The organism is Arthrobacter sp. 3Tela_A (genome assembly GCF_049311025.1).
Taxonomy (GTDB): domain Bacteria; phylum Actinomycetota; class Actinomycetes; order Actinomycetales; family Micrococcaceae; genus Arthrobacter_B.
Map to the genome: position 1 here is coordinate 1 of NZ_JAXIOM010000012.1, position 57,671 is coordinate 57,671.

Consider the following 57,671-nt stretch of genomic DNA (forward strand, 5'->3'; position numbering starts at 1 on the left):
CGCTCCGGGAGATCAGTCTCCCGGAGCGGGACCTGCTGCGTCAGGACCCGGGTACCGAAGACGGCGGGCGCGCCTGGGCCTGCCCTGCCCGCGGGGCGGGGAAGAACGACGCCGGAATGAACTTGGCGCGCAGCCGGACGGGTGCAGCCGCAGAGGCACGCAGCGCACTGCGCAGGACGTCCACGTCCTGCCAGTCTGCCCGGGACCTGCCGGTACGCGGCCCGGAGGCGGGATTCGCGTACGCCTCCGCCTCATAGGCTGTGCGCAGCCGTGCCAGCGCGTTGGCGGCGTGCTGCGGCAGCTCCGCCTGCACGGCCAGGCGGTCAGCATAGGAGCGCGGGCTGTCCGCAGTCCGTGCCCGGTAGCCAAAGTCCTGTGCCAGGTCCGTCGCCTCGGCCCAGGCCGGAGCGGCGCTGCCGGTCTCGGCGTGCTCCTGCCGGCGCACGCCGCTCCGCCGCCGGCGCAGCGCCCACGGCGTCAGCACAGCGGCGGCGGCCACCAGAAGGCCGATGCCGACGCCGGCCCACGGTGCTCCGGCGGTTTCCTCCGGGGCCAGGGGCTGGCTCTCCGCCTCGGCTTCGGACTCAGTGGTGGGAAGCGCCGGCGGCACCGGATTCTGCAGTTCGCGCGGATCGGCGTCGGCCTGTGCTGCGGAGGCGGCGTTCTGCTGCCGTTCCACGGAGTAGGCGGGTACGACGCCGCGGGAAGGCGTGGGCTCGAAGCGCACCCAGCCCGCCCCTTCGAAGTAGAGCTCAGGCCAGGCGTGCGCGTCCCGGGCGTCCACCGCGTATTCATCCAGTTCCGTGCCGTCCGGCCCCGGAATGGTGGTGCCGGTTGCCCGCCCCGGCGCATAGCCCAGTCCCATGCGGCTGGGGATTCCCACCTCACGGGCCATTACGGCCATCGCGGAGGCAAAATGAATGCAGTACCCCGAGCGCTGTTCCAGGAAGCGGGCCAGTACGTCTATGCCGTTGCCGTCATAACCGCCTTCCACCGGCGCCTCGAGAGAATAGTCGAAATCCGGACCGCGCAGGTAGGACTGCAGCGCCAGTGCCTGGGCATACGGTCCCCGGGCATCTGCCACGGCTTCCCTGGCAGTGTCACGGATGATCTGGGGGAGGTTCCCGGGCAGGTCCGTGAACATGGGATCCACGGCGTCTGCGGGAGCCGGAGGGATGCCGGAGAGGGCTTCACCGGTAATGATGGGAGCTTCGCTGACCACCTCGTAGCCGGAACGCGGTTCTGAGCTGCCGGTGCCGGACAGGATGGTCATGGTGGCCGGATCCCAGGTCCAGGAACCCTCAAGACCGGATACGGCAGACGGCGCGTAGGGTGCCAGCAGCCACGGGCTGGCGTAGCTGGGCGAGCCGATCACGGTCCGAACCGTGTCCGTGGGGATTCCCGGATCCGGGGCGGGGGCCGCTGCCATCTCCTCAACCCCGGACTGGCGGTCGTTCTCCCGGGTGTCCGGCGCCCAGCGGGTTCCGGAGAAATCCTCCAGGGTCGTCGAGCGAAGATACAGCGGCCGGGTCGAATCCGTTGCATAGGTGATCCGTCCGGTTGCCGTGGGCTGGCGCAGGTCGTTCCCCAGGGTCACCACCGGGTTCAGGCCGGTGGTGCCGGTCAGGAAATTGAACCTGGCGCCCTGGGGGAAGGCCCCGGCGTTGAACCCGGGAATCGCGAGGGAAACCAGCAGCGCCGCCACCAGCGCGCCCGCACCGATCCCGGCAGCACCCGCGGCCTGGGGGCCCGAGGGCCGGGAAGCCGGCGCCCCCGCGCCCTGGACTGCACGGTCCCTGCGCTCCTGCCACGTTCCCGCCGCCAGGATGAGCAGGTACCCGGCAGCGGCGGCGGCGAACCCGGCAACTCCCACACTCTGCGGCTTGATGATGGCCGGCACCAGCAGCACTGTGAACAAGCCAAACCCGCTCGCGGCAGGCATCCGCAGGGTGACAGCCAGGGTGTCCACCAGGACGGTGACGAGGCCTACGGCCAGGCAGGCGACGAACACTACGCCTGCGTCCGGGATCACGGGGATGACCTGGGTGATGACCGTGGTCTGGGCCCCGGCCAGCAGCGTCCCGGCGCGTTCCAGTGTGGCGGCAGTGGGGAAGATGCCCAGGAACGCAGCATCAGCGGAAAACATGAGGGTCAGGACCAGGACCAGGGCAGCCATCCCCGCAACCGGCACCAGCGCCGTCGGGAACCGGAACCAGCGTGCCAGCGCCGTTCCGGCAACTACGGCGGCTACGGCCATGCCCAGCGGCCACAGCCAGGCAGAACCCTCCAGGACGCCGTGCACGCTCAGGCAACACAGCAGAACTGCTATGGCGGTTACCGCGCCGCCGGCCCACTGGGCGTTCCCGGTGTGACGTGTCCTCGGTGCGGAGGGCCCGGTCCGCGTCGGCCCCGGCGGGGCGAGCGTAGCCGTCATGGCCGGTGCCCCGGCTGCGAGAGGACCGCGGCGTGCGCGGCGGCACCGGACCAGGCAGCGGCGACTGACTGGGCAGGATCCAGGGCGAGGGCCGTCCAGCCGGCGGAGCGCAGCAGCGCCAGCTGGGCTTCTGCTGCCGCCGGACGCTCGGTGACCAGCAGGGCCACCGCAGTCGGCGCGGTGTCAGCCGCAGGGGCCAGCCGGCGGGCATCCTCATTGCTCAGGGCGCCGGTGATGACCACGAGCGGGCCGCGGTGCCGGCCATCCAGCAGTGCTTCGAGCAGGGCATCACCGAAGGGTCCGCGGTCCGCCGGAGCCGCTCCGGGGCCCCGGTCGGGAAACTGGTGGGCGCCCTCGGGCGGGGATGTTCTGCCCGGGCGCCGGGAACCCGGCCGGAGCGTGACGGCTGCGGCCGTGGACGCAGCAGCAGCCTGTTCCAGTCCGAGGGCTGCCAGGCCCTCACCCAGATCGCCCACGGCCGCGGCGCCGCTGAAGACCTCTGCGTCGGGAACAGCTGCCGACGGTGAGCGCTGCAGCCCCGGGCGGGCCAGCGCATCCAGGATCCGCACCGCGAAGCCGCGTTCCAGCAGGTCAGCCCCCACTGACATTACGGCGGAGACGGCCCATTCGAAGGTCTCGGAACTGGGCGGAGCTGCGTCGTCGGCGGTGTCGGCCCAGAACGGGGAGAGGAATCCCTGGTCGTAACTGGACTCACGCTGGTCCAGGACCAGCGTGGCGCGCGGAGTCGCCACTGTTTCCTCCTGCCGCACCATCAGTTCGCCGTGCCGCGCCGTGGCGGACCAGTGGACCCGGCGCATCGGATCCCCGGGCCGGTATTCCCGGGTGGTCACATCGTCCTGGCTGGGTACGCCCTGGACCCGGGTAGCGACCGAGCCGTCGCTGCCGCGCAGGCCGTCCAGGACCACGGCGGGCAGTTCCGCCGGGACGGGTTTCACAATCAGTTCATCGGGGGACCCGATGGTGTGCTGCGCCACCGCAAGGCCAAACGGGTCCAGGAAGCCGGCACTGACCGGTCCAATGCGGTAGAGGCCGCGGCGGGTGGACCGCAGGCGGTACTCGTAGCGGCTGGCCGAACTGCGGTCGGTCCGGGCTGCCGGGAAACGGAACTCCGGGCTGGCACCGAAACGGCCCGGCAGCTCCTCCCTCATGCGGGCGGTGCCGCCAAAGGGCTTCACCGGGCGGACCGCCAGGGAAATGCTCACCGGCGTTCCGGACTCCGCCGTGGCAGGCGCGAAGGTGCGCTCAACCTGGAACTGCGGCTTCAGCAGCCGCAGCGCCAGGGCGGCAGCCAGCGGCAGCAGGATCAGGAACACCCCAAGCAGCAAAAGGTCACGCCGCCCCAGGATCTGGGCACCCAGCAGGGCAGCAACCCCGGTGCCTGCCAGACCCCAGCCGCGGCCGGTGAGCACGCTCGGCAGCTGATGTGCGGGCTTACTCATCGGCTACGGCCGGACCATTCCGGGACGGGCTCCCGGCGGACGCGGAACGGGAACCTTGGACAGGATCGCGTCCAGCAGCGAGGCCGGGGTGTCGCCGGCGCTGAGCGCCTTGCGCTCCAGGATCAGCCGGTGGGGCAGCACCGACCCGGCCAGCCGGGCGACGTCGTCGGGCAGGACAAAGTCCCGGCCTTCCAGCGCGGCACGGGCCTTGGAAGCGCGGAGCAGCTGCAGCAGGGCGCGCGGGCTGGCGCCGAGGCGGATGAACGGGTGCTCCCGGGTAGCGGCTCCAATGGCCACCGTGTACTCCTTGACCGCAGCGGAAACGTAGACATCCCGCACGCGGGCGGTCATCGCAGCGATGTCCCGTACCGAAACCACCGGAACAATTGAGTCCAGGGGAGAGACGGACTGGTGGGTTTCCAGCATCTCGATCTCCGAGGCGGTGTCCGGGTAGCCCAGGGAGATGCGGGCCATAAACCGGTCCCGCTGTGCTTCGGGAAGGGCGTAGGTGCCTTCCATCTCCAGGGGGTTCTGGGTGGCCACCACCATAAAGGGTTCGGCCAGCCGGTAGGTGCCGCCGTCGACCGTGACCTGGCGCTCCTCCATGCACTCCAGCAGGGCGGACTGCGTTTTGGCCGAGGCGCGGTTGATCTCATCGCCGATCACGATGTTGGCGAAGACTGGACCCTGCCGGAATTCGAAGCGGTGGGCATCCTGGTTGTAGATCGACACGCCTGTGACATCCGAGGGGAGCAGATCCGGGGTGAACTGGATTCGGGTCACCGAGCAGTCAACGGCCCGGGCCAGGGTCTTGGCGAGCATGGTCTTGCCGACGCCGGGCACGTCCTCCAGCAGCACATGGCCTTCCGCCAGCAGCACCGTCAGCACCAGCCGGGCGGCTTCATCCTTGCCGTCGATGACGGTGTTGATGGCGTCCAGGATGCGGGTGCTGGCCGCCAGGAAGGAATCGGCCTCATCTGCCGCCCTGCCGGCGAACGGCGCACCGGATCCCGGTGCATCGAATCCGGCGGTGGCAGCGGATGTGTTGCGAGCGTCCATGGATACCTTCCAAGCCTCTGCGCAGTCACCCGGAGAAAGCACAGCTCCGGCTGGCGGTTGAGTGCCCCTTCAGCTGCCCGCCCGGCACGGCAGGGCCCGGGGCCCGGCGCAGCGGTTCCCGGCAGCCGCCGGGGCACATAGTACGTACAGGGTACAAGCTCACTTAGGCTTAAAGACATGACTATCGACGGCGCTTACGTTCCGGGTGAAATACCGCAGACCTACCTCGCCCGGAGCCACAGCCAGCGGGAAGAGGGCCGGAGCCCGGAAAAGGCCTTCGCCCCGGCACCGGATCCGCTGCCCGCACCTGTGATGGACAACCACACCCACCTCGATTTCGGAGTACCCGGTGCCCGCAGCGCCTCCGCAGCGCTCGACGCCGCCGCTGCCGCCGGGGTGCAGGGCGCCGTCCAGGTGGGAACCGACCTGGAGTCCTCCCGGGAAGCCGTCCGGCTGGCAGAGGAAGAGCCGCGGCTGCTGGCCGCCGTCGCCATCCATCCCAACGATGCCCCCGAACTGGCCGCCGCCGGAACCCTGGAGGACGCGCTGGAAGAAATCGAGGCGCTCGCCGCCCGCCCGCGGGTGCGGGCTGTGGGGGAGACCGGACTGGATTATTACCGGACGGGCCCGGACGGGGTGGATGCACAGCAGTACTCCTTCCGCCGGCACATCGGCATTGCCCGCCGCGCCGGCATAGCAGTGCAGATCCATGACCGTGACGCGCACGATGACGTGGTCCGGATCCTGAAGGAGGAGCAGCTGCCGCCGGCCGTGGTGTTCCACTGCTTCTCCGGCGACGCTGAACTGGCCCGGATCTGCAATGAGCACGGGTGGTACATGTCCTTCGCCGGCACCGTGACTTTCCGCAACGCCCAGGGGATCCGGGACGCCCTCTCGATAGCGGATCCGTCACTGGTGCTGGTGGAAACCGACGCTCCGTTCCTGACCCCGCACCCTTACCGCGGACGGAACAACGCCAGCTACATGATCCCCTACACGGTGCGGGCCATGGCCGAAATCCGCGGCACGGACCTGGCGGATCTGTGCACCTCGATTGCCGCGAACACCACTGCCGTGTACGGGTCCTGGGACTAGGTGTCAATACCCATTGGCCGAAACCGCAGTTTGCCCGATGGTCACGGTTCGGTTACGGTAGGGACCTATTAGCCGGGGTCGGGGAAGGCTTCCGGACTGATAACTACCGCCTTAGCGAACCATGCCCTGCCCCCGGCAGTCTGGATTACCACGACGGCGATGGTCCCTGCCTGCACGCGCCGGCACTCCGTGAGACCCGGAGCCCTGCCCGGCGTGTGCCCAGTCCCCGTGCCCGGAAGCTCGAAAAGTTTGGAATTCCGTGGCAACTGCAATCGTGAGGCGCGGGCTGAAGCTCGGCGGCCAGGCCGCTGTGATGGTGGCACTCATCCTGGGGCTCGTGGCCTTCGTCGGCACCAACAAGTCCGTCGTCCTCAGCGTGGACGGGGAAACCAGCGACATCATGACCTTCGGCGGCACCGTTGAGGATGTCCTGGAAAAAGCCGACATCCAGCTTGCAGCAGCAGACCGTGTGGTTCCCGCTCCGGCTACCGAAGTGCAGGACGGCACCACCATCGAAGTGACCACGGCGAAGACCGTGAACGTAAACGTGGACGGCACCGGCCACACCGTCCAGACCACCGGCTCCACGGTGGCCGACCTGATCTCCGAACTGCGGGTTTCCGCCAAGTCTTCCGTGTCCGCGTCGCTGGACACCTCCCTGCGTTCCCTGCAGGGACTCTCGATCTCCACTCCCAAGACCGTCACGCTGCTTGCGGACGGCAAGACCAGCGAACTCCAGACCACCGCGGCAACCGTGGGAGAGCTGCTGGAGGAAGCCGGCGTTACGGTCGGTGCCTCTGACCGGCTCTCCGTACCCGCCCGTGCAGGCGTTGCAGACGGCATGACGCTGAAGGTCACCCGCGTGGTCTCCGGAACACAGGACACCGTCACCGAGCCGGTTCCGTTTGAAACCCGCACCGTGGAGGACGCCGAGCTCTTCGAAGGCGAGAAGAAGGTAACCGAACCCGGTACCGCCGGTGAGCGCACGCTCGTCTTTGACACCGTGGTTGTGGACGGGCGTGAAGTCAGCCGTGTCCTGGCCCGCGAAGACGTCACCCGTGCTCCGGTAACCGAGACGGTCGCCGTCGGGACCAAGAAGCGTCCCGCCGCTCCCGCTCCCGCAGCTCCCGCAGCCGCGGGAGGCACTGCCCCTGCCGGCGGCGCCTGGGCAGCCCTGGCCCAGTGTGAATCCGGCGGAAACTGGCACATCAATACCGGCAACGGCTACTACGGCGGGCTGCAGTTCAGCACGCAGAGCTGGCTCGGTGCAGGCGGCGGCGCCTATGCGCCGGTAGCCAGCGAAGCCACCCCCGAACAGCAGATCGCAGTGGCTGAGAACCTGCGTGCCAACGGCGGCTGGGGCCACTGGCCCTCCTGCGCCAGCAAGCTCGGGCTGCTCTAGCACCAGTATCCACAGCAGAAAAAGCCGGCCCCCGTGGCCGGCTTTTTCGCTTTCACCAATCAGTTCCCCGGCCCAGGTGGGCGGACAGCGTCCGGACATGACCGGACCTGTCTGCCGCCCCGGCCCGGCGGAACAGCGACTCACTTTCCCGAAGCCGGTCAGCAGCGGCCCCGGTCCGGCCCAGCGAGGCCAGACTCAGCCCCAGCAGCAGCGCCACCTCCGCCGCCGTCTGCGGGGAAAGGTAACTGCGCCCGTCCCAGGCTTCGGAGAGCAGGTCTACGGCTTCTGCGTGGTTCCCGCTCAGGTGCTGCCAGCGGCCGCGGGCATGCAGCAGGTCCAGGGCATCGCTGGGGGAAGCGCCCACGACGGCGAGCGCCGCCTCTGCCTGCCGGATACAGGCCAGCGTCTGCTCATCGTGCAGGCCGGAGGCCAGGCGCATGCTCGCCGATGCCTTGTTGAACGAGGCCCAAAGCCCTACATCCAGCCGGGGACTGAGCAGTTCCGCGGCGCGCTGGTGCAGACGTACCCCGGACCCGGCGTCGCCGCGCCTGAACGCGACGTTCCCGGCAGTCCAGAATCCCTTGCCTGCCAGCCGGGTATCCGGCACGGACTCCGCCAGCGGCAGGAGGAACACCTGGCAGTACTCCCACGCCTCGGAGAGCCCGCCGCTCTCCGTCAAGGCGGCCGCCAGGCACAGATAGGCCGCCAGGCTCACCTCGGGACCAGCCGCACCCTCCTGCGCTGATGCCACAGCTTCCCGGCCGTGGCGGACGGCGTCGGGCAGCCTGCCGGCTCCCTGACAGGCCCGGGCGAGCAGTTCCTGGGCACGCGAACGCAACTCCGGCCGGCTTTGTGCCAGCGGGTGCCGGGCCAGCGCGGAAGCCTGCCGGATGCAGAATGGGTAGTGGCCCAGCCGCAGCCGTGCGCTGCCGGCCAGCAGGGAGAGCTCCCACCATCCCCGGGCGTCGTTTTCGGCGCGTGCTGCCGCAGCGGCTGCCACGGCGGTTTCAAGGCAGGCAAAGTAGTTCCTTTCATCCCAGGCCTGGGCCGCAGCCAGGCTGAGGAAAACAGCGCCGTCTTCACCGTCCGCCCGGGGCGGGCCGCCGGGCGCCGCTGCCAGCCGCGCGGCCAGGTATCCGATCACATCGCGTCCGGGTTCCCGCCGTCCGGTTTCCAGCAGGGAAATCTCCCGTTCACGCAGCGCAGGGTGCCCCAGGTCCCTGCGGCTAAGGAAGCTCTCCTGCCGGGCTGTTCGGAGTTTTTTCCCAAAGGTTTCACCCATCACCGTTACCGCCGTTCTTCCGGTGCCCCAGACTTGGATCTGCCGCGGTGAAGGACGCTACAGTCCGGGCCGCGGCAGCGGCAGAGCAAGAGCTAAAGCGCGGAGGGAATCCCATGAGTCTTTTCCAGCCATCGTTTCCGCCGGTATCCGCGTGCCCGGTGGGGGACTGGCCTGACTAGCACCTTTGCACCCGGACTCAGGAACAGGGCGGCCCGGGCGCTAGTATGAGGCAGTGACTGAATCTGTTTCCGCGCCCGTTCCGCGGCCCAAACCCCTGCTTGGCGCCTCCGATATCCGGGCGCTCGCGGAGGAACTGGGCGTGCGTCCCACCAAGACCCTCGGCCAGAACTTCGTCATTGACGGAAACACGATCCGGCGGATCGTCGCGGCCGCCTCCGTAGACCCCGAGGAGACCGTCCTGGAGGTGGGCCCCGGACTCGGCTCCCTGACCCTCGGCCTGCTGGACGCTGCCCGCGAAGTGGTGGCGGTGGAGATCGATCCGGTGCTGGCCGCACGCCTGCCGCAGACTGTGCAGACCTGGCGCCCGGAACAGGCGGAGAACCTGCACGTAGTCCTGGCCGACGCCATGCGCGTCACCGAGCTGCCGGCGGAACCCACCGCGCTGGTGGCGAACCTGCCCTACAACGTTGCGGTGCCAGTGGTCCTGCACCTGCTGGAGACCTTCCCCAGCCTTCGCCACGGCCTGGTCATGGTCCAGGACGAGGTGGCGGACCGGCTGGCCGCCCGGCCCGGGTCCAAGACCTACGGCGTCCCCTCCGTGAAGGCAGCCTGGTACGGCACCATGCGCAAGGCAGGCGTGATTGGCATGAACGTCTTCTGGCCGGCGCCCAAGATTGCCTCCGGCCTGGTTGGCTTCGAACGGCACGAGCCGCCCGCCACCACTGCCACCCGTGAGGAAGTCTTCGCCGTCATCGATGCTGCCTTCGCGCAGCGCCGCAAGACCCTGCGCGCAGCCCTCGCCGGCTGGGCGGGCAGCCCCGCCGCAGCCGAAACTGCCCTCCGCGCCGCCGGAGTGGACCCCAGTGCCCGCGGTGAGGTGCTGGACATTGACGCCTACACCCGGATCGCAGAGGCGAAAGCCGCATCGTGAACACCTCCGGAACCCGCCCGGCTTCCGTAACCGTCAGCGCGCCGGGGAAGATCAACGTCTCCCTCCAGGTGGGTCCGCTGCGGCCCGACGGCTACCACGCCGTGGCCAGTGTCTACCTGGCCCTGGACCTGCGCGAAGACGTGACGGCCGCGGCTGCCCCGCGCCCCGGCATCACCGTGTGCGTTGAAGGCGGCGGTCCGCTGCAGATTCCGGTGGACGGCATCCCCCTGGGCCCGGACAACCTGGTGGCCCGCGCCGCGGCGGCCCTGGCCGCGCACGCCGGCATTGCCGACCCGGCCGTGGAACTGACCATCACCAAGCGCGTCCCCGTAGCCGGAGGGATGGGCGGCGGATCCGCTGACGCCGCAGCCGCACTGCTGGCCTGCAACCTGCTGTGGGGAACCGGGCTGGACGCAGCCGAACTCCGGGCACTGGCTGCCGGCCTCGGCGCGGACGTGCCGTTCGCCCTGGCAGGCGGCGCCGCCGTCGGGCTTGGCGTGGGTGACCTGCTCACCGAAGTTCCCGCGGAGACTCCGCTGCACTGGGTCCTGGTGGCCTCCTCCGGTTCCGGCCTGTCCACCCCCGCTGTCTACGGCCGCCTGGATGCCCTGCGGGCCGAAGCGGAGGCCGTCGGTGCTGCGGCGGCGCCTGAACCAGACGCCGCCGACCCGCGCGTCCTCGAGGCACTGCGCACCGGGAACGCCGCCGCGCTGGCCGGCGTTATCACTAACGACCTGCAGCCCGCAGCCCTGTCCCTGGCACCGGAACTGGAGCAGGTCCTGCAGCGCGGACGCGCCCTGGGCGCCCTGGCCGGGATCGTGTCCGGCTCCGGACCCACCCTGGCCTTCCTTGCCGCCGACGCCGGCTCCGCAGCACGGCTCGAAGCGGCGCTGCGGTCAGAGGGACACAACGCACTGGCCGTCCACGGCCCCGTCGCCGGGGCGCAGCCCACGGCCAGCAAAACCTGAACAACCGACGAAAGTAGTTCCGATTGGCACACCTGCTTGGCGCTGAGAACCTCAGCATCGCCTTTGGCACCCGCACCATCCTCGACGCCGTCTCCCTTGGGCTGGACGAGGGGGACCGGATCGGCATGGTGGGCCGCAACGGCGACGGCAAGTCCACGCTGATGCGGCTGCTCGCTGAACGGCAGAGCGCGGACAGCGGCCGGGTCACCCGCCGCCGCGACGTCACGGTGGGATACCTGGACCAGTCGGACGTGCTCGACGGCGACCTCACCGTGGGCCAGGCAATCGTTGGTGACGCCGCGGACTACGAGTGGGCCTCGGACCCGAAGATCCGCGACGTGATGAGCGGCCTGGTGCAGGAAGTCGACTGGAACGCCCAGGTCTCCTCCCTCTCCGGCGGCCAGCGCCGCCGCGTGGCCCTCGCGAAGCTGCTGATGGGCGACGACGACGTCATTATGCTCGACGAGCCCACCAACCACCTAGACGTCGAAGGTGTGGCCTGGCTGGCCCGGCACCTGAAGCAGCGCTGGCGGGCCACCGACGGCGCCCTCCTGGTGGTCACCCACGACCGCTGGTTCCTGGACGAAGTCTGCACCCGGACCTGGGAAGTGCACGACGCCGTCGTCGAGCCCTTTGACGGCGGGTACGCCGCCTACGTGCTGGCCCGCGCCGAACGCGACCGGATGGCCGCAGTCGTTGAGGGCAAGCGCCAGCAGCTGATCAAGAAGGAACTGGCCTGGCTGCGCCGCGGCGCCCCCGCACGTACCTCCAAGCCGAAGTTCCGCATCGAGGCCGCCAATACCCTGATCGCCGACGTGCCCGAGCCCCGGGACACGCTGTCCCTGAATAAGATGGCGACGGCGCGGCTGGGCAAGGACGTGCTGGACCTGGAGAACGTGTCCCTGGAACTGGGGGACACCCAGCTCTTCCGGAACATCACGCTGCGGCTGGCTCCCGGGCAGCGGCTGGGCATCGTGGGCGTGAACGGCGCCGGCAAGACCACCCTGCTGCGCCTGCTCAACGGCACCGTTGAACCGACGTCGGGCCGGCTGAAGCGCGGCAAGACCGTGCAGACCGCCGTGCTGACCCAGGAGGTCCGCGAACTGGACGAGGTTGCCGACCTGCGGGTCATCGAGGTGATTGAGAAGGAAAAGCGCGTCTTCAACGTAGGCGGACGCGAACTGTCCGCCGGGCAGCTGGTAGAGCAGCTGGGCTTCAGCTCCCAGCGGCAGTGGACACCGGTCCGTGAACTCTCCGGCGGCGAGCGGCGGCGGCTGCAGCTGCTGCGCCTGCTGGTGGGCGAACCCAACGTACTGATGCTCGACGAACCGACCAACGACCTGGATACCGACACTCTGGCCGCGGTGGAAGACGTGCTGGACGGCTGGCCCGGAACCCTGGTGGTCGTCTCGCACGACCGGTACCTGCTGGAACGGGTCACCGACACCCAGATGGCGCTGCTCGGCGACGGCAAGCTGCGGGACCTGCCCGGCGGCGTCGACCAGTATCTTGAACTGCGCGAAGCCGCACTGGCCTCCGGCGCCGGCGGCGGAAGTTCCTCCCAGGCCAGCCGGGCCGCGCAGGCCGGTGCCTCCCGGCCCGATGCCGCAGGCGCGGGCGCCGTGGCCACCGCTGTGGCGGGCTCCGCGCACTCGGAAGCGGACAAGCGCAGCGCCCGCAAGGACCTCACCCGGATTGAGCGGCAGCTGACCAAACTTGCCGGCCAGTCCGAGAAGATCCACGAGCAGATGAATAAGGAAACAGCCGGCGGCAGCCCGGACTTCGAGGTGCTCGCCGACCTGAACGCGAAGCTGCAGGCTGTAGCCGCCGAGCAGGAGGAGCTGGAGATGCAGTGGCTCGAGGCCTCGGAGATCCTCGAGTAGCCCCATCGAGATGACAGAAACTGCCCGTATCAGCGCTGAAACGGGCAGTTTCTGCTATCTCGATGGAGGGGCAGGGTCAGCCGGAGACGCTGAGGTCAGTGCCTTCCTGGGCCAGCAGCTCCGGCAGCACATGGTCACGCAGCAGCGGTGAAATGTCGCTGCGCGCGAACGCTTCCGCAGGAGTCAGCCAGAGAGTTTCTTCGATCTCGGCGGCGGCTTCCGGTGCCGGTGTGCTCCCGGTGCCGCAGGGGCCCGGAAGGCTGAGTGCGAACAGGCCGGCATCGATGTACGTATTGGCCTCGTTGGCCGCGGGACCGTACCAGCGGCCTATGTCCGCCAGGTCGCCGGCGGTGACTGCCAGGCCCAGTTCCTCATTCACTTCACGGGCAGCCGCGGTGCGGAAATCCTCGCCCGGCTCCAGCTTCCCGCCGGGCTGCATGAACTTCCTGGTCCCGCGCTTGCGGACCAGCAGGATGCGCCCGTCGGAATCGCGCACCAGGACGGCGGAGAGGGTGAGCACCAGCGGGATTCCGCCGCCGGCAATGTGGCCCAGCGCCGGTTCCTTCTGCAGGCCGGTCAGGCCGTTCCAGGACAGGTTCACCAGGTGCGCTGCCACCGTGGCCTTGTCCGGGGTGCGGGCATCGAGCCACCACTGGCCGGTCATGGCCACCATGCCCACCAGCATCTGCGCGTACATTCCGCCCACTTCGGCGCTCAGGCCGCGGCTGCCGAATTCCTTGGACAGGATGTGCTCCACGTCCGCGGCAATGCGGGAAAGCAGGGTGGAGAAGGTTCCCTCAGGCTGTGACGGGGGAGCATCTCGGACCAGGATCCGGAATCCGTCGGTGTGGTTCTCAATGTAGTCAAGCAGCGAGTAGGCCGCGCGCTCCAGCAGCACCCGGGGGCCGGCGTCGGCTCCGAGGGCTTCCGTGATGGCGGTGAGCAGCCGGTCGAACTCGGTGTCCACCACCTCGGTGTACAGCGCTTCCTTGGAACCGAAATGTTCGTAGACCACCGGCTTGGAGACCCCGGCACCGGCGGCAATGTCCTCGATGGTCGCGCCTTCGAGCCCGCGGAGGGCGAAAAGCGAACGGGCGACGCCGATCAGCTGGGCCCGCCGCTGGACTCCTGTCATACGCGGCCGTGACCGCGCAGTTGTTATTCTCGCCACTGTCCCAGTCTACGCATTGGCGCTAAGCGTCCCGCGGGGCGCGGGTGTCCCAAGTCGCGGAGCAGGGTTCGGACGTGGCAAACTGGACTCTTGTGTGCGGCATCAGCCACACATTTTCCGCCCTGGTGTAACGGCAGCACCCCGGCCTTTGGAGCCGTGGAGTATAGGTTCGAATCCTATGGGCGGAACGCTGGGATGCAGCCGCGCGGTGCGGAGGGGACTGCCCCGGCCCCGAAGCCGGACAACGTGTAGGAGCGCCTTTTCGTGAGCATGCAGGATACGCAGGGTACCGGACCGAACGAAGGGGCAGCACCCGCTGCGGTCATAGTCCTTGCGGCCGGCGCAGGCACCCGGATGAAGTCCCGGACCCCCAAGATCCTCCACCCGGTGGGCGGCATCTCGATGGTGGGCCACGCCCTGAACGCGGCGCAGGCACTGCATCCGCGCACCCTCGCCGTCGTCGTGCGCCACGAGCGGGACCAGGTCGCCTCCCACATCGCATCCCTGATGCCCGGCGCCATGATTGTTGACCAGGACGAAGTTCCCGGCACCGGCCGCGCCGTCCAGGCCGCCGTGGAAGCCATCGACGCACTTACCCCGCTGGAAGGCACCGTTGTGGTGACCTACGGCGACGTGCCGCTGCTGGATGCGGCCACCCTGCGTGAACTGGTGGCAGTGCACAACGTGGACTCCAACGCCGTCACCGTCCTCACCGCCCGCGTCGCCGACCCCACCGGCTACGGCCGGGTGCTGCGCGCCGAAGACGGAACGGTCACCGGAATCGTGGAGCAGAAGGACGCCACGGCCGAACAGCTGGCCGTGAACGAAATCAACTCCGGCATCTACGCCTTCGACGCCGCTGTGCTGCGTTCGGCCCTGGCCTCGGTCAGCACCGACAACGCCCAGGGCGAGATGTACCTGACCGATGTCCTGGCCATCGCCCGGGCAGCCGGCGGGCGGGTCGCCGCCGTGGAAACCACCGACCAGTGGCAGGTCGAAGGCGCCAATGACCGGGTGCAGCTCGCAGCCCTGAACGCCGAGCACAACCGCCGCAACCTGGAACGCTGGATGCGTGCCGGCGTCACCGTCGTGGACCCGGCCACCACCTGGATCGATTCCACCGTCACCCTGGACGAAGACGTCACCATCCTGCCCGGCACCCAGCTGCACGGCACCACCACGGTGGCGCGCGACGCCGTCGTCGGCCCGGATACCACCCTCACCAACGTGGTCATCGGCGAAGGCGCGAAGGTGATCCGCACCCACGGATCCGACGCCCTGATCGGCGCCGGTGCCGACGTCGGACCCTTTGCCTACCTCCGCCCGGGAACGCAGCTGGGAGAGCACGGCAAGATCGGCACGTTCGTTGAAACCAAGAACGCGCAGATCGGCACCGGCTCCAAGGTTCCGCACCTTTCCTATGTGGGGGACGCCACCATCGGGGAGCACTCGAACATTGGTGCAGCCTCCGTCTTCGTCAACTACGACGGCGAAAAGAAGCACCACACAACGGTCGGATCGCACGTGCGGATGGGCAGCGACAACATGTATGTGGCGCCCGTCACCGTGGGGGACGGGGCGTACAGTGGAGCTGGAACGGTGATCCGCAAGGACGTTCCGGCGGGCTCGCTGGCCATCAACGTGGCACCGCAGCGCAACCTCGAGAACTGGGTGGCAACCAACCGCCCGGGATCCGCAGCAGCGCAGGCCGCCGAGCGCGCCCAGACACAGACTTCCCTCTCCGGTACTGATAACCCCACGCGAGAAAGCGAACAGTCATGAGCAGCGTAATCACCGCACAAGGTGAAAAAAGGCTTGTCCTAGCCACAGGACGGGCGCATCCGGAGCTGGCGGAGGAGATAGCCAAGTGCCTGGACACCGACCTGCTGCCGCTCGCTGCCTACGACTTCGCCAACGGCGAGATCTACGTCCGCCCCGGTGAAAGTGTCCGCGGCAAGGACGCCTTCGTCATCCAGGCGCACCCGGCTCCGCTGAACAACTGGCTGATGGAACAGCTGATCATGATCGACGCGCTCAAGCGTGCCTCGGCCCAGCGCATCACCGTGGTCTCCCCGTTCTACCCGTACGCCCGCCAGGACAAGAAGGGCCGCGGCCGCGAGCCCATCTCCGCCCGCCTCGTGGCAGACCTGTACAAGACTGCCGGCGCTGACCGCATCATGAGCGTCGACCTGCACACCTCCCAGATCCAGGGCTTCTTCGACGGCCCCGTGGACCACCTGATGGCCATCCCGCTGCTGGCTGACTACATCCGCACCCGCGTGGACGTCTCCAACGTCACCGTCGTTTCCCCGGACACCGGCCGCGTGCGCGTGGCCGAGCAGTGGGCCGAGCGCCTGGGCGGCGCCCCGCTGGCGTTCGTGCACAAGAGCCGCGACCTCACGGTCCCCAACCAGGCTGTTTCCAAGCAGGTTGTTGGCCAGATTGAAGGCCGCACCTGCGTGCTGATCGACGACATGATCGACACCGGCGGAACGATCGCCGGCGCCGTGCGCGTGCTGAAGGAAGCCGGCGCCAAGGACGTCATCATCGCCGCCACCCACGCCGTGTTCTCCGATCCCGCTGCACGCACCCTGGCTGAGTCCGGTGCCCGCGAAGTGGTGGTCACCAACACCCTGCCGATCCCGGTCAACAAGCGCTTCGAGCAGCTCACCGTGCTCTCGATCGCCCCGCTCATCGCCCGTGCCATCCGCGAGGTCTTCGAAGACGGCTCCGTGACGAGCCTGTTCGACGGCAAGGCCTAGCCCTTCCGGAGTCCTTTTCATCGAGAGGCCAGTCACGGCCGGTTTGAACGCTCAAACCAGCCGTGACTGGCCTCTCGGTGTTGGGGAGGCGGCTTCGGCGGGCCAGGCGCCGGGGGAGCGGGGCAGAGGCGGACAGTGCGACGGCGGCAAGCTGGTAACATTGACTCCGATGCCTAGGCGAGGGAGGCCCCGGAAAAACCCGGAGGCACTCCGTTATCGACGGTGGCTGGCAACTTCTCAACTGCACGCGTTCAACCTGAACGCAGATGATGCAGCTGGTTCGTTCCGATACCGGCGCCGAATAGGCAACTGAAATCCCGGAAGAACCACAACAGGAGTTAGCAATGTCTGAGCAGAAGCTCGCAGCCACCACCCGCACCGACTTCGGCAAGGGTGCAGCCCGCAAGGCCCGCGTCGCCGGCATGATCCCCGCAGTCATCTACGGGCACGGCGCCGATGTTATGCACATCCTGCTGCCCGCCAAGGCAACCACGCTGGCCGTCCGCACCCCGAACGCCCTGCTGGACATCGACGTTGACGGCGAAGCACACCTGGCCCTGGCCAAGGACATCCAGCGCGACCCGATCAAGCAGATCATCGAGCACATCGACCTCCTGACCGTCCGCAAGGGCGAAAAGGTTGAGGTTGAGGTCATCGTCCACGTCGAGGGCGAACTTGCTCCGGGCTCCAGCGTCTTCAACCAGGAAGCCAACACCGTTCTGGTTGCCGCTGACGCCACCAACCTCCCCGAGACCATCACGGTCAGCATCGAAGGCCGCACGGCCGGCGAGCACATCTACGCCAAGGACCTGGAACTGCCGGCCGGCGTCGAGCTGCTGCTCGATCCCGAGACCATGGTCATCAACATCTCCGAGTCCGCTGTCCAGGATCTGGGCGCCGGCGCAGGCGAAGAAGAAGCAGCCGCACCGGCAGCTTCCGAAGAGGCGTAGTCCTTTTTGACCAGTAACACCTGGCTTGTAGCCGGGCTCGGGAACCCCGGGCCCGGCTACAGCCGTAACCGGCACAATGTTGGCCAGATGGTCCTGGACGAACTGGCCTCCCGCATGGGTGGCAGGTTCAAGTCGCACAAGTCCCGCGCGCAGGTCCTGGAAGGCCGGATCGGCATTGGCGGACCGCGTGTGGTCCTGGCCAAGCCGCTCACCTACATGAACCTCTCCGGCGGACCGGTCTCGGCGCTGGCCCGCTTCTACGGGATTGACCCGGAGAACATCGTGGCGGTGCATGACGAGATCGACATTCCGTTCAACTCTGTCAAGCTCAAGCTCGGCGGAGGCGAAGGCGGGCACAACGGTCTGCGGGACATCAGCAAGGCCCTGGGCACCAAGGACTACCTGCGGGTGCGGGTAGGCGTGGGCCGCCCGCCCGGCCGGATGGACACCGCGGACTGGGTCCTGAAGGACTTTGGCACCACCGAGTCAAAGGACCTGCCGTTCCTGGTTTCCGACGGCGCGGACGCCGTGGAGCTGCTGCTTTCCGACGGTCTGCTCGCCGCGCAGCAGAAGTTCCACAGCGGGGCCTAGGGACACCCGCCCCGGCTGCTGCGGACGAGTAGCCCGGCGTCGATATTCAGGTATATAACCCGTGCCCATGCCCTGCCGCAGGGGCATTGTTTGGTCCATGGCGCGGGCCTACACTGGCGGTAGCCTTCGGGCTCCTGAAGCGGGGCCGGCGTCGGGAGGCCTCCGAGACTGGGCCACCCCCATCTCGGCGCCGGTCCCTTATCAAAAACTCCCCGCCAACACCCCTCCCGCATCTCTAGTGCGGCACCGTCCCCCTGCTTTCCGCACTTTTCCTGCGCACACGCAGCATGCCCGGAATAAATGTGCGCCGGCACCAGCTCCATGCCTTCCTATGAGCGCCAATGAGGCGTACTCTTGCGCAGTGGAACGGGCGGCCGCTGTATTGCACAGCGGCCCCGTTCTGGCTCGAAGACGTGCATACGGGGGGAATGGAATATGGGAGGGCCTGCTTCGCGCAGTTCCGGCCGGCGGTATCCGCAGGCGGCTGGCACGGCATGACGCTGCCCAGGCCGTTCACTAAACTTGTTGGCCGCGAGAGCCTCCTGAGCCGTCTGGGATCCGCGTTGGAAGAGGGCCGGGGTGCACTGATCGTCGGGGCTCCGGGCATAGGCAAAACCGCCTTGGCGGCAGCCGTGGCGGACCGTGTCCCCAACTTCCGGGTCGAGGCCCTGTACGGCACCGAAGTGTCCCGCCGCAGTCCGTACGGTGCCCTCGCGCCGCTGCTCAGCGAGCTTCCTCCCACGGGCGAATTGAGTCTGGTGCGCGTACTGCAGGAGGTCCGTCGGCTCCTGCGCTCCAAATCAGCAGCCGCTCCGGTGCTGCTGGTGGTGGACGACGCCGATCAGCTTGATGAGCTCTCCGTCCAGGTCATCTCGCAATTGGTCCGCGCCCGGGACGCCGTCGTTGTGGCAACAGCCACCGACGTGCTGCGGGCAGACCCTGAGGTCCTCTCGCTCTGGGCTGACGGGCATCTGGAGCGGATCGACGTCGAGGCGCTGCTGCCCGAGGAAACCCGGACGCTGATGGAACGGCTGCTGGGCGGGCGGGTCTCCGAGCCGGCGGCACGGGAGATGTGGAAGGAAACCCACGGAAACCCGCACTTCACCATCCTTATGACGGAGGAGCAGGTCCAGCAGCGCAGGCTCGTGCGGTCAGACGCGACCTGGGTGCGGGCCCGGTCCTATGTACACACCGGAGCCGTTGCGGAAGTCATCTCCACCCGGCTTTCCCGCCTGCCGGAAGACCAGCGCAAAGTCGTTGAAATACTTTCCCGCGTCAGTCCGCTTCCGCTTCCGGTGCTGCTGCAGCTTGCCGCCGCGGAAACCGTGGACGCGTTGGAAGAAGACGGAACGGTGGTGCCCGAACGGGGTGCGGTTCCGGCCGTGCGGCTGGGAAGTCCGCTGCTTGCCGCCGTCGTCTCCGCCAACGTGCCGCTCGGCCGCAGCCACCAGCTGTGGAAAGAAGTTTCTGTCCTGCTCGAGAACCTGGACGTCCTGGAGCCGGAGGCCGTGGCCGGCTACGTTTCCTGGACCCTGGCCTGTGAAGCGGATCCCGGGGACGGCGCCGTCCTGCGGGCCGCACGGTTCGCCAACGACTCCGGCAACCCGGCCCAGGCCCTGGACTTCGTGCGTTCCGTAGCGCACGGCAGCCGCAGCCAGGAACTGGTGTGCGAGGAAGTCCGGGCCCTTATGGCACTGGGAGAACACCAGGGGGCCTACGGAGTCCTGACCGGTTTCGAGCCGCGCTTTGATCCTGCCCGGCGGGAGAACTGGACCACACTGATGATCCAGAAGGCCGCGCTGCTGCGCAGCCTGTCCAAATCCGGTGCCCCGCAGCAGGTTCTCGACATCCTCCGCCGCGACTCCCGGGACTCCCCGGGCTCACCGGGCTCACCGGACCCGTCCCGGGGACTGAGCACGGACACCGCGGCAGCTGTCGACCTCGCCGAAGCAGAGCTGCAGCTCGCCGAGGGGAACTATCCCGCCGCCGTGAAGCCCCTGCAGGAGCTTGCAGCACGCAGCGGCATCTCCACCCGGATGCGGGCGCTGGCCGTAGCGGCAGCGGCCGAGTCGCTGGCCGTGACAGGCCAGGCGGCAGAGGCCATGGCACTGCTGGACGCGTCCTGGGACCTGCTGCACACCCCGCTGCCGGCCCCCGACCAGAGCTTCATCGTCACCCGTCTCTTCTACGCCCTGTATGCTGCCGGCGAGCTGGACCGGGCCCTGTGCTTTGTCCGGGAAAACACGGATGGGGTCCACGAGTCCTACCGCGGAACGGCCGGAGAACTGGCCTGCGGCATCATCCACGCGGCCGCCGGAGAAGCCGACTCAGCCGTTGAGTCCCTGGCACCGGCGGTCAGCCAGCTTCGCTTCCGCGACCGGGAGGACCTGCTGCCGCTCGCCACCGCCCTGCTGGCCTACGCACACGGACTTGCCGGCAATGAGGACAAAGCCGCCGGTTACCTCGGGCTCGCCCCGCGGTTCAGGCACCAGCCGTCCTGGCACGCTGACCGGGTGAGGTTATTCCACCAGACACTCGCCAGGCTGGGCCACAGCGCAGAGGCAGCGGCCCGGAGCCTGATCCGCATGGCCGAGGACGCCGAGGCACGCGGCAACGTCTCCTTTGCTCTGGCCTGCTTCGAGGCGGCTGCTTCCAGCGGAGACCGGTCAGCGGCCGCCGAACTGGCACGGCTTGCACCAACAGCCACCGGGCGCTGGGCCAAAACCCTGGCTGCCTACGGCCAGGGGCTGCTGGCCAGCGATCCGCAGCTGCTCCTGGACGCGGCCGAGGGCGCCGTGGAACTGGGCCACCATCTCCTCGCGTACCGCGCCGCGGGCCTGGTGCGGACCGAACTGCCGGGAGCCGGAAGCAGCCTCAACCGCCGCGCCGCCGTCGTCGAGAACGCTGCGTACCGTAAGCTCCTGCACGAAAACAGTATTGAGAGTGCGCTGGGCTCGCTCAGCGACTTCGACGCGCGCCTGGTTCAGCTGGCTGCCGGTTCCTGGTCAAGGACGCAGATCGCGCAGGATCTGCACCTGTCACCGCGCACAGTGGACTGGCACCTGAACAAGCTGTTCCGAAAGCTGCACGTGTCCGGACGGACTGAGTTGAGGGATGTCCTGCGCTCCGCAGGATGAGGTTTGGGGGAATAATGCAAGGTTTTGCTTCACAGGCGCTGGTCGGCCGGGACCCCGAGATAGCGGCGGTCCTGGCAGACCTGCGTTCGGCCGAGCTGCGCGGCGCGCTGGTAGTAGCGGAGGCAGGCATGGGCAAAAGTGCCCTGGCGAATGTTGTGTCCGCCAAACTCGGGCAGGAGATGCCCGTCCACCGGATCCATGCCAGTTCCGCGCTGACCGGGATACCTTTTGGTGCGCTGGCCCCGCTGCTTCCGGTGCTCTCTGCCGAGGAGACCGATTCCCCGCTGGCCGTGATGCGCGCACTGCTGGGCAGGCTGCGCCCGGCCGGGGAAGCCGGCACCGCCGCCACGCCGCTGCTGGTAGTGGATGACGCCCATGCCCTGGACGAATCCAGCGCCGACCTGCTCTCCCAGCTGATGGCCTCCGGCAGGGTCCGGATGCTGATCCTCACCCGCAGCATCACTGATATTCCGGCGGGCATACCCTCGCAGGTTTGGAGCGGGATCATTTCCCGCCACCACCTGCCCCCGCTTACTGACACCCAGGTGCACGAACTTTGCTCCCAGGTGCTCGGGGGTCCGGTGCTGAGCACTACCAGCGCCGAACTGGCCCGGCGGAGCGGCGGAAATCCCATGTTCGTCCTGGCGCTGGTCGCTGAAACCCGGCGCGCCGGTGCCCTGGCCGAACGCCACGGTGTCTGGCTGATGGGCGCCAACGCTGATCCGCCGCAGGGACGCCTGGGCGACCTGCTGAAGGCCCAGCTCTCGGGGCTCTCCAGCGACGAGCGCGAAGCAATGGAAATCATCGCGCTTGCCGAACCGGTGCCCGTGGCGGTGGCCTTCAAGCTGGGACTGCACCGTTCCGTGGACGCACTGACGGCCGCCAACCTGGTCAGCGTCGAGGACGACGGCAACCGCCTGCTCCGGCCGCGGCACCCCCTGTACGGCCAGCTGGTGCGGCACATGGTGCCAGCTGCGCGCAGCGCCCGCCTCCGCCAGCGTGTCCTGGAGATCATGCCTGAGGACACTGAATCCATGGATGGCCTGCTGCGCAGTGTGGGGTGGTCCCTGGACTGCGGCGCGGCTGTTCCGGACGAGCAGCTTCTCCGGGCTGCCTTTATGGCCAACAACTTCTTCGACAGCGATTTCGCCCTCCGGGCAGCACGCGAGGTCCAGGACCCGGCGCTGCTGCCTGCTGCCCGGGTCCAGAAAGCCCGCGCCCATTTCCAGCGCACCAACTTCGACGCCGCGCAGGAACTGGTCAATGGAACGGTCGAGGCCGCCACGGACCTCACGACGGCGAAAATGGGGACGCTGCTGCGGGTCCAGCTGGGCCAGCGGCTGTCCGATGCCGCTCAGCGGCTCGGTGCCGCCCGGGCTGCCTGGGAAGCAGCCATTTCCCGAATCGCGGCTGCAGCCGATGCAGCGGGAACGCTGGATGCTGAGCTGCGCACAGACATCGATTCGTCCCGGCGCGGTGTTGCGCTGCTGGGCGCACTGATCGAGGTCGCTGAGGGCAACTACCGCAGCACTGGGGTGTTGGTGGAAGGGCTGCTCGAAGAAGCCCGGGCAGCCGAAGACACCGAAGCCGTGATGGTGGCGACGGCCCTGATGGGTGAAATCCATGCCGGCAGCGGCCGGTCGGAAACGGCGGTGCACTTCACCCGGGAGGCGCTGGCGATCGTGACGCACAGCGACCACAGGTTCCTGACGTACTACCAGTTTGTGCTGCACCGCCACCTCTCAGCGCTGCTGTGGGCAGGCTACTGGGATGAGGTCAGCAGCTCTGTCCACCAGGACTTTGCCACCACCTCGCGCAGCGCCCTGCAGGTAGGCGGCACGGTGGACATGTGCATGGCAGTGATGGAACTGCGCCGCGGGAACCTCGAAGCAGCACTGCCCAAACTCACCGCCGCCATTGAGGGCATGCGCACCCACGACCCGGACGGCAGCCTGTCACTGGCCCTGTCCATCGCCGCCCAGCTGGCCGCCGCTGCCGGAGACACAGGCCGGGCCGATGAGCTCCTGGCGGACTGGGACAGCCTGGAACCACGCGGTACAGCCGGCACCCGGGTCATTGCCCGGGGAAACCGGCTGGCCGCCGAGTATGCCCGGACCGGGGACCCCAGGGCCCTGACCGCCTTGCGTGAAGCAGCGGAGCAGGCAGAGGAGCACGGACTGGTAGCGGCGGAATTCGAACTGCGCTGCCTGAGCATGTCCGCCGGTGATCCGACCACCATGAACCGGCTGCTGAAACTCTCCGAGGACGTACAGGGACCGCGCGCCCGAGCAGTCAACATCTTTGCCCGGGCCGTGCTGGACCAGGATGTCTCCGGGCTCCTGCGTTTCGCCGGCGAGTCGGGCGAATCCGGAGACGCCGACGCCGCAGCCCTGGCCCCTTTGGCGCTGCACGAGGCGCTGCGGCTGGCGAAGGCCGGGGGAGACCGCACCCAGATCCAGCGGGTCCAGCGTGCCATCGGCAAGTCTTCGGAGAACACCGGCGCCGGCCGGAACGCCATGGCCCCGCCGTCCCTCACCCGCCGCGAGAAGGACGTCGCAGCACTGGTGGCGAGGGGCTACCGGAACGCGGAGATCGCCGGGCGGCTCTTCCTGTCCGTTCGGACCGTGGAAGGGCACATCTACCGGATCTTCGAGAAGCTGGGGATCAGCCGGCGTGAAGAACTGACCGCGGAGCTGGTGGGGGAGTAAAGCGCGGGAAGGATTACCCGCCGCACTCCGGGAACGGCCGGGTAACGCCGGGTAACGACCCGTAGCCGGTACTCATCCGGCCTGCTGCTGCTGCTTCGTAGGGTGACGCGCAGTCATCGAGCTCAGCCACCCGGCTGCGGACAGAACGCAGGTCTCCAAGTGCACCCTTCCCCATCCCCTGGAACGGCGTTGCCCGAAACACCGCTTTCGGTGGCAGTCATCGGCGCCGGCTACTGGGGTCCCAACCTCGCCCGCAACTTCAACGCAGGGCCGGACTGGCAGCTGGCAGCGATCTGCGACCTGGACACCGACAAGGCCACACGCCTGGCCCGGAGCGTCGGCGCGGTGCCGGTCACCGGTTCCGTTCAGGAGCTGCTGCAGAACCCGGACCTCGACGCCGTTGCCATCGCCACCCCGGCACGCACCCACCACGGGCTGGCCACAGCGGCCCTGGCCGCAGGCAAGCACGTGCTGGTGGAAAAGCCGCTGGCCGATTCCCTGGCCCGCGGGGAGCAGATGGTGGCGCAGGCCGAAGCCGCCGGGCTGGTCCTGATGGCAGACCACACCTACTGCTACACCCCCGCGGTCCTGAAAATCCGGGAGCTGGTGGCCACGGGTGAGCTGGGGGAAATCCTGTTCATCGACTCCGTGCGCATCAACCTGGGACTCATCCAGCCCGACGTCGACGTTTTCTGGGACCTGGCCCCGCACGATCTGGCCATCCTGGACTTTGTCCTGCCGGGCGGCCTGCGGCCGGTGCGGGTTTCCGCCCACGGCTCCGATCCGCTGGGCGCGGGAACCTCCTGCGTGGGCCACCTGGTCCTTGAACTGGACACCGGCGCCATGGCACACATCCACGTGAACTGGCTCAGCCCCACCAAGATCCGCCAGCTGGTGATTGGCGGCAGCCGGCGCACCCTGGTCTGGGACGATCTCAACCCGCAGCAGCGGCTGAGCGTTTATGACCGCGGCGTTGACCTTTCCCGCACGGCACGGGAAACGGGTGAAGAAGAACGCTCCCAATCCAACGTTTCCTACCGTCTCGGAGACACCTGGTCACCGGCCCTGCCCGAGCACGAGGCACTGTCCGCAATGGTCACCGAGTTCGCCGCCGCCATCCGGTCCCGGCGGCCGGCGCTGACCAGCGGCACCGCCGGGGTCCGGGTCCTTTCCGTCCTGGAAGCCGCCACCCACAGCCAGGTGAGCGGTGCCCCCGTCACCCTCCGTCCCACTCTCGAACTGGAATCCGCCTCATGACACAGACCCAATCACTGCGCGGTGCCCGCGTACTGGTCACCGGCGGCGCCGGAACCATCGGCTCCGCAATCGTTGACCAGCTGCTCGACGCCGGAGCGGGGGAGGTGCGTGTGCTGGACAACCTGGTCCGCGGGCGGCGCGCCAACCTTGCTGATGCCCTGGCCGATTCGCGCGTGAGCCTGTATGAGGCAGACATCCGGGACCGGGACGCGGTTCATGACCTCACCCGAGGCACCGACCTGGTGTTCCACCAGGCCGCCATCCGCATCACCCAGTGCGCCGAAGACCCGCGGCTGGCCCTTGAAGTGCTGGCGGACGGCACGTTCAACGTGCTGGAGGCCGCCGCTGCGCACGGAGTGGCCCGCGTGGTGGCCGCGTCCAGCGCCTCGGTCTACGGACTGGCCGAAGTGTTCCCGACGCCGGAGAACCACCACCTGCACAGCAACGACACGTTCTACGGTGCCGCGAAAGCCTTCAACGAGGGCATGCTCCGCAGCTTCCATTCCATGTACGGGCTGGCCTACACCGGGCTGCGCTACTTCAACGTCTACGGGCCGCGCATGGACGTCCACGGTGTCTACACCGAAGTGCTGGTGCGCTGGATGGAACGCATCGCGGATGGCCGCCCGCCGCTGATCTTCGGCGACGGCGCCCAGACCATGGACTTCATCTACACGGCAGACATTGCCCGGGCCAACCTCCTGGCTGCAGTGCAGAACGCACCGGCCGGGATCTACAACGTTGCCAGCGGCACGGAAACGAGCCTGCTGGAACTGGCGCAGGCGCTTCTCGGGGTCATGAACTCGGACCTCGACGTCGAATTCGGTCCCGAACGCGCCGTCAACGGCGTCACCCGGCGGCTCGCGGACACCTCCGCGGCGCACACCGACCTGGGTTTCCGGGCGGAGGTTCCGCTGGCCAAAGGCCTCGCCGAGCTGGTGCAGTGGTGGCTTCCGCTGCGCTCGGAGATCGCAGCGGGACGGGGGAGCAGCGAAGCATGAGCCGGATTAACGTGATGAAGCCGTGGCTGGGGGCCGCGGAAGCCGCCGCGGTGAGCGAAGTCATTTCCTCCGGGTGGATCGCTCAGGGACCGCGCACCGCGCAGTTCGAGGCCGCCTTCGCCGCGCGCATGGAGGCCGGACACGCAGTGGCCGCCTCCAGCTGCACCACGGCCCTGCACCTGGCGCTGATCGTCGCGGGCGTGGGCCCGGGAGACGACGTCGTTGTGCCCTCCTTCTCCTTTATTGCCACCGCCAACGCTCCCACCTATGTGGGCGCCCGGCCCGTGTTCGCAGACGTGGACCCCGGCACCGGGAACCTCACGGCTGAGACCGTCCAGGCGGCACTGACCCCGGCCACCCGCGCCGTGATCGCAGTGGACCAGGGCGGAGTGCCGGTGGACCTGGTCCCGCTGCGTGCTCTCTGCGATCCGCTGGGCATCACCGTGCTGGAGGATGCGGCCTGCGCGGCCGGTTCCCGCTACGCGGGCCGGCCCGCCGGCGCCGGCGCGGAAATCGCCGCCTGGTCCTTCCACCCCCGGAAAATCCTAACCACCGGGGAAGGGGGAATGCTCACGACGTCGAACCCCGAGTGGGCGGCACGCGCCCGGACCCTGCGCGAGCACGCCATGAGCCTCTCCGCAGCGGAACGCAGCGCCAGCATCCTGGCCCCCGCGGAGGCGTACACCGAGGTGGGCTACAACTACCGGATGACGGACCTGCAGGCAGCCGTGGGCCTGGTCCAGCTCGACCGGCTCGACGCCGTGGTGCGCCGCCGGAGGGAACTGGCAGCCGGCTACACGAAGGCGTTCGCGGAGATCGAGTTCCTGCGCCCGGTCGCCGACCCGCCATGGGGCGAATCGAACTTCCAGTCCTACTGGGTTGAAGTCCTCCCCGGTTTTGGCACGGACCGCAACGGGGTGCTCGAGGCACTCGCCGGGCAGGAGATCTCCGCGCGCCGCGGCATCATGGCAGCGCATCTGGAACCAGCCTACCGGCACCGGGACACGGGCTCCGCGCCGCTGGAAGCCACCGAACGGCTCAGCGCCAACACCCTCATCCTGCCGCTGTTCCACGAAATGACCGAGTCCGAACAGGCGAGGGTGATCGAGGCCGTGGCCGGCAGCGGCAGGAAACCATGAGCATACCGACGCTGGTGCTGCTGGGGGCCGGAGGGCTGGCGCGTGAAGTGCTGGCCGCGCTGCGGCGCACCCAGGAGTACCGGATCTTCGGGTTCCTGGATGATGACCGCGCCCTGCACTCCTCGATGGTGGACGGGGTTCCCGTGCTCGGCGGGCTCAGCGACGCAGGGAACTACCCGCGCTGCAGCTTCCTGGCCTGCGCAGGTTCCGGAACGGCGCGTGCCGGCATGGTCCAGACGCTGGCCCGGTCCGGCGTGGGGGAAGACCGGTTCGCCACCTTCGTGGACCCGGCAGTGCACCTGAGTGACGGCTGCACCGTGGGGGCCGGAAGTATCCTGCTCGCCGGGACAGTCCTGACGGCCGCCGTCACGGTGGGCCGTCACGTCGCCGTGATGCCCAACTGCACCCTGACGCACGACGACGTGGTGGAGGACTACGCCACCCTCACCTCGGGCGTGTGCCTGGGCGGAGGCGTGCGCATCGGTTCCGGGGCCTACCTGGGCATGGGCGCCACCGTCCGGCAGGGCGTACGGATCGGGGCAGGCACCGTGGTGGGCATGGGATCGGCGGTCCTGCGGGATCTTCCCGGCGGCCAGACCTGGGCCGGAGTGCCCGCCAGGGAACTGCGGGCCGCGGCTGAACGCGTGCCGGCTGCGGTTCCGGGACCAAAGAACTGGAAGGACCCCCGATGAAGACACCTCCTGCCCTGAAGGTGCCGCTGGTGGACCTGGCTGCACAGCATGCCGAAGTCGACGAGGAAATCCAGGCCGGGCTCAAGGAAGTCTTTGCCGCCACCGCGTTTATCGGCGGCCGCCATGTTGCCGGCTTCGAGGAAGCCTACGGCCAGTGGCTCGGCAGTGCCCACTGCGTAGGAGTTGCCAACGGCACCGACGCGCTGGAACTGGCGCTGCGGGCCTGCGGCGTGGAACCCGGGACGGAAGTGATCCTGCCGGCCAACACTTTCATTGCCACCGCGGAAGCGGTTTCCCGTGCCGGCGCCCTGCCGGTGCTGGCCGACGTCGATCCCGAACACCTGCTCATCGACCCGGCCAAGGCAGCCCAGGCAGCAGGACCCAAGACCCGCGCCCTGATGCCCGTGCACCTGTTCGGGCAGACGGCCCCCGTGGAGGCGCTGGCCTTCACTGCCAGGCGCTTTGGCGCGGCGATCGTGGAAGACGCCGCGCAGGCACAGGGCGCCGAACGGTTTGGCCGGAAGGCCGGAACCCTGGGCGACGCCGCGGGAACCAGTTTCTACCCCGGCAAGAACCTCGGTGCCGCGGGGGACGCCGGAGCGGTCCTGACCGAAGACACTGACACGGCTGACCGGGTGCGGCTGCTCGCGGACCACGGCAGCCGGGTTAAGTACCGGCACGAAGTGGCGGGCATGAACTCGCGGCTGGACGCGGTGCAGGCTGTGGTGCTGAGCGCCAAACTCAAGCGGCTCGCAGCATGGAACCAGCGGCGCCGGGACGCTGCGTCCGCCTACCAGGAACTGCTCGCCGGGATTCCCGGGCTGGTGCTGCCGGCCAGCGCGGACGGCAACACGGATGTCTGGCACATCTACGCGGTTCGGGTCCCGGCCGAAGAACGGGAGAGGATCCTGCGGGTGCTCACGGACGCGGGCATCGGCGCCGGAATCCATTACCCGGTGCCGGTGCACCTGACCGGTGCCTACGCCCATCTGGGCTACGGTCCGGGAGACTTCCCGGTGAGCGAGGACGCCGCTGCCCGCCTGCTCTCGCTGCCGCTGCATCCGCACCTGAGCCGGACACAGCAGGAATACGTCGCCGAAACGCTCGGCCAGGCGCTGCGGTGACAGCCCCGTCAGAGTCCGCCGGCCTGGCAGGCATCGGGGCGCGTGCCGTCCGCGGCGCCCTCTGGAGCGGTGCGAACGCGCTGATGATGAAGCTGGCGGGGATTGCCGTCATGGTGGTTGTGGTGCGGCTGGTGACCCCGCATGAATTCGGCGTCTTTGCCGCTGCCCTGGTTGTCCACGCGATCGTCTCCAGCTTCGGTGAACTGGGCCTGTCCTCCTGCGTTGCCCGGCGGGACCTGGATCCGGACCGGGTGGCCTCAACCGTGGCCCTGCTCGCCATCCTCAGCTCTTTCGCCCTGGCCGCCGGCATGGCCCTGGCCGCGGATCCGCTCGCCGGGCTGCTTGGCGTGCCGGAGGCAGCTGCTCCCATCCGGGTCCTGGCCATCGCCGTCGTCCTGGGCGGTGTCTTCACCGTTCCCGGAGCGCTGCTGGTCCGAGAGTTCCGGCAGGGCAAGGTGTTCCTCGCGTCCGCGGTTGCCTTTCTGCCGGCGAACCTGGTGCTGGTGCTGATGGCAATGAACGGCGACGGAGCCATGGCCTTCGCCTGGTCCCGCGTGGTCAGCCAGCTCATCAGCGGCGTGGTCATGGCGCTGAGCGTGGACCGGACGTACTGGCCGCGGCTGCGCCGGGCGGAAGTGGGGCCGGTGCTGCGCTTCGGACTGCCGCTGGCGGGTGCGAACCTGCTGGGCTACAGCCTGCTCAACGCCGACTACGCGATCATCGGCGCCTTCCTGGGACCGGTGGAACTAGGCATCTACACCCTGGCTTTCACCGTGGCGTCCTGGTCCACCTCCGTGATGAGCTCCACGATCAATTCAGTAGCGATGCCGGCGTTCTCCGCGATGGGCGCCGGATCGGCGGAACTGCGCGGATTCCTGTCCCGGACCTCCCGCCTGGTCGCCCTCATCGCGTTCCCCGTCACTGCCCTGACCGTGGCGCTCGCCGGGGAGCTGGTGGCCGTGCTCTACGGGGGAACCTGGGCGCCGGCGGCTCTGGTGCTGAGGATCCTGGCGCTGTACGGAGGTGTCTTTGCGCTTTCGCTGCTGTTCTCGAACCTGCTGGTAGGCCAGGGGCGGGCCGGCGCCGTCTTCGGCGTGCAGGCGGCGTGGCTGGTGCTGCTCGTCCCTGCGGTCGGTCTCAGTCTGGGCCCGTTCGGGCTGCCCGGCGCCGCGTGGGTACACGTCGCCGTGATCACCGCAGTCATCATGCCGCTGTACCTGCGGGCAGTCCGGGGCACTGTTCCGGCTCCCGGCCGGCTCCTGGCCCGGGCAGCGGCAGCACCGGCGCTGGCTGCTTCCGCAGCTGCCGTGCTGGCTCTGGCAGCCGCCTCCCTTGCCGGCGGGGACGTGGGCCGGCTGCTGCTGGGCGGGTTCACCGGCTGCGCCACCTACCTGGTGCTCAGCGCTCCGATGCTCCGCCGGGTCCTACCGGAGGCGGTGCGGGGACGGGCCGGAAACCTGCTGGCAGCCTACGACCGACTGGAACGCCCGCTGCTGGCACGGCTGCGGCCAACCAAGGAGAGCACCGTATGATCCCCGCGACCCAGAGCAAACCGAGGCTGCTGTTCTTCCGCTGGGCCAAGCCCGGGCTGCCGGGCTTCCTCAACCGGCACCTGGATGAACACGTGCAGACCCTGCAGCACTTCTTCGACGTGCGGGTCATTGACCGGGACTGCGACTACGGTGCGGAATGCGACGCGTTCGAACCCGACCTGTGCGTGTTCGAATCCGGTGTCTACGCCGGGGAACGCAGCATCCGGAACACCGCAGGCCGCCCGGAGATCCCCAAACTCGGGTTCCTGCATTCGGACCCCTATGACCTGGCCCGCGCCGTCTTCCTCTCAGACATGGACCGGTGGGGTGTGGAGCAGTTTTTCACCACGTCCGTGGCCATGGCCGAGTACACGCCGGAGATCGCGGACCGCCTGTTCGTCTGGCCGAATTCCGTGGACCCGGCGGTCTTCCATCCCTATCCCGTGGAGAAGAACATTCCGGTCCTGTTCACCGGCAGCCAGGAACGCCACTACCCCTGGCGCAACGCCGTCGGCCGGGTGCTGTCCCGCAGCTTCGCCACCATGACCATGCCGCACTACGGATGGGGCAAGGCCGGCGGCCGCACCGTCTTCGGGGAAGACTATGCCCGGCTGCTCAGCGCCAGCATGTTCGTGCCCGCGTGCGGCAGCATGTCCCGGGACCTGGTGCGCAAGCATCTTGAAATCCCCGCGGCCGGGGCCTGCCTGGTAGCGGAGGACAGCCCCGCGCTCGCCGCCTTCGGATTCACGGACATGCAGAACTGCGTGCTCGGTGATGCCGGCGAGATCGCCGAGAAGCTCGATGCGCTGCTGGCCGACCGCCCCCGGCTGGACGGCATAGTTGCTGCCGGGCAACAACTGGTGCACGAGGCCCATGTGCAGGCCCGCCGCAGCCAGGTACTCGAATGGCTGCAGCTTCAGGCAGTGCAGCGTCCCGGAGAGAGGATAGTGCAGGCCGGTCCCGCCGGAAGCCTGTTCCTGGCTCCGGCGGAAAACGCCCCGGCTGTTTTCCGGACGGGCGGGCGGGACCGCGCGTTCCTCGAGGCCGGATGGGAGCTGCTCCGGGAACAGGACACCGAGGGAGCCCGGCGGGAGTTCCTGAAGTGCCTGAACTACTACTTCATTCCCGAGGCCGTGATTGGTGCGGCCTGGACCGACCTGGCTGCAGGCAACGCCGAGGCCGCCCGGGACTGGACCACGCAGGCACTGGTGGATACCTTTACGGACCGTTCGGCCCCGGACCCGGACCCGGTGCTGTGGGCAACCCATCTGCGGGCCCTGCTGTGTGCCGGGGAACGTGACCAGGCGGTAGCCGGCGCGCTGCGCTTCGAGCAGCTGCGCCACCCCGAACTTGACCGCGTGCGGCGGTGCCTGGGAGTTCCCGTCGCAGGCAGCGCACCGGCGCGGGCTTCGGTCTGCCCCGTACCGGAGGACTCAGCAGAAGAATGGAACGCGGAGCTCCGGCGCCACCTGAGCGCCTGCAGCCAGCCGCTGAGCGGACTGCAGTTCATCGCTGCGGACTCCGGACTTCCGCTGGCCGGAACCGAACCCGAAGGTGCGGGCTCCGGTAACTCCGGTCTCCGGCACGGCGGCCCGCTGCGCCGGTTGCAGGACACCGCGGAGCACACCCTGCGCCGGACCCGGCAGCGGATGCTGCGCCGCCTGCGCTGGAGGCTGCGCACCGGCGCGGTCCGCCGCCTGCGGATAGGGCTTTCTCCGCTGAAACAGCGGCTGGTCACCGACGAGTTCTCCCGGACGCTCACCGACGTGCTGCGCCGGGAAGGACTCGACTCCGCCGTCCTGTACGGCGAACCGTCCGGCAGCCGGCTGGAGCGGGCACTGGACCGGGGGCTGGCGCTGAACCCCTCACTGCCCCCGCTCACAATCCAGCGGTCCTCCGCATCGCACCCGGCGCCCCATCTGAAGGCGCTCCGGACCGCTGCCTTCGTGACGGACGCCTCCGCAGCGGAAGAGAGCGTTGAATTCCTTTCCGGCTGTGCCCTGGTGGTTTTGGCGGACACCGTCTCACCCGCCGGGTACCGGCTGCTGGCCGGCCTGACCACCGGCAGCCGCCTAGTGCTGCTGGCCCACGATCCGGTGCGCGGCACTGCACTGCTGGGCAGTACCGGGAGGATCCCGCGCGGTTCCGGCGGCCAGCCGCTTTCCCATGCAGAAGGGAGCCTGCCGTGAACAAGGGAACGCTGGTCTGGATGGCAGGCACCCGCTGGGACAATCTGGCTGGTACCGAAAAACGCCTTGCCGGAGCGCTGGCCGATTACCGGGAAGTGCTTTGGGTTGATCCGCCGGCACCGGTTTTCGGCGGCACCGCCGGGGGACTGCGGCCCGCAGCCGTCGAGGTTGTTCCGCAGCTCACCCGGCTGATCGTGCCCGTACTGCCCGGAGCCTGGCGGCCGGTGCTGGGCACAGCGGCCCGCTGGCTGCTGCACCGGGCCGTGCGGACGGCCACCGGGGCAGGCAGGCTGCCCGGCGCCGTCGTTGTGGCCGGGCCGCTGGCAAGCTTCCCGCGGCTGGAAACCGGAGTGAAAGTCTTCTTTGTAACCGATGACTGGCTGTCCGGAGCCGCGCTGATGGGACTTTCCGAGGCGCGGATACGCCGCACCATGCTGCGGAACCTCGCGGAGGCTGAAGTAGTTGCCGCCGTGACCGGGGACCTGGCTGAGCGGTTGCGCCGGCTGCGGCCGGGAACTGCGGTTCTGCACCTCCCCAACGGGTGTGTGGCGCCCCCCCCGGGGGGGCCGCCCCACGGGACCAACGCGGAACGCCGGGGCGTTGTGCTGCTGGGACAGCTGAACGAACGGCTGGACCTTGGCATCCTCAGGGCCGTGGCCGCCGCCGGGATTCCGCTGGCGCTCGTCGGTCCGCGCACGGAGCGGGACCCGGAGGTACGGGCGGAACTCGATGCCCTGCTGGGGCACGGCAGCGTGACGTGGGAGGGCGAAATTCCGCCGGCAGAGGTCCCCGGCCGGCTCGCCCGCGCCGCGGCAGGCATCACGCCCTACGCGGACAACGAGTTCAACCGGTCCAGCTTCCCGCTGAAAACACTGGATTACCTCGCCGCCGGACTGCCGGTTGTCTCCACCGACCTCCCGGCCGCCCGCTGGCTCGGCACCGGCCACGTGGTCCGGGAAAACAGCCCGGAGGCATTCACCGCGGCACTGCGGAAGGTCCTGGCCGAACCGGCGGATCCCGTCCGGGTCCGGGAGCGGCAGCAGCTGGCCGGGCAGCATTCCTGGGATGCCCGGGCGCGCACAATGCTGGACGCCGTCGACGCCGCGGCCGGGGACTGGACGGGCGACCACTTCCTGATCACCCGCTTCAACCTGCCCACCCCCGGACCTGAATCCCTGGTGCGGGCCCGCGAGGGCTGGCTGCGCGAGCGGGCCGGGCTGTTTGAACGTTATTGCCTGCCCTCCGTGGCGGTGCAGACCAGCACCCGTTTCAAGTGGCTGATCTACTTCGATCCGGAAAGTCCGGCCTGGCTGCGCGAACGGATCAGCGAATGGTCCGCAGACGGACTGTTCACCCCGGTCTACCGGACCGCAGTGGAGAAGGGCGATCTGCTCGCCGATCTCCGCCGCCTGGTTCCGGAGCCGGCAGGGATGCTGATGACCACCAACCTGGACAACGACGACGGCATTGCCGCCGACTTTGTCCAGCGGCTGCAGCAGGCGGCAGCGAAGACCGCCGGCCGCACCGCCCTGTACCTGCCGAGCGGGCTCATCCTGGCCGGCACCGGGCTCTTCGCCCGCCGCGACCGGACCAACGCTTTTTGCAGTGTGGCCGAACCGTGGCCGGATGCTGTGACCTGCTGGGCGGACTGGCACACCCTGCTGGGACGCAGCATGCCGGTGCGGGAAGTCCCCGGCCCGGCAGGCTGGCTCCAGGTGGTCCACGGCGGGAACGTCAGCAACCGGGTCCGCGGCTTCCGGGTTTCCGCGGAAGCCCACCGGCAGCGTTTCCCCGGCCTGCTCAGCGGCGCGCAGCCCCCGGGCCCGGCCGAACGGGCCCGGGAACTGCTGCTGGACACGCCGCGGCGTGCATTGGGTTCCGGGGTCCGGGCGGCAGCCAAGACAGTGCTGCTGCGCACCGTTGGCAAGGACGGCCTGGACCGGGTCAAGGAACGCATCGGTGCCCTGCGCGGCGCTGGAACAAGGGAGATGCCGTGACCACGCCGCAAAGCCTGAAGGTGATTGTCCGCCGCTGGTATCTTGTCGTTTCCGGGATCCTGTTCACCGCCGTGCTGTGCTGGGGTGCCAGCCAGGTTGTCCCGCCGTCCTATGACGCGCAGGGCAGCATGGTGCTGATGCCGCCGCCGGCTGCCGTCGGGGATGAAGGAAACCCGTACCTGCAGCTGGGCGGGATGAGCGAGGCACTGGACGTACTGGTGCGGCAGGCGAACGCACCCGCGGTACGGGACCGGGTGCTGGAGGCCTACCCGTCGGCGACATACACGATCGAACCCGACCGGAGCACCAGCGGCTCTATCGTGGTTGTCCAGGCAACGGCGGAAACCGAAGCCGAGTCCCTGACCGTCCTGGACCAGGCGATGGAAACCCTCCCTGCCGTGCTGACCCGCATGCAGGACGAACTGGCCGTCATCCCGGTGCAGCGGATCGACATCATGCCGGTGGTGGTGGACGCGGAAGCCACCCTGAACTCGAAGCAGACGCTGCAGATGCTGGCCGTGACCGTGGTGGTGGGCCTGTCTGGAACGCTGATGTTCACCGCCCTGGCCGACGGGCTGCTGCTGGCCCGGGCGGGGCGGACCGAAACCCCTGCCGCAGAGTCCCGGCACCGCCGAGGCGCCGGCGCTGACGGACCGGACCCGCACCCGCCGACCCGCGCCGGCAGCCGGCGCGCCACACCGGCGGCACCGGCCGCTTCGGCGGCACCGGCGGCAGCGGAGAAGCACGGAACCACGGATCCGCTGGTCGGGGAAGACGCCAGGGCGCGGTGACTCCCGCCCAGCTCCTGAGTGTGCTGCGGCGCCGCTGGTACGTGCTGCTGGCGGGACTCTGCTGCACGGGACTCGCGTTCGTGTTCCTAAGCCAGTCCGCTCCGGTCTATGCCGCGCAGTCGGACCTGGTGTTCCTGGAACCCGGCACCCCGGGACAGGGCCGCACCCTCACCGGCACCGAACCGCAGACCCTGATTGACTTCACCGCCATCGTGGAGCGCCAGTACCTGGCCGGAACCAAGTCCGCGAAACTCGCCTCGCCCACCGCCTCCCTCTTCGGAACCGGCATCCGCGAAGGCACCTCGGTTGGCATGCTGGACACCGGCGGGCAGTGGCTCTCCTCCTTCAGCCGGCCGGTGCTTTCGGTACAGGCCGCCGCACCCACCCCGGAGAAAGTCGCCGCGGAAATCGACCGGGTCCACGCCGAAGTGCGGGAGGTCAGCGATGCGCTGCAGCTGGAAGCCGGCGCCCGTCCGGATGCCCTGATCACCGTGGAGCGCGCACCGGAGGATTTGATCATCACTTCCTTCGGCAAAACCCGGATGGGAGAGGCTAAAGCCGTGCTGGTGCTGGCGATCACCGGCCTGGGACTTTCCTGCGCCGCCGCCGCCGCAGCCGATGTGTTCGCCGCCCGCCGCGCCGGAACCGGCGGCAGGACCGGAGGCAGAACCGGCGGACGGCACCGGCAAGCGGCATCCAGGCCCCTACCGGAGCCCGCCGGGAGCGCAGCGTGAGTGCGCCGGGAACCGGGCCGTCCCGGACGGCTGGGGCCCGCAGCGGCGGGGAGCCTGCCGCCCCTGTGGCGGGCGACGTCGTTTCCTTCCTGACCGTGTACCTCATCCTCACCCTGGCGGTGCCGTCCTACCTGACCATCACGGCACTGGGATCCATGGGCAGACCCTCCACACTGTGGGCCCTGCTGGGATTGTTCTGGTGGTTCTTCGAACGGCTGCGCCGCACCACACGGCTGAACGCAGGATCCAAGGCGGTGCGGTGGATCCTGCTGCTGTTCCTGGCCGCCGTGCTGCTCAGCTATGCGGTGTCGAACCTGCAGGGCATGCCGCCCAGTGAATCCTCCCCGGCAGACAGCGGCATGCTGCGCGTTGCCGGCTGGGTTGGCATAGCGCTGCTGGCCAATGACGGAATCGTGTCTCCCCGGCGGTGGCTGACGCTGATCCGGCGGCTGGTGCTCATCAGCGGCCTGTCCGGTCTGCTGGGACTGGCACAGTTCATCACCAGCCAGACACTCCTTGACTGGGTATCCCTTCCCGGATTCAGTGCCGAGGGCGGACATGAGGTCTCCAGCCGCGGGGATTTCATCCGCCCTTCCGGGACGGCAACGCAGCCATTGGAATACGCCGTCGTGCTGTCCATGGCCCTGCCCCTGTCCCTGACGCTGGCGCTGTGGGACAGGGGCCGCAGCTTGGCGGCACGCTGGTGGCCGGCGCTGGCGCTGACACTTGCCTGCATTATGTCCGGCTCCCGCTCGGCCTTCATCGGAGCCGCAGTGGGGGTACTGTTCCTCATTCCCACCTGGCCGTCAGCGGTCCGGATCCGGGTGCTCGGCGCGTTCGCCGTGCTGCTGGGGCTGGTGTACGTGAGTGTGCCCGGCATCGCCGGCACCGTCCGGGGCATGTTCCAGACGCTGGGCAATGATTCGAGTTCCCTGTCCCGGACCGAGAGTTATGTGGTGGCAGCGGAGATTGCCGTCCGGAACCTGTTTTTCGGGCGGGGGTTTGGCACGTTCCTGCCCAATTACCGCATTTTCGACAACGGCTACCTGACCGCTCTGGTGGAAGTGGGCATCATCGGCCTGGCGCTGCTTCTCCTGCTGCTGTCGGCCGGGATCTGGGCTGCCCTGTCCACGGCCTACACCCGGTTCCCGGCTAGCAGCCTGTCCCGGGCGCTGGGCGCCGGGCTTGCCGCCGCCATCCTGGCCGGGGCGGTGCTGCTGTCCTTCTTCGACGGGCTGAACTTCTCCATTTCCGCTGCCCTGCTGTTCCTTTCCGTGGGTTTGGGCGGCGCCTACCGCGGACTCGCTGGGCCCGGAGCCGGTATCGGATCCGGTATTGGGGAGCCGGGCTTCGACGGGCCGGCTGCCCGGGGCCCGGACAGCTCCGGCGGCGGGCGAACGGCAGGTTTGGGTGGTCCGCCGTGATCCGCAGCGCGAAGCAGCATCGCAGAACGGCAGCCGCTGCCGGCGCACTGGCAGCGGTCAGCGCGCTCGCTGCAGCCGCACTGGCCGGGTGCAGCGCTGATGCCCGGCCCGACCCGGCGGAGCCGACGCCGCCGGTACTGTCCCTTCCCCGCGTTCCCTGGGAGGGCGGCGCTGAATACTGGGCTTCCTTCCCCAATGCGGAAGCGGCGGGGTGGACGGATCCGGGCTTCTTCCCGGTTGTCGCCTGGCACAACGGAATCAGCACCGGTGAAGAGGTGCAGTATGACAAATCCCTGGGCATCAACACCTACATCGGGATGTCGGAGGAGACGCCGTTCAGCCTGTTCGAGGACAACGGCGTGTTCTGGATCGGGGACCGCCTCAACGACTCCTTTGATCCCGGGAGCCCCAACTGGGTAGGTACGTTCCTGGACGATGAAGTGGACGGCCGCTTCAGCCCGGCGGACGGCCTGCGCCAGCTGGAGACCCGCGCCGCGCAGGCACCGCCGGGAACCTTCCGGATGGCGAACTTCACCCAGATGATCATCAGCAATGACTTCCCCGCCGCGGAGGCCGAGGCACTGGTGAACGGACCCACCGACGTCGTATCCATGGACATGTACTGGTACACGGTTCCGCACTGCTCGCTCCAGCCGTACCGCAGCCCCTATCTGGTGGAGATCACCCAGCCGGCCTGCCGCACCGCTTCCAGCTACGGCCGCGCCGTCCAGGCCTTGCGGATGCGCGACGCCGCAGACGGTGAGCTGCAGCAGCTCTGGCACTTCGTGGAGAACCTGAACGGGGGACCGGCAGAGGGCACCTACTCCGGGTATATCCAGCCTGGCCAGGTCCAGGGAGCGGTAATGAGCGCCGTGATCAACGAGGCCCGCGGCATCCTGTACTTCAACCAGAGTTTCTCGGGGGACTGCATGACCTCCAACGTCTTCCGCGCCTCCCAGCTGGACCCCGCGTTCTGCGGGCAGGAACAGGTACAGGCCGTGGGGGAGGTGAACCGGCAGATCCACGAACTGGCGCCGGTAATCAACACCCAGTCCTACGAGTACTCCTTTGGCCCCGGCCTGGACACCATGCTGAAGGTTCACGACGGATACGCCTACGTGTTCGCCATGGCCGACGGCGGCACGGAGCCGGGGCCGCGGACCTTCCTGCTCCCGGAAGGGATCGCCCCCGGCGAGGTCGAAGTCCTCTTTGAAGACCGTGCCCTCGCCGTCAACAGCGGCGGGACGTTCCAGGACAGCTTCGAGAACGAGTACACCTTCCACATCTACCGGCTGCCGCTGGACGGGTAGGGCTGCCCGAACTACCCGGTACCCATGCACGCCGGTGCGGCAGGGACAGGCAGGTGCCCGGTAATCGAGCGGGCGAATACGCGGCTCCCGCCGGTAACCACCACTTGCCCGGTTTTCGGCCCGGACTCCTAGCGTTGTCACCCCGGCAGGTCAATTCAGAACAGGTCACCGCCCTCATGAACCGCGCACCCGAAGACACTCCCGCACGTGGTGGAGCCCGCCCCGGTGGAGGCCGCCCCGGCGCAGTCCGCCCCGGCGCAGCCCGCACCAGGAACGCCCGCCGCAGGCACCCGGCCCGGACCGCGCTGTTGCTGGCGGCACTGCTGGCCGTGGCGCAGCTGGTTCTCCCTGCCGCCCAGCCGTCCCCGGCGGCAGCAGCAGAAGACTGTTCCGGCGCCGCCAACCCGGTGGTCTGTGAGAACGCCAAACCCGGCGCCGACCCGGATGAATGGGACATTGAGAAGGCCGGGGACCCCAGCATCCAGGGCTTCTCCACCGACATCAGCGTCAATGCCGGGGACAGCCTGGACTTCAAAGTGGACACCGACGCCTCCGCCTACACCATCGATATCTACCGCACCGGCTGGTACCAGGGACTCGGCGCCCGGCACATTGACTCCGTAACGCCGTCGGCCGCGCTGCCGCAGAACCAGCCCGAATGCCTGCGGGATGTCCGCACCGAACTGGTGGACTGCGGCACCTGGCACCGCTCGGCTACCTGGCACGTCCCCGCCAACGCCGTCTCCGGAGTGTACGTGGCGCTGCTGAAGCGCACGGACACCGGAGGGGCCAGCCACATCACCTTCATTGTGCGCAGCGACTCCTCCACGGCCGACGTCGTTTTCCAGACCTCGGATCCCACCTGGCAGGCGTACAACACCTACGGCGGGTCCGACTTCTACCGCGGCGCCGCCAACGGGCGTGCCTACAAACTCAGCTACAACCGGCCGGTGACCACCCGGGCAGACAACGACGGCCGGGACTTCTACTTCAGCGCCGAATACCCGCTGGTGCGTTTCCTTGAAAAGAACGGCTACGACGTCAGCTACATCTCCGGGGTGGACACGGACCGCCACGGCGAGCGGCTGCTGAACCACAGCGTGTTCCTCTCCGTGGGACACGACGAGTACTGGTCCGGCCAGCAGCGCAGCAACGTGGAAGCAGCGCGCGACGCCGGCGTGAACCTGCAGTTCCTCTCCGGCAACGAGGTGTACTGGCGCACCCGGTATGAACCCTCGACCACCGACGGCGGCGCCCACCGCACACTGGTCAGCTACAAGGAGACCTGGGCCAACACCAAGATCGATCCGGCGCCGGAGTGGACCGGTACCTGGCGCGATCCCCGGTTCACCGCGCAGAACCAAGGCGGGGGCCTGCCCGAAAACGGCCTCACCGGCACCGCCTACGTTGCCAACTTCTCCGACCTGCCGGTCACCGTCAGCGCGGAGGAGGGCAAGTACCGGCTCTGGCGGCACACTGAACTCGCCTCGCAGAATCCCGGCACCCGGACCGAGCTGGCACCGCATACCGTCGGCTACGAATCGAACGAGGACCTGGACAACGGGTTCCGTCCGCCCGGGCTCGCCCGGCTTTCCACCACCACCGGTCCCACGCCCCAGTACCTGCGCGACTTCGGCAATACCGTCACCGAGGGCACCACCACCCACCACGTCACCCAGTACCGGGTGCCCAGCGGAGCGCTGGTCTTCTCCGCCGGCAGTGTGCAGTGGACCTGGGGCCTGGACCGGGAACACGACGGCTGGGGAGGAGCCGCGGACCGCAGGATGCAGCAGGCACAGGTGAACCTGCTGGCAGACATGGACGCGCAGCCGGCTACGCTGGACCCTGCCCTGACCCGCACCGCAAGGAGCACGGACACAGCCGCGCCGTCCACGGCCATCACGTCATTCCAGCCCGGCAGCACGGTGGGCAACGGGCAGGCGGTCACCGTCTCCGGGACCGCCGCGGACACCGGCGGCGGCCGGGTCGCCGGAGTGGAGGTCTCCACCGACGACGGCGAAACATGGTCCGCGGCCGAGGGCACCACCGCCTGGCGGTATACCTACACCCAGCACGGCATGGACACCCAGACGATCCATGCCCGCGCCATCGATGACAGCGGGAACTTCAACGCAGCCGGGGTTTCCGCCCACGTGGGCGTCCAGGGGCCGTTCACCGTTTTCGGTGCCGAGGAACCGCAGACGGCGGACGGCCTGGACCGTTCCCCGGTGGAGCTGGGCATGCGTTTCACCCCGTCAGTGTCCGGGTTCATCAGCGGAGTGCGCTTTTACAAGTCAGCGGCAAACACCGGCCAGCACACCGGAACCCTGTGGGACGCGGCCGGCAATGCCCTGGCCACGGCGGTGTTCACCGGCGAAAGCGCAACGGGCTGGCAGCAGACGGTCTTCGCCGAGCCCGTTGCCGTCACCGCGGGCCGCGGATACGTGATCTCCTACAGCACCCAGACCGGCCATTACGCCACCGCGGCGGACTACTGGTCAGCACACGGCAGCACTGCGGCCCCGCTGCTGGTCGCCGGCGGCTTCGGAGCGCCGCCCGCAGGGGTCTTCAACACCACACCCGGCCGGTTCCCTGCTGACAGCTACCGAAACACCAACTACTTTGTGGACGCTGTCTTTGAAACCACCAGCAACGCCCCGCTCTCCGCGTCCTCTCACACCCCGGCCGACGGCGCCTCCGGAGTCCCGGCCGCCACCCGGATCAGCGCCGTGCTGTCCCGGGAAGCCACGCGCGAAAGTGTCAGCATTGAGCTCCGCGACGCGGCCGGAAACCCTGCCGCAGGAACCACCCGCTACTCGGCGGCCAGCCGCACGGCCGAGTTCCTGCCCCAGGTGCCCCTCGCGGAAGGAACCCGGTACACCGCCGTGCTCACGGCCACGGACACGGAAAGCCGCGCCCTGGTGTCCGGCGGAACCTGGTCCTTCACCACCGCACGGAACGTGGCAGAGGGAGAATGTCCCTGCAGCCTGTTCAACGAGGACACGATTCCGTCCCTGCCGCAGCTTTCCGACGGGATCCCGCTGAGCCTGGGCGTCGCGTTCCGTCCGGACGCCGCCGGCACGGTGACCGGTATCCGCTTCTACAAGGGCCCGGGCAACACCGGTGTCCACACCGGCCGGCTCTTCGGCCCCGGCGGTGCTGAACTGGCCGCAGTGACGTTCAGCGGTGAATCCTCCTCCGGCTGGCAGAGCGCGTCCTTCGCCGTTCCGGTGCCGGTGCAGGCCGGCGGGGAGTACGTGGCAGCCTACAGCTCACCGACCGGAGGGTACTCAGCCAACCTTGGCCAGTTCGCCGGCAGCTACACATTCGGACCGCTGACGGTGCCCGCTGACGGCGGCCGGTACGTCTACGGCGGAACCTACCCGGACCGGACGTCCACCTCCGGGTATCTGGTGGACGTGGTCTTTGAGCGGAGCGGCCCGGTCCTGGGCGTGCACGCGAAGGCACCGGCCGACGGCGCGGCCGGCGTTCCTGCGGACACCCGGGTATCCGGAGTGTTCTCCCACGAAGTGCTGCCCGGCTCCGTCGCCTTTGAAGTCCGCGGGCCGGACGGACGGACTGTGCAGGGCCAGACCTCCTATGACGCCGGTACCCGCACCGCCACGTTTACCCCGGCCGCCCGGCTGGCAGGGGGCGCTGCGTACACGGTGCAGCTGAGCGCGTCAGCCTCCGGGGGACTGCTCCCGGACGGCAGCGGCACTTGGACCTTCACCACGGCAGAACCTCCGCCGGAGACCGAATGCTGCAGCCTGTTCCCGCCGGATACCGTTCCGGCCGTGGCGGTGGTCGCGGACGGCTCACCGGTGGTCCTGGGCACTGCTTTCCGGTCTTCCACCGACGGACTGATCCGCGGCCTGAAGTTCTACAAGGGCCCCGGCAACACCGGCACGCACACCGGGCAGGTGTTCAGGGCCGACGGCAGCGTCCTGGCCTCGGCCACGTTCACCGCGGAATCCGGCACCGGCTGGCAAAGCGTCCGGTTCACTGCCCCGGTTCCGGTCCGGGCAGGGGAGCAGTACGTGGCTGCGTACACCTCGCCGTCGGGCACGTATTCCGTCACCCCGGGACAGTTCGCCACGGCTTACGAGAACGGCCCGCTCACGGTTGATCCCTCCGGCGGACGGTTCACGTACTCCGGCGGCTATCCCGCCAGCACCTCAGCAGCCGGCTACCTGGTGGATGTCCTGTTCGAGCCCGCGGAGCTTTCCGCGGAACCGGAAGTCCCGGACACCGGCTGCCCCTGCAGCCTGTACGCGCAGACGGACGTCCCGCTCATCGACCGGGTCCTGGACGGAACCCCCGTAACGCTGGGCACCGCGTTCTCCGTGGCCGGCCCCGGAGAGATCAGTGTGCTGCGCTTCTACCGCGGGCAGGGCAACACCGGCCCCCACACCGGGTACCTCTACGATGCCGGCGGCACCGAACTGGGCCGGGTGACCTTCCCGGCCGGCGGCGGCTCCGGCTGGCAGTCCGCAGTGCTCGCGCAGCCGGTCCGCCTGGTACCGGGCACTGAGTACACCGTGGCGTACACCGCGCCAGCCGGCGTCTACTCCGCTACGCCCGGCGGGTTCGCTGCCGGACGGGACCGGACGCCGCTGCTGGTTCCGGCCAACGGCGGACGCTACTCCTACACCGGAACGTTCCCCACCACGCAGACCGAGGCAACCTACCTGGTGGACGTGGTGTTCAGCCGGGATCCGGACCAGGACTCAGACTCAGACTCAGACTCAGACTCAGACTAGGGCTGGCGGACGACGGCGGGGGACCAGGCGTGTTCGATGAACAGCTGCGGTTCCCCGCCGGTCCGCTCCAGCGCCCAGACGTCCGAGTCCCCGGGGGTCCCCTCCCGGGGCAGCCCATAAAGCACCGTGTCCTCATCCAGCCACTCAACCTGGTCATCCACACTGCGGGTTTCGCCCAGGACAGTCTCCGTGAGGGTGTCCAGCTCAAGCACAGCGACCCGCCAGTGCGGAACCGCCGACCCGGAAACCTCTTTTTTGTAGGCGATCCGCAGCCCGTCCGGTGACAGCGAGGGGCACTCCACACCGTCCCGCAGCGCCGTGAGCGTGCGTGCCGAAAGACTGCCGCGCACCAGCCAGGTGGAGGAGCCGCTGGCCGCCGTGGCATAGAAGGTATCCCCGTCCGTGCCAAACGTAATGCCCCAGATATTGCGGTCCGCGGCAGTGACCTCCGCGCCGTCGACCAGCAGGGTGAAGTCCTGGATGTTGCCGTGCTGTGTGCCGTCCACTCCGGTAATCCGGGTTTCGGTGGAGAACCCGCCGCCGGCGTAGGAGTGCCCGGTCACGAACGCAGTGGAGGCAACCAGGGTGCCGTCCGGGGAGACCCGGGTGCGGCTGGGGATCCCGGCCAGCGGCCAGGATGTGAGGGTGTTCCCGTCGGCGTCGAGAAGCACATCGGAAAACACGGCCAGCGCCCCGGCAGTGGTCTGCAGGCAGGAGCGCACGGCAGCGGCGGCATAGATCCGGTCGCACACCGTGTCCTCGATCCGGCGCGCCCCGGCGGGGTCCGTCAGCGGCACGGTGGCAATGTGGCCGTACCCGTCTCCCGCCGCCGTGTTGCGGAACATCAGGTAGGCCCCGGCGGGGACTGGACGGGAGGTCTCCAGGGCCACCTGCGGCGCCGCAGCGGAGCGCTCGCGGTAATCCCGGAATGCACTGAACCCGTACAGGGCACTGCCGGCGACGACGGCGGCAGTCACCACCGCGAGCACCCGCCAGCGGGCAGCGGAGGCCGGAGGCGCATCGGGGGAGGGGACAGCGGGCGGCGGATCGGACCCGGCCGGCGTAATCACGGGGCGTCCGCTGCGGCAGCGGGAACCGGGCGCCGGGCCACGAACCGGATCAGCCAGGCCGCCGCCGGCAGGGCCAGGGCCAGGGCACCTGCCGCCAGCCACAGCGCCGTCTGCGCTCCGAGGGCGTACCAGAGGACACCGAACAGGCTCGACGCAACCAGCCGGCCCAGGGCGACCACGGTCTGGGCAGCGGCGATTCCGGTTGCGCGGACCCGTTCGGGCACCAGGCCGCCCATCAGCGCGGCGAGTACCCCGTCCGTTGCTGCGTAGAACGCGCCGAGGGCCAGCAGGCACAGCATCGTGGCCGCCGGTCCGCCGAAACCGGCGCAGACATAAGCGGCCAGCAGGCCGGCATGGCCCAGCAGGAAGACGCGGTGCCTGCCCCAGCGGTCCGCCGCCCGGCCCAGCGGAATGGCCAGGAGCAGATACGCCGCGTTGGTGCCCACAAAAAGCAGCGGGAACCACACCGGGCTGAACCCGCCGGAGGTCAGCAGCAGCAGATAGAGGAAACCATCGCCCACGCTCAGCAGGGAAAGCAGGCCGGCAGCGACCAGCAGGCGCCGTACCGGGGGAGTGTTCAGGGTCCGCAGGGCTCGGCGTCCGCCGCGCCGTTCCCTGGCCGGCAGCTCACCGGCCGGGGGCGCTGCTGCGCCCGGGTTTCCGGCGCAGGCCGGAGCCGGACTGGCGGCCCGGTTCCGGCTGCCGGACTGGGGACGCAGGTTCGGAACCAGCAGCACCAGCACGGCGACGCCCAGGACAGCTGCCCCCAGGGAGAACACGAACACCGTGGAGTAGCCCTGCGGAATCACCAGCAGCACCCCAAAAGCCAGCAGCGGTCCGGCAGTTGCCCCCACCGTGTCCAGCATGCGGTGCACGCCGAAGGAACGGGCCAGGTGCTCCGGCTGCGCCGCGGTGGTGATGAGCGCGTCCCGCGGTGCCGTCCGGATGCCCTTGCCTATCCGGTCCAGGCTGATCACTGCTGCCACGGCACCCACCGAAGCTGAGACCAGCAGCCCGGCCCGCGCCGCCATGGACAGGCCGTACCCGGCTGCGGCCACCCACTTGGGCCGGTCCACCGCATCCGAGGTCCAGCCGGCGCCAATCCGCACCACGGCACTGATGCCCTGCTGCAGCCCGTCCAGGAAACCGTAGGCAAGGATGGACAGCCCCAGCGCCCCGGTGAGGTACACCGGCAGCACCGCCGCTACGGCTTCGGAGGAAACGTCCGTGAGCAGGCTGACGATGCCCAGCCAGACGATCACCGGTGAGAGCCGGAAGGGCACCCCGGACGCGGCTGCACGGCTGATGCGGTGGGCCCGCTGGTCGGCAAGTGAAAGGTACACGGAGACTCCTACAGGCCGGCGCGCAGGACGGCGAAAACGAAGTACTCCGCTCCCGGTGCGGGCTCGCCCGCGGTTACCGTCACGGAACTGTTGCCGTAGGAGAAGACGGCGGTGGTGACTCCTCCGGTGGTTTCCCGGGCACCCGGCTGGAATCCCAGGGCAGCAAAGTGCCGGTCGTAAAACTCCAGCACGGCTGCCGGATCAGCGGCTGCGCGCAGCCCGGCCTGGAGGGTGTTCCCGGAGGATGCCACAGAGGAGGAGACCACGCGGGACCCCGGCACCGGGGGCACCAGGTCCTGCGGGAAGGCGTCCACCAGCCGGCCCTCAGCGGCGCCGGCCTCCGGCAGCGGCAGGGACAGCAGGGTCCGCGGTTCGGGCAGTTCCCGTGACGCCGGAAGGGAACCTCCCGGCTGTCCGGCGGCACCCGGGGGAACTTCCAGCGGGCGGTCGGGGTCTGGTGCCGGCGCCGGCGGAAGGGTGTTGGGTGCAGCGGCGGTTTCCTGCGGCACTGTGCCGCCCGGGACCTGGTCCGCGGCGGGGCTGGGCTGCTGGGCGTTCTCCACCGGTGCGGGTCCGGCGCCGCTGCCGGGCAGCCGCGCCAGCACCATGCCTCCGGCGACCAGCAGCACGGACAGGAGGAGGCCAAGGAGCACGACGGTCCGGCTTACCGGCCGGGGCACCTTCCCGCCGGGCGGCCGTTCCGCCGGCGGGAGTGTTTCGGGGTACGGGATCTTAGGATGCAACGGTCCGCTGCTGCTTTCCGGCCCGGGTGCTTTCATCCCGCTCCCATGGCGTTTCCGTGCCCGCCGCGGCGGCCATCCTTCGGCCGGCGATCGTGAAGGCCGTGTAGACAGCGGCGTCGAACGCGCTCCGGGGTCCGCGAACCGCGCCCAGGATTCCGGCCGCGCTCGCAAGGGCGGTGCTGCCCAGGGCTCCCTGCTCCGCGTTGCCCCGGTAGGTCCGCCGCAGCACTGCCAGCAGCCCGGGAACGTCCCGCGGCAGGCGCACCAGTACCGGCGGGCAGTCGAGGACAGTTTTCTCTTCCGCCGGAAAGAACCGTTCCACATACAGATCATCGGCGACGACTGCGGGCAGGAGTCCCAGCCGTTCACCGGCCTCGGCGCTGAGGGCGTAGGCTCCGGCTCCCCACAGCGCCTGCCGTGCCGCCGGAAGGTGCCGCCGGGCCCGGTAATAGGACCGGACCAGGGGGCCCGCGCCGTCGAGGTCGTAATCAACGGCCGGGCGCACGGCCAGAGAACCGGTGGCCAGCGCCTCGAAGACCGCACGCACGGTCTCCGGACGCACCCGGATGTCCGCGTCCAGGTACAGGCGCGGCCACCGGGAGGCAGCGGAGTTGCCGGCGTTGATGGCACCGGTTTTGGAGGCTTCGTCCAGTTCCAGTACACGCACTCCGGTCCTGGTGCGGGCCTGCCCGGCAGAGTCGTCGGTGCACCCGTTGCACACCACGATCACTTCGGTTCCGGCTGCAATCACCGGTGCCAGCGCGTCCAGAGTGGAGCCGATAACCTGTTCCTCGTTGTGGCAGGGAATGATGATGCTTCCCTCGGGGAAGGACCCCAAGATGTCCGTCCGGGGCTGCGCCGTGGAAGGATCCGCCGTGGAAGCAGCCGCCGTTCCTGCCGGATGCTGCGCCCGGGGGAGCCGGCGGCGGCGGCCCGGCAGGAGCAGCGCCGGAACCGCCTTATGGTGCCCGGCCTTGCCGGTCCGCAGCATCTCGGAGAGCAGCACCGCAGCGTGGAACGCTGCCACGTAGCCCCGGCCCCGGTACAGCTGGGCGTACCGAACCCGGTTCACAGCCATCAGCGCCGCAAGATCGTCCGATGAGCCGGAGCCGCCGCGCCTGTGCACCATGGAAGCGGCCGGCTCGAACCAGATCTGCGCACCGGCTGCGCGGGCCCGGCGGAAGTATTCCGTTTCCTCGGAGTAAAGGAAGAAGGACTCGTTCCAGCCGCCCAGCCTGCGTGCCAGGGGCATGTCCACCAGGAGCGCCGCGCCCGTCGCCCAGTCCACGGGATGGGCGTAAACGTAGGCTTCGGCGTCGTACTCGATTTCCGACAGCCAGCCCGGACGCCTGGACAGGCGCCGGCCGGCGAGCGCATCACCCAGGGCGCGGGTGATGCTCGGTTCCCGGCGGAGGGAGTGGTAGGTGCTGCCGTCCTCATCGGCGAGCAGCGGCACTACAACGCCCGTGCCGGGCTGGCGCAGACGCTCCAGCATGGCGAGCAGGGCGCCGCGGCGGACGCGCAGGTCCGGATTGAGCACCAGCACCGCCCCGGCGTCCCCGGCCAGCTGCGCGGCCGCGTTGATGCCGCCCGCGTAGCCAAGGTTCCCGCCGGTCTGAACCACCAGCACGTCAGGGTGAGCGGCAAGTTCGGCGACCGTGGAGTCTGAGGAGGAGTTGTCGGCTACGGCCACCCGGACAGCAAGGTCCTCGGTTTCGGCCCGGAGCGAGGCAATCAGGTCAGGGATGTCACCGGCGTTGTTGTGGGTCACTGCCAGGACACAGACGTCGGCATACCCGTCGGCGGGTGCGAAGCGGTGCGGCACCGGCGCGGGGGACGGGGCTGCCGGCGGAGGCACCTCGCGCACCGGGACCGCCGGGGCAACCTCACCGGCCGGGCGCTGCAGCCGAACGTAGGCGGGCGGTCCCTGGACCAGGTAGCGCCGTGCCAGGCGGCGCGGTTCCAGCGCCAGCCGCCAGGCCCACTCGAGGCTGTTGGCAGCGGCCCAGTCAGGCGCGCGCTGGATGCGTCCGGCCAGGAAGTCAACTACGGCCCCGAAGGCCAGCAGTACAGGGGCTCCTGTTGCGGCGCCGTTCTCCGCGATCCACAGTTCCTGCCTGGGTTTGCCCAGCCCCACCACCAGCACATCGACCCGGGCGCGGGCGATCTCTGCCGTGAGTTCACGATTCGCTGCAGCATCCCCCAGCAGTCCGCGTTCCGGTGCCCAGCACCCGGCGATGCGCAGCTTGGGGCGCAGCTGGGGCAGCACCTGGCGGAGCCGTTCGTGGGTCTGCGGTGCCCCGCCCAGGAAGCCGACGCTCAGGCCGTGTTCCTCGCACTGATCCAGCAGCGGGTTGATCAGGTCACTGCCGGCCAGGCGCGGCCACTGGCGCTGGGTGAGGGCACTGGCACGGGCCGCGATCGGCGCCCCGTCCACCATGTTCAGCCATTCCACGGGCCCGGAGCGCCCGCAGCCGTCCAGGGCGCCGACCCAGCGTCCGCCGGTGCCGAAGTAATGCAGGTGGTCCAGGTTGACCGAGGCCACAGCCAGCGGAGGCCCCTGGGCGCGGCGCGCCCGGTCCACTATGGTGCCCACTGCCCCCGCGGCGGTCAGCAGATCGATCTGCATGTCCGCCAGGACCAGCCGTGTGCTGCTGTGGGTGGAGTCGGTTCCCGGCCCTGTGGGCACAGCGGTGCCCGTTCTCTTGCCAAACTTTGCCAAGTCCCTCTCCTCCACCTCGTTGCTACCGCAGCGAGAATAGGAGCGGGCCCGTTCAGGGGCACTGGGTATCTGCTACTGGTCTCCGCGTGGGGAGTACTGGCCAGGGACAGTAATTCTGCTAAGCCATACCCGGGTAGGGTCGCTGGTCAGGCAAAACCCTGCTGGTCCGGGGAACCAGCGGTTCAGCCGGGTTCAGTCGGGGACTGCAGCCGTGTCCGCGGCACGGCCTGAAACCGGCACCAGCCCGCCATCCTGGAGCCGGAAGCCGGCCTGGGTCACCGGACAGGTGAACTCCTCCGCCCCTGGCCCGGCCACCAGCGGACGCCCGGCCGGACCCACCCACCCCCCCTGGCGGGCCGGAACTCCCGCGACGACGGCGTAGGCCGGGACGTCGCGCGTCACCACCGCTCCGGCCGCCACCGTGGCCCAGGCTCCGATCCGCACCGGGGCGATGCACACCGCACGGGCACCAATCGCGGCCCCCTCTTCCACCTCGACGCCCACCGGCTGCCAGTCCTGCGCGCTCTTTAGGGATCCGTCCGGATTCACCGCACGCGGGTAGGTGTCATTGGTGAACACCACGGCAGGTCCCACGAACACGCCGTCGCCCAGCACCGCCGGCTCGTAGACCAGTGCATGGTTCTGGATCTTGCAGTTGTCGCCGATCCGGACGCCCGGACCTATATAGGCGCCGCGGCCAATGACGCAGCTTTCGCCGATCACCGCGTCCTCCCGGACCTGGGCCAAATGCCAGATGAGGGTTCCGCTGCCTACCGCCGCGTTGGCGGCGACGTCTGCTGTGGCTTCGATCCTGCTGCCCATGCCGAATGTCCTCTCCTCCCGGCGGGACTTTTGCCTGCCGTGCTGGCCACACCCTACCGCTGAGCGTGCAGGACGGGTATCAGTCCACCGGGGGCAAGTAGTCCCGGCGCAGGCGCAGCCGGACGGCCCGGACCAAGTGGTGCAAAGGCAGTAGTAACTACGTGTAGGCGGCGCTGATCCGCATCCCTACGCTCGTGCCCGTGCCCAAAACCTCGAGGCAGGAATACATGCGCGTAGCTCCCCCACAGCTGTACCCCGGCAATGCCGCCGGGGGGACGCAGACCAGGCTCATTGGCCGGACCGAAGAATTCACTGCCGTCGTTTCTGCCGTCGAGTCCAACGGCGGGGCAGTCATCGTCGGACCCGAAGGGGTGGGAAAGACGGCCCTGGCCAACGCCGCGGCACGGGCCGTGCAGAAAGGCTTCCACGTGGTGCACATCCGGGGGAGCAGCTTCTCCTCCGGTACTGCTTACGGTGCACTGGCCTGGCTGCTCAGCGAAATGCCGGACACTCCGCTGGAAAACCCGGTGCAGGTATCGCGGGCCCTGAAAGCCCACCTGGAGCTGCGCGCGGAGGGCAGGCGGACACTGCTGGTGGTGGACAACGTCCACGAACTCGATGCCCTGAGCCAGACCGCCACCGTCCAGCTGATGCGCCAGTCCTCCGCTGCCCTGCTCGCTACCACCCCGGACCTGCTGCGCTGCGGAGAGGATCTGGTGCGGCTGTGGGCGGAGGGAATGATCCGCAGGATCGACCTGAGTCCCCTCGACCCGGCGGACTCACTTGCCCTGATGGAACAGATTGCCGGGGGCCGGCTTTCAGCCCTGGCAGCCCACACCGTGTGGCGGCAGACCAGAGGCAACCCGCTCTTCACTTCGCTGCTGTGCCGGGACCAGATCACCGCCGGCCGTCTGACGGAACACGGAGGAGTCTGGACGCTTGCGGGCCCGCTGTCCTTCAACGGCGAAATCTCCGACTGGCTGGAGTCCTGGTACCGCCGCATCGGTCCGCCGGAACGCCGGGTCGTGGACCTGGTGTCGCTCTGCCCCGGCATCCCGCTGCAGGTACTGCTGGAAACCGCTGACGCCCAAGCCGCCGAGACCCTGGAAGAGCAGGGTGTGCTGGAGGTTTCCCACGGGGACGGGTCCGTGCGGCTGAGGAACCCGCTCTATGCCCGGCTCGTCGCCGAACGTGTTCCCCTGGGCCACTTCTTTGAGCTCTGGCAGGAACTGCTGGGAGCCCGGCTGAACCCTGCCTCCTGGGCGGATGGGCCCGCCAAGGCCTTCGCTGTCTGGTCCGCCACGGCCGGAAATGCCGTTGACCCGGCGCTCGCAGCCCGGGCCTGCGCGGCTGCCAACCGGGACGGGGAACCGGACACCGTGCTGAAGATCGCCGCGGCCGTCCAGGCACCCGGGCCGCATCCGCGCCTGATGCTGGAACGCGCCCGGGCACTGCGTACCCTGCACCAGGCAGCGGCAGCCGAAGAGGAATTGAAGAACCTCATCGGGATGAACCATCCGGAAACGGAGGTGCCGGCCCTGCTGGAACTGGCCCAGACTGCACGTTCCCTGTCCCGGCCACATATGAGCGCAGCGCAGGCACTGCGGCAGGCGGAAGCAGCGTCGGCGGCACTCCCCGAACCGGGCCGCACCGAACTCCTCCAGCAGGCAACTGCGGTCCGGGCCTCCCTGGCAGTCCTCGACGCCGATCCCGCTGCTGCACCGGCGGCGCTGGGAGCGCTCTGCCTGGACGCGGGCGCACCTGCCGACGTCGTTCTGCAGGCGCGTGCCTGCCGGTGCCAGCTGCTGGCGCTTAGCGGCAGAACGCAGGAAGCCCAGCAGGAGGCCGCGGAACTCTGGGAAAGCCTGCAGCAGGCCCGGGATCTTCCCCTGACTGCCGGCGCGGAGATCCTCGACGGAATCGTCTGCACCCACATCATGTGCGCGGACCCCGCCCGCGCCCTCGCACTGCTGGACCAGGCCAGGCGGCTGCCATACCTGGAAACCCACCTGAGCGCCTGGTCTGAGCTGCCTGCCGGAGCGATCCACGCGATCGCCGGGCGGGCGGACACAGCGCTGGGCTGCCTGGTTCCGGCACACCGGCAGCTGGAGGTCGATGATCCCCGCGGCCTGCTTCCGCTGGCGCTCGCCGCCATGGCCTACTGCTACGCGCAGCGCAAGGAGTGGGACAGGATGAGTGAACACCTCGCTGCCGTGCCTGAGTTCAAAACGGCTCCGGCGGCATACGTACTGGCGGCCACCCGCTATTTCCAGCTGGCCGCCGTGCTTAGCCTCGCCCCTGACGGTGACCTGCCGCAGCAGCTGACGGACCAGGGGAGGAGGGCATCACGGAACGGGAACTTTCCGGCAGCTGTCCTGTGCCTCTCCTCGGCAGCCCTGGCAGGGGACGCGGCTGCCGCAAAACTGCTTGAAACCACGGCGGCTGCCGGGGACGGTCCCGCAGCCCGCATGTGGGAACGGCTCGGAGCGGGGCTCTGGCAGGGATCGGGCAAAGCACTGTTCGAGTCCGCTGAGGCACTGCTGGCCCGGGGCCTGTACGGGCACGGATACAAAGCGGCCGCCGCGGCACAGGAAGCTGCAGAGTCAGGAAACCAGCGCGAACTCTCACGCCGGGCCCGGATGACTGCCAATGAGTGCTACCGGATGCTCGCCGACGCCAACAGCCTGGAAAGCCGGCTGGCGAACCTGTCCGATTTCGAACGGGACCTTGCCGCACGGGCAGCTTCCGGTGCCAGCAGCGCCCGGCTCGGCAGCGCCCTGCACCTGTCTCCGCGGACGGTGGACTGGCATCTGGGCCGGATCTTCCAAAAGCTCCATGTCTCCGGACGGGCTGAACTCCGCCGGCTCCTCGGGAACGGAGCGGTGAGGCGGGAGGGGGAGGCGGGCCAGTACTTCAAGTAGACGAAGCGCTTCTCCGCGCTGCCGCCCAAGTAGCGGCCTGAAATAACACCGGTGTAATCCGAGTAGGGACTGCTGATTACTGGTGATTCCTACTCAGGCAGCCACTACTTGCCCTACCTAGTCTGTTGATCGCCTGCTTTCGCGGGCGAGTTGGCTTGCTAGGAAGAGGTCTCATTGTGGAGAAGCATCATTCGTCCGGCGCCTACACACTTATGGCGCACCGTCCGCCGCTGTGGGACTCTGCTCCCGGACCGCAGGGACAGGAAGCACCGTTCCTGGGCCGTACCGGCCTGATCCAGGCGATGACCGAACGGCTGCGTCCTGATTCGCCCGCTTCCGGATGCCTGATCATTGGCGAAGCCGGCAGCGGCAAGAGCGCCCTGATGCGCCACGTCCTGGCCGTGCACGGACAGGACGCCTACATCGTCAATGTCCGGGGCTCTGCCTTCGCCGGCAAGACGGCCTTCGGCGCCCTGACCTTTATGCTCTCCGAGCTTGAACCCGAAGAGGCCTCCCATCCCGTGCTGATCCTGCGCGGACTCACCGACCTCATCCGCGAACGGGCCGCCGGACGTCCGGTCATCCTGGCCGTGGACAACGCGGAGGAACTGGACGAGTTCTCCGCCATGGTCCTGAGCCAGATGGTGGTGAACCGCTCGGCCCACATGTTCGCCGCCTTCCGTGATTTCAGCGCAGCACCGGCCGAGTTCATGGGCCTGTGGAGGGAAGGACTACTCACCCGGCTGGATTTGGAGCCGATGCTGCCTTCCGAGTGCGCCCACCTGCTTGAGGCCGAACTGCGGGGTCCCATCAGCCGGGCTGCGGCGGAAGACCTCACCCGGGTCAGCCGCGGCAACCCGAACATGCTCCTGGCCGCCGCCGCGGACTACCAGGACAGCGGGAGGGTAACGTGTGTGGACGGCGTCTGGGTGCTGGACAAGTCCCGGCCCTGTGCCTTCCCCCGGCTCTACTCGGCGATGAGCGCCCGCCTCAGCGGACTCACCCAGGACCAGCGGGAACTGCTTGACCTGCTTGCCCTTGCCGGAGCGCTGCCGCTTACCCAGGTCCTGAAGCAGCTGGACAGCCGGGAAGTCGACGCCCTGCAGGAAGCCGGGCTGCTGCAGCTGGAACACGCCGGCACCCCCGCCCTGACCCTCGTTGACCAGGGCCTGGGAACCGTGCTGAGGGGACAGATCGAGGCAGGGAGGCGCCTTCAGCTGCTCGATGCGCTCCCGCCGGACCCTGAGATCTCCTGGCCCGCGAACGCCGCCAGCTGGCTGCTTTCCGCCGGGAAAAAGGTGCCGGCCGAACTGGCCCTCGCCGCCGGCCGTGCGGCCAATGCAGCCGGGGACCACCGCGCAGCCGAAGAATTCATCACGGCAGATCCCGGTCACCTCTCCTCAACTCCGGCTGTGCTGGAACTGGCCAGCGCACTGCTGGGCCGCGGTGATGCCGCCGGTGCGGCCGCGGCAGCCGCACGGCACCGTACCTTCGACGAACCGGGGGTGCCGTCCCCGGACACGGTGCGCCTGCTGCTGGTTGAGGCTGCAGCCGAGTGCCGGGTTTCCGCGGTGCGGCAGTTCGTGAACAGCGGCGCCGACGACGGTCACGGTTCCCGCCTTGACGACGCCGAGCGGATCCTGGCCTCGCTGAGTGCCAGCGGACTGCCGCGGGGTGAAGCAGCACAGCTCAAGCGGGAGCTGATACTGGCCCGGGCACGGTGCCTGGCCCAGCACGGACAGTACCGGCAGGCCGCTGCGTTCCTTTCCGGCGTGTATGCCCGCGGAGATGAAAACGGCCGTGGTTTCCGCGCCGTAGTCGGCTCCTGGCTCTGCGTTGCCTGGGGGATGACCGACCGGCAGTCCGATGCGCTTGAACTGGCCGCTGCCCTCTGGCCGATGCTCGCCGACGGGAGCCAGCCGGACTTGGACGAGGCCGAGACTGCCGAGGCGCAGGCCCGGATACTGCACGTGCTGATGGTCACCGGGTCGCTGAACGCCGCAGCGGAGTTCCTGGCCCGGGGACAAGGCCTGGAAGGTGCCGGAAGTTTCGGCGGGACGCTGCATGAAGTCTGCGAAGGCGTGCTGCATGCCTTCGCCGGACGGGGAGCGGCGGCCACTGCCCGGCTGCTTCCCGCAGTCAGGCAGCTGGCCATCTCGGACCCGGGCGGACTGCTGCACACCGTCAGTGCCGTGGCAGCGTATGCCGCCGCATTGCAGGGTCAGCGGGAGCGGGCCGAGGGCCACCTGCGGACTGCCGATACTGCGCCTGCCACGCCGTCGTGGGCACTGCAGCGCACAGCCGCCCACTTCACTGTCCTGGCCCGGAGCCTGCTCGGCTCGGAGGACTCCGGTGAGGCCCTGGCGGAAATGGCCAACCGGGATGAGGAACGCGGTGCCGGGGCCTACGCCCTGCTGAGTCTGCTCAGCATCGTCCGGCTGGGGGACACCGTGGCGGCCCAGCAGCTGCTGGATGTGGCTTCCGGCCTGCAGGGACGCTTCGCCCGGCTGTGTGAGGACTATGCCAAGGGAGCAGCCGGCTGCGACCCGCAGCAGCTGCTGCTCGCATCGGATGCCGCCGCGGCACTCGGGCATGAACTGTTCGCCCGGGAGACAGGGGAGCGCGCCCTGGAAATCGCAGCCGGATCGGGGGACCGGGCGACCGTGCGCTTTATCCACCGCACCCGCCGCATGCAGTCCGGTGAGGCAGAGAGCGACGCCGAGGTTGAAGACTGCCTGCGCGGGCTGACCGCACGTGAACGGGTGATTGCCCGGCAGGCAGCTGCGGGAACCAGCAACAAAAACATTGCCGCGGAGCTTTCAATCTCGGTCCGCACCGTGGAAGGCCACCTCTACCAGATCTACTCCAAGCTGCATGTGGGCAGCCGGAGGGAACTGGCAAGGCTGCTGACCGCGAACCACCCGGCCAGCCAGGCCGGCGCTGTACGGGGGGCACGGTAATGCAGGTCCAGTCATCAACTACACCGTCCGCACTGCTGCGGGGCGCCGAAGCGGAGGCTGTGGCCAACCACCTGCTTGATCCGATGCTGCGCGGCGCGATCGTGCTGGCTCCGGAAGGAATGGGTAAAAGTGCCCTGGCTGAGGAGGTGCTGTACCGGCTGGAAGGCATTGTGACGCCATACCGGATCCACAGCAGTCCGGTCATGGCCCGCATTCCGTACGGAGCGCTGACGCCGTTCATGGAACGGGCCATGGCGGAGGACCTGGATTCGCCGCTGGTCGTGCTGCGCAATATCCGCAAATGGTTCCGTGCGCGTGCCGAAGCCGGGCACCCGCAGGCGCTTCTCGTGGTCGACGACGCCCATCACCTGGATGAATCCTCCAGCCACGTCCTGGTTCAGCTGGTTATGTCCGGTGAACTGCGGCTGCTGATCCTCTCCCGCAGCCGCAGCGCGAATATCCAGGAACTGCTTTCCCTGGCCCGCGACGGGCTGCTCGCCCGGCTGGACCTGGAACCGCTCTCACTCGACGCCGTGCACCGGCTGTGTGTGCAGGAACTGGGCGGCCCGGTGCTGCGTGCCTCCACCGCCGTCCTGGCCCGGGTTTCCGGGGGCAACCCGCTGTATGTCAAGGCACTGGTGGCCGGGGCGCGCAGGCGCGGTGAACTGCTTCAGAGCAACGATGCGTGGTATCTGCGGTCCATGCCCGGGGTGCTGGAGCCTACTGTGCAGGACCTCGCCAAGCGGCTGCTGGCCAGCCGGCCGGAGAAGGAACGGGCAGTGCTGGAGATGGTTGCGCTGGCCGGTGTTCTGCCGCGCCAGGTGCTGGGCTCTTCCGCGGACCAGGCCTCGGTGCAGACCCTTGTTGATGACGGGTTTCTGGTTCCGGCTGCAGGTACGCCGGACCAGCTCCGCATGGCGCAGCCGCTGCACGCGGATGCCATCCGGTCCCTGGTGCCGCCCATGCGCAGTATTGAAATCCGCCGGCAGCTAATCGAAACAGGCGCATCTGGCCTGGCGAAACTGCACGATCCTCGCCACGCAGCCTGGGCGCTGGACTGCGGCGGCGCCCCCGCAGACGAGGGGCTGCTGCAGGCCGCGAAGGCAGCGAATGCCGACGGCGAT

At 69.0% G+C, this 57,671-nt stretch carries 37 protein-coding genes, 1 tRNA gene and 1 pseudogene (1 of these 39 running past the window's edge); 28 read left to right on the forward strand and 11 right to left on the reverse strand.

Features of this window, described 5'->3' with window-relative positions; all coding sequences use genetic code 11:
* Positions 1-40 precede the first annotated feature (40 nt).
* Genes TVC13_RS05795 through TVC13_RS05805 form a run of 3 tightly spaced genes read right to left on the reverse strand, consistent with a single transcriptional unit; the run spans position 41 to position 4,953 of the window.
* On the reverse strand, positions 41-2,434 hold the full coding sequence (locus TVC13_RS05795; RefSeq protein WP_422400280.1) for a transglutaminaseTgpA domain-containing protein: 2,394 nt from the start codon (positions 2,432-2,434) through the stop codon (positions 41-43).
* Positions 2,431-3,894, reverse strand: a complete 1,464-nt coding sequence (locus TVC13_RS05800) for a DUF58 domain-containing protein (protein WP_422400281.1) — start codon at positions 3,892-3,894, stop codon at positions 2,431-2,433. The genes TVC13_RS05795 and TVC13_RS05800 overlap by 4 nt, the downstream gene beginning before the upstream one ends.
* 3 nt (positions 3,895-3,897) lie before the next feature.
* On the reverse strand, positions 3,898-4,953 hold the full coding sequence (locus tag TVC13_RS05805; RefSeq protein WP_422400282.1) for an AAA family ATPase: 1,056 nt from the start codon (positions 4,951-4,953) through the stop codon (positions 3,898-3,900).
* Between the two features lie 177 nt (positions 4,954-5,130).
* Between TVC13_RS05805 and TVC13_RS05810 the strand changes: the two genes are divergently transcribed.
* Together TVC13_RS05810 and TVC13_RS05815 are read left to right on the forward strand one after the other, a co-directional pair.
* A complete protein-coding gene (locus TVC13_RS05810) occupies positions 5,131-6,048 on the forward strand; it encodes a TatD family hydrolase (RefSeq protein WP_422400283.1) in 918 nt (305 codons plus the stop codon).
* A 259-nt stretch (positions 6,049-6,307) separates the two neighbouring features.
* A complete protein-coding gene (locus TVC13_RS05815; protein WP_422400284.1) occupies positions 6,308-7,450 on the forward strand; it encodes a ubiquitin-like domain-containing protein in 1,143 nt (380 codons plus the stop codon).
* Positions 7,451-7,502: 52 nt separating this feature from the next.
* On the opposite strand, the gene TVC13_RS05820 is transcribed toward TVC13_RS05815, so the two are convergent.
* On the reverse strand, positions 7,503-8,732 hold the full coding sequence (locus TVC13_RS05820; protein ID WP_422400285.1) for a helix-turn-helix domain-containing protein: 1,230 nt from the start codon (positions 8,730-8,732) through the stop codon (positions 7,503-7,505).
* Positions 8,733-8,964: 232 nt separating this feature from the next.
* Here TVC13_RS05820 and rsmA point away from each other — a divergent pair, with 232 nt between their 5' ends.
* From rsmA to TVC13_RS05835, 3 genes are read left to right on the forward strand one after another with little or no spacing between them, the layout of a single operon-like run.
* A complete protein-coding gene (gene rsmA / locus TVC13_RS05825; protein WP_422400286.1) occupies positions 8,965-9,843 on the forward strand; it encodes a 16S rRNA (adenine(1518)-N(6)/adenine(1519)-N(6))-dimethyltransferase RsmA in 879 nt (292 codons plus the stop codon).
* Positions 9,840-10,811, forward strand: a complete 972-nt coding sequence (locus TVC13_RS05830) for a 4-(cytidine 5'-diphospho)-2-C-methyl-D-erythritol kinase (RefSeq protein WP_422400287.1) — start codon at positions 9,840-9,842, stop codon at positions 10,809-10,811. Before rsmA ends, TVC13_RS05830 begins: the two co-directional genes overlap by 4 nt.
* A 23-nt stretch (positions 10,812-10,834) precedes the next feature.
* Positions 10,835-12,694 (forward strand): ABC-F family ATP-binding cassette domain-containing protein, encoded by a 1,860-nt coding sequence (locus TVC13_RS05835; RefSeq protein ID WP_422400288.1) that lies wholly within the window; start codon positions 10,835-10,837, stop codon positions 12,692-12,694.
* Positions 12,695-12,770: 76 nt separating this feature from the next.
* Here the strand turns inward: TVC13_RS05835 and TVC13_RS05840 are convergent, their stop codons facing one another.
* Entirely contained in the window at positions 12,771-13,214 is a 444-nt protein-coding gene (locus TVC13_RS05840) for an NUDIX hydrolase (protein WP_422400318.1), read from the reverse strand.
* A 30-nt stretch (positions 13,215-13,244) separates the two neighbouring features.
* Positions 13,245-13,829: pseudogene (locus tag TVC13_RS05845) on the reverse strand (TetR/AcrR family transcriptional regulator); the annotation flags it as partial.
* Positions 13,830-13,981: 152 nt separating this feature from the next.
* Between TVC13_RS05845 and TVC13_RS05850 the strand changes: the two are divergent.
* The 20 genes from TVC13_RS05850 (at position 13,982) to TVC13_RS05945 (ending at position 43,966) form a co-directional block, all read left to right on the forward strand.
* Positions 13,982-14,053: transfer RNA gene (locus tag TVC13_RS05850), tRNA-Gln, on the forward strand.
* Positions 14,054-14,135: 82 nt separating this feature from the next.
* Positions 14,136-15,647 carry a bifunctional UDP-N-acetylglucosamine diphosphorylase/glucosamine-1-phosphate N-acetyltransferase GlmU gene (glmU, locus tag TVC13_RS05855; RefSeq protein WP_422400319.1) on the forward strand — a complete coding sequence of 504 codons (1,512 nt, stop codon included), beginning with the start codon at positions 14,136-14,138 and terminating at the stop codon, positions 15,645-15,647.
* Positions 15,644-16,627, forward strand: a complete 984-nt coding sequence (locus tag TVC13_RS05860; protein WP_422400289.1) for a ribose-phosphate diphosphokinase — start codon at positions 15,644-15,646, stop codon at positions 16,625-16,627. The genes glmU and TVC13_RS05860 overlap by 4 nt, the downstream gene beginning before the upstream one ends.
* 344 nt (positions 16,628-16,971) lie before the next feature.
* Positions 16,972-17,577 (forward strand): 50S ribosomal protein L25/general stress protein Ctc, encoded by a 606-nt coding sequence (locus TVC13_RS05865; protein WP_422400290.1) that lies wholly within the window; start codon positions 16,972-16,974, stop codon positions 17,575-17,577.
* A gap of 6 nt (positions 17,578-17,583) precedes the next feature.
* The gene (pth, locus tag TVC13_RS05870) at positions 17,584-18,168 is read left to right on the forward strand and encodes an aminoacyl-tRNA hydrolase (protein ID WP_422400291.1); all 585 of its coding nucleotides are present in this window, start codon (positions 17,584-17,586) and stop codon (positions 18,166-18,168) included.
* A gap of 494 nt (positions 18,169-18,662) precedes the next feature.
* Positions 18,663-21,305, forward strand: coding sequence for an AAA family ATPase (locus TVC13_RS05875; RefSeq protein WP_422400292.1), 2,643 nt, complete (start codon positions 18,663-18,665; stop codon positions 21,303-21,305).
* A 14-nt stretch (positions 21,306-21,319) separates the two neighbouring features.
* Positions 21,320-24,013 (forward strand): LuxR C-terminal-related transcriptional regulator, encoded by a 2,694-nt coding sequence (locus tag TVC13_RS05880; protein WP_422400293.1) that lies wholly within the window; start codon positions 21,320-21,322, stop codon positions 24,011-24,013.
* 189 nt (positions 24,014-24,202) lie between these two features.
* Positions 24,203-25,270, forward strand: coding sequence for a Gfo/Idh/MocA family protein (locus TVC13_RS05885; RefSeq protein WP_422400294.1), 1,068 nt, complete (start codon positions 24,203-24,205; stop codon positions 25,268-25,270).
* Positions 25,267-26,271, forward strand: a complete 1,005-nt coding sequence (locus TVC13_RS05890) for an NAD-dependent epimerase/dehydratase family protein (protein WP_422400295.1) — start codon at positions 25,267-25,269, stop codon at positions 26,269-26,271. Before TVC13_RS05885 ends, TVC13_RS05890 begins: the two co-directional genes overlap by 4 nt.
* Positions 26,268-27,410: a DegT/DnrJ/EryC1/StrS family aminotransferase gene (locus tag TVC13_RS05895; protein WP_422400296.1), complete on the forward strand. Its 1,143-nt coding sequence runs from the start codon at positions 26,268-26,270 to the stop codon at positions 27,408-27,410. The genes TVC13_RS05890 and TVC13_RS05895 overlap by 4 nt, the downstream gene beginning before the upstream one ends.
* Positions 27,407-28,102: an acetyltransferase gene (locus tag TVC13_RS05900; RefSeq protein WP_422400297.1), complete on the forward strand. Its 696-nt coding sequence runs from the start codon at positions 27,407-27,409 to the stop codon at positions 28,100-28,102. Before TVC13_RS05895 ends, TVC13_RS05900 begins: the two co-directional genes overlap by 4 nt.
* Positions 28,099-29,226 carry a DegT/DnrJ/EryC1/StrS family aminotransferase gene (locus TVC13_RS05905; protein ID WP_422400298.1) on the forward strand — a complete coding sequence of 376 codons (1,128 nt, stop codon included), beginning with the start codon at positions 28,099-28,101 and terminating at the stop codon, positions 29,224-29,226. The genes TVC13_RS05900 and TVC13_RS05905 overlap by 4 nt, the downstream gene beginning before the upstream one ends.
* The gene (locus TVC13_RS05910) at positions 29,223-30,758 is read left to right on the forward strand and encodes an oligosaccharide flippase family protein (RefSeq protein ID WP_422400299.1); all 1,536 of its coding nucleotides are present in this window, start codon (positions 29,223-29,225) and stop codon (positions 30,756-30,758) included. Before TVC13_RS05905 ends, TVC13_RS05910 begins: the two co-directional genes overlap by 4 nt.
* Positions 30,755-32,947: a glycosyltransferase family protein gene (locus TVC13_RS05915; RefSeq protein WP_422400300.1), complete on the forward strand. Its 2,193-nt coding sequence runs from the start codon at positions 30,755-30,757 to the stop codon at positions 32,945-32,947. Before TVC13_RS05910 ends, TVC13_RS05915 begins: the two co-directional genes overlap by 4 nt.
* A complete protein-coding gene (locus TVC13_RS05920; RefSeq protein WP_422400301.1) occupies positions 32,944-34,944 on the forward strand; it encodes a glycosyltransferase in 2,001 nt (666 codons plus the stop codon). Before TVC13_RS05915 ends, TVC13_RS05920 begins: the two co-directional genes overlap by 4 nt.
* Positions 34,941-35,735, forward strand: coding sequence for a hypothetical protein (locus TVC13_RS05925; protein ID WP_422400302.1), 795 nt, complete (start codon positions 34,941-34,943; stop codon positions 35,733-35,735). The genes TVC13_RS05920 and TVC13_RS05925 overlap by 4 nt, the downstream gene beginning before the upstream one ends.
* A complete protein-coding gene (locus tag TVC13_RS05930; protein WP_422400303.1) occupies positions 35,732-36,469 on the forward strand; it encodes a hypothetical protein in 738 nt (245 codons plus the stop codon). The genes TVC13_RS05925 and TVC13_RS05930 overlap by 4 nt, the downstream gene beginning before the upstream one ends.
* Positions 36,466-37,893 (forward strand): O-antigen ligase family protein, encoded by a 1,428-nt coding sequence (locus tag TVC13_RS05935; RefSeq protein WP_422400304.1) that lies wholly within the window; start codon positions 36,466-36,468, stop codon positions 37,891-37,893. The genes TVC13_RS05930 and TVC13_RS05935 overlap by 4 nt, the downstream gene beginning before the upstream one ends.
* A complete protein-coding gene (locus TVC13_RS05940) occupies positions 37,890-39,203 on the forward strand; it encodes a hypothetical protein (RefSeq protein ID WP_422400305.1) in 1,314 nt (437 codons plus the stop codon). Before TVC13_RS05935 ends, TVC13_RS05940 begins: the two co-directional genes overlap by 4 nt.
* Before the next feature lie 176 nt (positions 39,204-39,379).
* A complete protein-coding gene (locus TVC13_RS05945) occupies positions 39,380-43,966 on the forward strand; it encodes a DUF4082 domain-containing protein (RefSeq protein ID WP_422400306.1) in 4,587 nt (1,528 codons plus the stop codon).
* Here TVC13_RS05945 and TVC13_RS05950 read toward each other — a convergent pair.
* The 5 genes from TVC13_RS05950 to TVC13_RS05970 form a co-directional block, all read right to left on the reverse strand.
* Entirely contained in the window at positions 43,963-45,036 is a 1,074-nt protein-coding gene (locus tag TVC13_RS05950; RefSeq protein ID WP_422400307.1) for a hypothetical protein, read from the reverse strand. The two genes, TVC13_RS05945 and TVC13_RS05950, sit on opposite strands and share 4 nt — an antisense overlap.
* Positions 45,033-46,379 (reverse strand): MFS transporter, encoded by a 1,347-nt coding sequence (locus TVC13_RS05955; protein ID WP_422400308.1) that lies wholly within the window; start codon positions 46,377-46,379, stop codon positions 45,033-45,035. Before TVC13_RS05955 ends, TVC13_RS05950 begins: the two co-directional genes overlap by 4 nt.
* A gap of 8 nt (positions 46,380-46,387) precedes the next feature.
* Positions 46,388-47,032 carry a hypothetical protein gene (locus tag TVC13_RS05960; RefSeq protein ID WP_422400309.1) on the reverse strand — a complete coding sequence of 215 codons (645 nt, stop codon included), beginning with the start codon at positions 47,030-47,032 and terminating at the stop codon, positions 46,388-46,390.
* Between the two features lie 79 nt (positions 47,033-47,111).
* The gene (locus TVC13_RS05965) at positions 47,112-49,844 is read right to left on the reverse strand and encodes a WecB/TagA/CpsF family glycosyltransferase (RefSeq protein WP_422400310.1); all 2,733 of its coding nucleotides are present in this window, start codon (positions 49,842-49,844) and stop codon (positions 47,112-47,114) included.
* A gap of 192 nt (positions 49,845-50,036) precedes the next feature.
* Positions 50,037-50,666 carry an acyltransferase gene (locus TVC13_RS05970; RefSeq protein WP_422400311.1) on the reverse strand — a complete coding sequence of 210 codons (630 nt, stop codon included), beginning with the start codon at positions 50,664-50,666 and terminating at the stop codon, positions 50,037-50,039.
* 227 nt (positions 50,667-50,893) lie between these two features.
* Between TVC13_RS05970 and TVC13_RS05975 the strand changes: the two genes are divergently transcribed.
* The 3 genes from TVC13_RS05975 to TVC13_RS05985 form a co-directional block, all read left to right on the forward strand.
* Entirely contained in the window at positions 50,894-53,587 is a 2,694-nt protein-coding gene (locus tag TVC13_RS05975) for an AAA family ATPase (RefSeq protein WP_422400312.1), read from the forward strand.
* 176 nt (positions 53,588-53,763) lie between these two features.
* A complete protein-coding gene (locus TVC13_RS05980) occupies positions 53,764-56,547 on the forward strand; it encodes a LuxR C-terminal-related transcriptional regulator (protein ID WP_422400313.1) in 2,784 nt (927 codons plus the stop codon).
* A protein-coding gene (locus TVC13_RS05985) for a LuxR C-terminal-related transcriptional regulator (RefSeq protein ID WP_422400314.1) crosses the window boundary here: on the forward strand, positions 56,547-57,671 show its beginning. It continues 1,605 nt past the right edge of the window; 1,125 of the gene's 2,730 nt are visible here — the first part of the coding sequence; its start codon is at positions 56,547-56,549; its stop codon lies off the right edge, out of view. The genes TVC13_RS05980 and TVC13_RS05985 overlap by 1 nt, the downstream gene beginning before the upstream one ends.

Excerpts from the sequence above, each read along its gene's own strand:
- TVC13_RS05800 (WP_422400281.1), bottom strand. The coding sequence starts at position 3,894 with ATGAGTAAGCCCGCACATCAGCTGCCGAGCGTGCTCACCGGCCGCGGC.
- TVC13_RS05860 (WP_422400289.1), top strand. The coding sequence starts at position 15,644 with ATGAGCAGCGTAATCACCGCACAAGGTGAAAAAAGGCTTGTCCTAGCC.
- TVC13_RS05880 (WP_422400293.1), top strand. The coding sequence starts at position 21,320 with ATGCAAGGTTTTGCTTCACAGGCGCTGGTCGGCCGGGACCCCGAGATA.
- TVC13_RS05915 (WP_422400300.1), top strand. The coding sequence starts at position 30,755 with ATGATCCCCGCGACCCAGAGCAAACCGAGGCTGCTGTTCTTCCGCTGG.
- TVC13_RS05875 (WP_422400292.1), top strand. The coding sequence starts at position 18,663 with ATGACGCTGCCCAGGCCGTTCACTAAACTTGTTGGCCGCGAGAGCCTC.
- TVC13_RS05970 (WP_422400311.1), bottom strand. The coding sequence starts at position 50,666 with ATGGGCAGCAGGATCGAAGCCACAGCAGACGTCGCCGCCAACGCGGCG.
- TVC13_RS05865 (WP_422400290.1), top strand. The coding sequence starts at position 16,972 with ATGTCTGAGCAGAAGCTCGCAGCCACCACCCGCACCGACTTCGGCAAG.
- TVC13_RS05890 (WP_422400295.1), top strand. The coding sequence starts at position 25,267 with ATGACACAGACCCAATCACTGCGCGGTGCCCGCGTACTGGTCACCGGC.
- TVC13_RS05945 (WP_422400306.1), top strand. The coding sequence starts at position 39,380 with ATGAACCGCGCACCCGAAGACACTCCCGCACGTGGTGGAGCCCGCCCC.
- TVC13_RS05975 (WP_422400312.1), top strand. The coding sequence starts at position 50,894 with ATGCGCGTAGCTCCCCCACAGCTGTACCCCGGCAATGCCGCCGGGGGG.
- TVC13_RS05820 (WP_422400285.1), bottom strand. The coding sequence starts at position 8,732 with ATGGGTGAAACCTTTGGGAAAAAACTCCGAACAGCCCGGCAGGAGAGC.
- TVC13_RS05900 (WP_422400297.1), top strand. The coding sequence starts at position 27,407 with ATGAGCATACCGACGCTGGTGCTGCTGGGGGCCGGAGGGCTGGCGCGT.
- TVC13_RS05810 (WP_422400283.1), top strand. The coding sequence starts at position 5,131 with ATGACTATCGACGGCGCTTACGTTCCGGGTGAAATACCGCAGACCTAC.
- glmU (WP_422400319.1), top strand. The coding sequence starts at position 14,136 with ATGCAGGATACGCAGGGTACCGGACCGAACGAAGGGGCAGCACCCGCT.
- TVC13_RS05895 (WP_422400296.1), top strand. The coding sequence starts at position 26,268 with ATGAGCCGGATTAACGTGATGAAGCCGTGGCTGGGGGCCGCGGAAGCC.
- TVC13_RS05795 (WP_422400280.1), bottom strand. The coding sequence starts at position 2,434 with ATGACGGCTACGCTCGCCCCGCCGGGGCCGACGCGGACCGGGCCCTCC.
- TVC13_RS05805 (WP_422400282.1), bottom strand. The coding sequence starts at position 4,953 with ATGGACGCTCGCAACACATCCGCTGCCACCGCCGGATTCGATGCACCG.
- TVC13_RS05905 (WP_422400298.1), top strand. The coding sequence starts at position 28,099 with ATGAAGACACCTCCTGCCCTGAAGGTGCCGCTGGTGGACCTGGCTGCA.